Genomic DNA, 57,671 nt, shown 5'->3' with positions numbered 1-57,671 from the left:
CTTGACTTCTGCATTTTTTATCACAGGAGAAGTAGCAGGACGTTTCATATCCGGCGTTTTGACCGTATCGGTCTGTGCAGGTTTTGGAACAGGTGTGGCAACAGGGCGTTCATGGCTTCTGGTAGCTCCGGCTGTCGCTGATCCATTCGCATGAACTGTCTGTTTTGCTTCCTGTGCTTTCTGCAATTCCTGTTTTTTCTGTGAGATATTTTCCCTGTGCAGATTGCGTTTCTGTGTACGCTGTTCCTGTCGGTTTTCCCGTTCTTCCACAACGCCACGCTTAAAGTCTGATACATTATCCTTTGCTTTCTGTTTTGCAGAGTGGACAGCATAACCAGCCTGTGTCGGCAAGTCTTTCACATTTTCTTTCAGAGAGGAAGCACTGTCATGGACTTTATTTTTCGTATCCATCACAGCACCTACCGCAGAACCGACACGGCTTCCCATGCTGGCAGAGGTATTTTCCCGTTTCTTTGGCGGTTGGTTCGTTGCTGGCTTTCCGGCTCTGGCAACACTTGCACCAGCCACCGCACCTGCAACACTTCCAGCACCGACAGCCCTTGCAATCCTGTGTTCCATACGTCTTGCCCTGTGTCGCATGAACACCATCGGTCTACGGAAAATCCGGCGACCTATCTGCTGGCTGTCATTGGCATTAAGACTGAACATACTCATTAGTTCTCCGAGCTTCATGTAGATTCCGGCAAAACAGATTATCTGCAAAAATGCCACCATGAAGAACGGGTAGTCCGTGGAAATGTTGTAGAACATACTGGAAATCGAAAATGCCACAGTCACAATCAGCGTGATTCCAGCTCTTGTCATAATGGCGTTGAATACACGGACAACTGCCTGTTTCGCCATGTTCTCATAGGTCGGTATCATGGACAGCAAAAAACTGACAGGTAAAAACATGGCATATATGATAAAAAGTATCTGGGAAAAAAACATCATGCCGGTAAGCAGGAAGATAAAGATTGTGATACCGAGATTAAAAATGAGCAGGAAGAACACCATGCCAAGACGGTTGACGACCTGTGGAATGGTAAGGTTGTCATTGTCGTTATCCTCAATCTCTGTTTTCACGACATTTTCCCTTGTTTCCCCATCTTCGTCTGACGGGCTGGCAGATACCAGAGCTTCCACACGGTCAGCCCCGATTTCTTCGGTATCGCTGTTCCCGAACTGCAATAATAACCACGGTTTTTCTACCTGTATCGCAAACAGGCTGTCACGGATAAGGTCTACGCTGTCCTTACCTTTACTTTGTGAATCGGGGAGCATGATTTTTGTCCCCAAGTCCAGAGAAGCGGTGCTGATGTCTGAACTGAAATCATTGATTTTCTGGATATAATTTGGAGCGTAGGCAATAAAGGACGCAGACACAATGAACACCACTACAAAGTTGATAACAGCGTGAAGTGCCTTGCTGGTTTCCCGTTTGAGAAGCCCTGTATATGCAGTGTAAACACCTACAATCAGAATGATAATGAGCAGGAATCCCACATAGAATCCACTGCTGGAAAATCCGTTTTCGGTCACTCCGGCAAGTGTCTGGATACTTTTCCCGATACTGTCTGCCATGTCATTGATGAAGTCCAGCTTATACGCCTGTTGCACCACATATCCTGTGGCATTGCTAAGATACAGGCTGATTGTCCACACAAAATTTGTGATACAGTAAAGCCCGTACTGTACCGATTTTCCAATGCCGTCCAGCCAGTTCCACGGTAGCCAAGACCAGCTATTGTCCACATAGAAATCAAGCTGATAGTTGGAAAGCGGATACTTTGAATACAGGTTGTCTGCATTGACCGTATCATCGACCAGTCCAGACGCATGAGCTACCGTCCCAAGCAGGGACAACAGTACCAGCGTAACGGTCACGGCAAGCAGTACCAGTTTCAGTACATGGAATACCTTTTCTCTTGTGATAGATTTCATCATTCCAAATCCACCTCACTTTTTATCGGCGGTCTGGTATCAAAGGCATGGAGCAGTTCTACAAAGACAGGGTGTATCTGTACCACACCGACACGCCCGTATAAATCCTGCATTAAGCATTGTCCGTTCTCCAAATCCCTCAACCGTTTCTGGTTGTTTTCGTCCTCACTGTCCAGCCCGAAAAACTCTAAGGTCTGCTTGATTTCATTGGTATCTGTGGAGCGGAAAGCAAACTTTAAACCGATGTTATTTTTCAGACTTTCTTTCGATACGTCCCCAGAGGATTGTGTCACGAAATAAACTCCGGCGTTCATGGCTCTACCAGCACGCACCAGCTTGTTTGAGAGTGTTTCTCCTTGTGCCACATTTAAGAACGCCCATGCTTCGTCCAAGTCTACAATTTTAAAAATACTTCGGTCACTGTGAATAAAGTCAAGGGCAAAGGTACTGATAACAATTAAGATGGATACTGACAACAGTTCAATCGTGGTGTATTCCTCAAAGGTGGTATCCTTATCCGGCAGAACCAAATCTGCAACCTGTATGATGTTGAGCTGGTTATCCAGACTGATTGCATTTTCCACTGAACCGTCCGAGAACAAAAGCTGTGCAAAATCATAGTCCGTAAAACTTTCGATATGGTCTGCAATGTTACGGGATACGGCGGTATCCTCTTTTCGCAGTTCCTCAATAACCTGCAACAGCCCGTGGTTCTGGTTCTGGGATACCGTACGGACAGCTTTTCTAAGGACAGGGAACTTTTCGCCATCACGACTGCTGATACCTGTAAGAAATGTCAGAATATCAATGGCAAGACTTTCAGCGTCCTTGACATCTTTCATAATCACATACGGGTCTAACAGCCCTTGATTGCTGGAATCACTGGTAATGTTTACAATGTTGATTTCCTCTGCAATCTCCGGCAGTGTTGCTTTCCAGTTCCCACGTTCACTTTTCGGGTCTAGGATGACTGCCTGTCCACCGAACAGGACGGAATAATACACCAGCAGGTTATTACAGAATGACTTTCCACCGCCAAGCGAACCCACAAAAGCAGAAGCCAACGCATTTGTGACCGTACCTTTTACCCCTTGACTGGCAAGGGACGGTTGCAGATAGACATTTCTTCCCGTATCCACGGAATAGCCGATATAGATTCCTGTATTTTCTCCCAACATCTGGGTAGCACCGAAGCCAAGTCCAGCTAAAAAATCGGATTTCACATACTGGATATAATCATTGATATAACGCTTGCTGGCTGGAAGAAACTCTCCATGCAGTCCCATCATATCTCCGGCAGGACGTACCAGCTTCACGTTCAAATCATCGTAAAAGTCCTTGACTTCATCACAACGGCGTTTCAGTTCGTCAAGATCGGGTGCAGACACCCGTATGACGTAACTTAACTTGTACATACTTTCCTTGCTCTGGTCTAAATCTGTTTCCAGTTCATCGACACTGTCTAAGGCTTCCACCACATTTGAACTTGTTTCATTTCCGGCTTGATAGGCGTGATTGTCCAAGTCCTTTAATTCCTTTTTCTTGTTGCGGACAGTGGTTAAGGCTTTCTTATTTCCCACAATCTCAACATTCATGGAAGTATCCACAGGGAATGTGAACTGCTGTTGCTGGAAATAAAAGATTTCCGATGATGGGAAGTCCAACTCCCCGACAATGGCATTGACCGTAAAGTAGGACACATAACTTTCACTGTCCTCATGTTCCAGACGCAAATATCGCTGGCTTTCTTCCACCACACAACGGGTAGGACGGATAAGGTCATAATACTTAATCAGTGTTTCTCTTTTTAATTTTCTTTTTGGTAGAGGATACACATAATCTTCATAGGCTATCCCGTCCCTGCCGTAAAGGTGTTCCATCAGATAGGCAAAGTCTTTGGCTTCCAGTCGGCGGATTTTGAACCTACGGGAGATTTTGTTTTCCAGTAATTTCTCCATCTTCACATAACGGTTGATTTCATCATTGCTCATGGAAACAAAGTCATTCATCAGCGTGTGCCTTACCTCATTCAAAAACTCACGGAATGTCAGAAATACCGATTTTTTGATGTTCTTCAGATTGACTTCGTCCTCTGTGACCATGAGCTTGAATCCCAGAAAGAAACGGTAATCAACTTGATTGTCGCCTATCATAGATACAAGGGCTTCGGTCTGGTCGTCTATTTTCTGATAGGCGACTTCCTTTAATTTCCCCGTTACCAGCTTCTTTGACTGTTCCTGTATGCTTCGGATTGAGCTTTCGGTTGCAATCTGCAACGCATGAATCTTTCCCTCACGGGACTGTGCGATAAGCTGACGGAAGCTGTCATGCACAAGGTATTTCTGTTCTGGGGATAAGAATGAATAATTGTACGGTATCAGCTCATAGTAGGCGAACACCTCATTGTCCTTATTCCAGACAAGGTTATTGTCGATATATTTAATCGGGAACATAGGTCACACTCCTTACTGCCGTGATAGTTTCCTCAAATTTCTGCTTATGCAGGTTCACGGCTTTTCCGGCATAAGTCACTTTGGGACGCAGGGCATACAGAACCATCGTCTTGATGTAACTGTATGGCTTTTTCCCGTCAAAGGTTTTCTGTGACATAAACCATGTAAGAGCAACGGGAATCCCGAAATATTTTAAAAATGCACCCTCAATCATAGAAAGTGGCGGTAGGTCTGCAAACAGAATGATGATAAATTCCGTCAGCACGAACCATGTAATCTGGGTAAAGGTCACGGGGAATGGCAGGTTTACATCATTGATGGCATACAGTACCTTTTCCACGTTCCAGATACTTGTATAACTTCGGATTTTCTTCACTTGTAAATACTCCTTTCTTCATTTTCATAACAACAGGGACAGCCAGATTTTCCAGACTGCCCCAAGAGAAAAGCTGACAGTAGCACCAGTGGCGGTGCTGATCTGCCAGCCCTTAACGCAATACCTCACAGATACCAGCGTTTGTTGCAATAAATGTCCCCTCTATATCGAGGTCACGCCCGTAGGCTTCATAGTCGATATAGTTCTGTAAAGAGGACGGGATTTCTCCGAGTACCTGTTCTTCATCAATCAGATAGTAGGCTAAATCGGTCATCGTTTCACAGCCGGAATACAGAATGATGTCGTCCTTATGTTCCACCAGTTCTTCCAGACTTCCATAGCAGGATATAAAACTGTCCAAGTCGTCCAGCAGGTAATCCGGTAATTCTTCCAACTGCTCATAGATACGGTTCAGTTCTTCGATGGAAATGTATTCGCTAATCTCCATCGGGAAGTTGTCCGTATCATGGATTGCGTATTCTTCGTACTCAGCATTTAAGCCGATACGTTCTGCAATCACTTCTTCGTCCAATGGAAAAGAGAACCAGTCCCCGACCAGTTCTCCCTCATTGTACTTGCCAAGATTGGCTATATAGACTTGCATATCATCAATCATAAGCGGTCACTTCCTTTCGGTTGTATTCATAAAATCTGCCATAAGAATCACCGCACATTACAGCTTGAACATACCGTTGTTGCAGAGAGCATAACGTCCTTTTTCTTCCAGTTCATGGGCGTAGGCTTCCAGATTAAAATATTTCTTTCCTTTTTCGGAAAGAGCAGAAAATTCAATGTTATGCTCCAAGCGGTAACGGGCAACGTCCATGATGTTGTGGCACTCTGGATAAAACAGAAATTCTTCTGATTTCTGCAATAAATCCTCTACACCGCCACAATAGGGAATCAACTCTTTATAAGCCTGCTGAACTTCTGGCGATAAATCCGTGTAAGCAAAGTACAGCTTGTTTAATCGTCTGACAGATGTTGTCCTTACAATATCGCCAGCAAAGGGGAGCTTCATATCAATGATTTGATAATCATTGCTGTCAGCTTCCACGCCGAGCAGGTCACGGAACAGCTCATAATCAATGGGTAAATCAAACCAGCGAGAGGTTTTATCCTCTGCTAATTTAGTCGTTTCAATCAATACGCTACATTCTTCCATAGGCTTTACGCTCCAATAATCTTATTAAATAACTGTAACAATACGTCTTTTACGCCGGACGCATTGAATACAAGACCAACGGCTACTAAGGCAACTACCAAGAATCCGATAAGTTTGGAAAACTCACGCTTGAATCCCAAGTAGATTCCGATAACAACAATCGCCATCAGCACAAGGCTCTGTGCGTTGCTTAAAAACCAGTTATAAAGGTTCTGTCCAAAATTCATGCTTTCTTTTCTCCTTTCAGTTCCATCATTTTTCGGTCAGACTGTCTGCCAGCCTGTAAAATACACATGGCAATCACGCCAACTGTTCCACCTAAAGAGAAGAACAGGAAATCAAATAATAATCGTTGCATGTTTCAATTCTCCTTTTCCAAAATCACATCTTCGGTAGATGTGGTCTGTTGTTCGATTATCTTGTAGTGCTTTTCTGTCAGTTTCGTGGATTTACGGATTTCTTTCAGATAATCAATCCCTGTTTTCGCTGTGATTGTTTCCAGCATTTTAAGTGTCGGGTCAACCTGCCGTTGAATCCAGCGTAGGGTTCTGTCCAGTGTGTAGGGTTCGGGTTTGGTCGTGAGCTTTAACGGCTCTCTGTTTTCCCCGATGAACCACGCCCAGCGGACAGATAATTTCCAGTCGCTCCGTTTCTTGTCTGCTTCCTTATCCACAAAGCGTACATAACGGTTGATAATAGAAAATGCCGTCCGTTCAGCGTCATAGTAAGTCAGCAGGTCACGGACAGCATAATAAGCACGTTCATTTTTTAACCGTATTTCAAATCTGTTTTTTATCGGTGCTTCCTCAATGGGAATCCCAAGTTTGATGTACTGCTCATAGCTTTTTTCATAAACACAGAAGTACACCTCACTTTTCAATGAGCCGATATAAAGTGTATAGCCCATACCAGCCTTGTCCTGTTCCTCATGCTTGACCAGTTCGCCGGAAGCATAGGACTTAAAGGAACGGAACACCGATACACATTCCTCATTCCGGCATTTTTCGGTCAGTTCTGGAATATCTAACATTCCCGTATGGTCATTGATGGCAAGGTCAAGGCGTTTCATCACACCGCCGTCCACCAGAGCGTCCATAAGGAAATCATACCAGCTCCGTTCCTGTGCCAGCAGATAACTTTCAAACTGACGACAGCCTTTTCCTTTCAGTTCCAGCAGGACACCTTTTTCTTCATCGGGGGAAGTATATACAAAAATATCTCCGATGTAGTAGTGTTCCGTGTAGCTGTAATGCCCGAAGTCCTCATGTATCATGTACTGAATATTGAGCTGTAAAATATCTTTGATGATGTGTCCAATATCCAGTGTCGGAAACCGTATCCTCACATAATCAAACAGCATGGTAAGCGGTGCTTCTGGATTGAATTTTTCCAGAGCTTCCAAAAGTTTTACTTTCATTTCTTCTGTGACCGCCACCTTGCCGGATTCGATACGGCTTAAATGTTCACGGCTGATTCCAGCCATGACCGCAAGTTTCGTCTGGGATACACCGTACTGCAAACGCCTGTCTGCAAAATCCTGTATCCACTCTGTATCATTCAGTGCGATACCCCCTTTACGAAAAAAACTGTGACATTTTTTATTTGATGTCACAGTAATAAAAAAAGCTACCAAACGCTTGATTTTAGCCAAGAATCGGTAACTTTTGTGTCTGTTTCCTTGTGATTTGTGCCCCTCTGTTAGATACCGAGGGGCTTGATATATGCTGGCGTGGCTACCGCCACACCAGCAAGGCTAGTCCGTACCTGTGGCTTTCGCTTCGCACGCCACCTGTCCGTCCTGCCTTATGTGTGCAAGTTCTCCAATCATACCTAAGAAATCATATCCTTTGGGTACAAGCGGAGTATAAAATTCAGATATGACGCTTGTTCCCACATCACAGTATCCACGCCCTTTGATTCGCTTCTGGAAAAACTGTTTTTTCACATCGCTTCCAAAGAGCATACCGTAGCCGAGTTCACTCATGCGACCAAGCCCCACACGGAAGTTGAAATTATCTCTGATACCGTCCCCGAAATACTTTGCGTCTGGACGCTGGCAAGCCACAATCAGAAAATATCCAGCCTGTCTACCAAGCATGACGATTTTCTTTAACCGGCTTAACAGGGCGGTGCTTTCCTTTGTCGTGAGCATTTCCAAGAACGCCACATATTCATCAAAGATAAGGAACTGTGGAGCAAGCCCCAGATAGGCATAGTTTTCTCCTGTACGGTAGTTCGGGTGCAGTTTCATTTCTTCCGAGCGTGTGACCATGCCCTCATAAAAGGTATTGACGCAGTCAATCATATCGTCTTTCGTGTGGTAGACGTTTTCCATGACCGTTCCCAAGTCTGCAAGGTCAGCGTTCTTTGGGTCAAGAATATATAAATCTGCATTGGTTTTAAGCAGGGCTTCAATGATGGTCAGTAGAAAATAGGTCTTTCCACCGCCAGTACCACCGCAGATAAGGGCATGGGGAAGTGAATCATATTCCCACACCAGATTTTTCATTAACCGCAGACCGCCATTTTCGGCAATCACTTCATCAATTGAAATACGGTTCGCTATCATATCATAGAGCAGGGTGTATTCGATGTATCCGTCATGCAGTGTTTTGTCGGTAAGTTCACAGTACAGCCCCGATTCCAATTTATCCTCTAAGGACAGGAGCTGTTCTTGATATTTTCCCATTGTGATTTCACACAGAATATGCAACAAACCATTGTCCATCTGGTAGTAGATTTTTGGAAACCACACGATTTTTTCTCTTGATCTGCTTTGCAGGTCAGTGAAAAAACCGCTGTCTTTGGTGTTTTCCGCTTCATACCATTTATTTTCCAGCACCATACGAGCCAGTTTTTGTCGGTGTAACAACCGCTTAATACGGTCATATCCGTAACGGTAGTAGAGAAAAACGACCAATGCACAAACACCAGTCGCTATCAGAACCGTAATGGAATTGTAGGCAGTCCAAGTAATTCCGGCATGAAGCAGGTTAAAATCTTTCCAGTCCGTAACAAGAAGCTGTCGCAGATTCAGTAGCAGGAACACCGCAACGAACAGGAGCAACAGCCAGCCGATACAGAAATGATAGACCAGCGATCTATCACTGGCACGAATCCTGTTACCTTTAAACGCCCATACTTTCATTAAAACTCCTTTCTTTGGACATAAGAAAAGCAGTCAATCGTGTAGACTAACTGCTTTGCGAATATAAGTATTAAACTTAAATAGCTCGTTCTGGAATAGTTTTAGAATATTTTCTAGGATTAGTTACCCATGTAAAAATAATTGCACCACATTCAGCACATACTAAATGATGTATCGGTTCTTGATTATCTAAGAAGCCTGACGCTCCATACAACCTGCAATCACCACTTTGGTATCCGTATCTAATATCAGTTCCTTCACAATATGGGCATGAGCTAATTTCAACTTTTCCTATTTTCATTTGATTTTCCTCCCCGAGTTTCGATTTAATTATTTAATACATTATATCAATTACACTTGACCAGTACAATGAAAATCTAAATTGTGAATTTATTTCTTCGGTGGTTGCTGTGGAGCATTGTTCTGTGGATTCCCGGCATGAGTGCCTTTGTTCTTTAGAAGAATATCGTCTGCTTTTACATACCAGTCCACATCTGCACCACGGTAATTTGCATTGGCTACCGTATCTGCAACAGGATTGATAAGTTCCACTTCGGCGTTGTAGTCATAGTCTTTTAACGGCACAGTCGCCGGAACGGATACCTGTATCATGCGTCCCTGTGTGTTGCATTTCAAATCGTAAGTACGTTCCTTGATTTCCTCACTGACCGTTCCATCTTCATTCTGTACATGAACCTCACGGCGTAATGCGGAGAACTTCAACACTCCGAAAGTCTTTTCTTTATCAATGACGATTCCATTTGCTAATCTCATAATCTGAATACCCCCTTATTTACTTTCTGCTGGTAACATATCGTCTGCAAGTAAGATGTAATTGACAAATCCACGTTCCCCAATTTTATAGCCATCGGTAGTAATTCGTGGGTTGATAAGTTTTACTTTCTGCTCCGGCGAGAAATGTTTTTCGCCAGCTTTGGCAGGAAGTGTCACAACTACATCATCGGCTCTCTGCACATCGGAATACAGGTTGTAACTTCTGTTAATGACAGCCATACGCCCGTTGATTCTCTGCTGTTCCGTAGTATTTTCTCCGGCAAACTCCAAGTTTCCGAATGTCTTTTCCATGTTTGGCACGACAAATCTTAATTCCATAAATAATTGACCTCTTTTCTTTCTGTTTTAGTTTCTTTCCTGCTGTACGTTGTGGGGAGCTACACTCCCCACGCCCCTAGTGGACTTCACGCCCCCGTAAATCAGAGCTTCACGGGAGCGTGAAGTTGCAAAAAGGGTGGCGACCTTGAACGCTCTACCAACCGCTACCTTACCGCCTTATGATTTCTTTCTACGGCGTTTGAAGTAAAGCATACTGCCAAGCCCTACGCAGGAAAGACCGAGCATGGCAAGGTAAGCATAGATATTGGTATTGTCGCCTGTTTTTGGGCTGTCACTTGTCTTAACCGTAGATGGTGTATCCGGCGTGTCAGTATCCTTTGGTGTGTCTGGGACTTCCGGCACTTCCTTGATTGTCACAGTCTGTCCATCGTCTGTGATGTCCTTATGTTCTGTTACTTTCTTTGGTTCGTCTGGATTGGTCATATCGTATAATTCCTCAAATGTAACAAGGCTCTTTCCACCAAGAGAAGAACCATCAAAGGTAAATGCAATCTCAACCGTCATTTTTTCATTGTCGGCTGTAAACTCATAATCATTGGATACTTTCTTTCCATCAATCAGAAGTTCTGCATTTTCCTCTTTTAACATCTGCCAGCCGGAAAGTTTGTATTTTGTTCCAACTTCCAGCCCATCTAATGTGACTTTATCCACAATCGTTACATCTTTTCCGGCTTCGATTTCTTTCTTGCCGTTCTTGTCCGTAGCGGTCGTATGGATTTTGATGATACGTTCTGTGATAAGAACAGTCTGTCCATCATCGTTGATGTCCTTATGTTCGGCAACCTTGACGGGCTCTTTCGGATTGCTTATATCGTACAATTCCTCAAAAGTAACAAGGTTCTGACCGCCAAGAGCTGAACCGTCAAAACTGTAAGTAATCTCAACCGTCATTTTTTCGCTGTCAGCAGTAAAGGTATAATCACTGTCTACACATTTCCCGTCAATCAGAAGTTCGGCATTTTCTTCCTTTAACATCTGCCAGCCGGAAAGTTTATATTTTGTTCCAACTTCCAAGCCATCAAGTGTGACTTTGTCCACGATCTTGATGTCTTTTCCGGCAACAATCATTTTTTCGCCTGTTTTCTTGTCGGTCGCTGTGGTATGGATTGTGATTTCTTTTTCATATTCATCGGTCAGTGTCCCTAAATTTACGGTCACTTTATTTCTGGATACGACCACCTCAAAAGCTGGAATCAGCTTAAATCCGGCGTTGGAATCACACTTTAATTCCTCAATCACATAGGTATCATAAAGTAATGCACCTTTGCTGTCGTCTGGTTCAGATGTTCCAAACCATACACCGTCCTCACTGGATTTTCCGGCATTGGTATTGACCTTGTGGGAAGCCCAGCTTGAAGCAGTGGAGAACTGACCGTTTTTGTCCGTGACTACAATATGGGATTCTCCCGTTGTCTTGCTTGTAATTCTGAATGGAACACCTGCAAGGCGTTTGTGTGTACCTGCACCGATTTTTACACCCTCAATATCGCCACGCTTAATCTGGTTGTAGACAGAGTGGGATTTGTCGGTCAAATCCATGATTTTTCCATCTTCCGTGATAGAAAAGTCGATTGTCTTTGCACCATCTGTTAAGTAGCCCTCAGGTGCTTTGCTTTCTTCTAATCTGTAATTTCCGTAAGGGAGCAAGTCAGCAGAAGTAGAAGCGATTCCGTCAATGCCTGTCTGAATCTTCTTGACAGTTTCATTCTTGCTGTATAATTTCCCCTCAACCAGTACAGGACTGTCATTTAAGGAAATGATATTAAATTCTGTGTACTGTAAGGTAGCACTTCCCTGTGCTTTGGTATCCTTTGTTTCAAGGTCACGTTTCTGGATTTTCACACCGCCACGGATAACCTTGTCAGATACGGTATACTGGTTGCTTCCAGAAAGTACAGCAAGTTCGCCATCTTCGGAAATCTGTGTAAGGTATGTTCCCTTAATCTGTTCGGAACTTCCGTCAGCCTGCATATATGTACCATCTAATAAGTAGCCGTTTGGTGCTTTTGTTTCTGTGACAGTGAGTGTACCAAGTGGCAGTACATTTTTACCGTCCTGTGTATAGAAGCTGTCGCCGGATACTTTGTAGCTGTCGGCAAGTCTGGATACATAATGGATAGTTCCGTCACTGTCTTTTTCGGCAACGGTTTTGGTTGTCCATGTACGGGTAGCTTTTGCAGGTAGATTATCTGCATTGTAGTATCCGTCATAATAGCTCCATGTGAACTCTGCACCCTCTAAAGAAGCAGTTCCCTGTGGAGTAGATTTTCCTGTTTCCATGTCAATTTTGAATAAATCAATCAAAGTCTCTGTGACCTTTGGAGTGTCAGCAACAGTTAATGTCGCTGTTTTTCCAACTTCCACATTTAAGGCATGGACTGTAGAATCCAGCTTGTAACCCTTTGGAGCAGAAAGCTCTTTGATGTAAACTGTTCCGGCTTTTACCTCAACTTCTTTGGTATCACCGTTTCCATCGGCAGTAAGTGTGGCAAGCTGGCTGTTACAGCCTTTATCAGAATAGACACCAAATGTTGCACCCTCAAAGGAATAGTTGGCATTGCCATCTGTGACCGTGGGATTGGAAGAAGTCTTTTTGACCTTTGCATTTCCCACATTTAACTTCGCCCAGAACTGTCCGATGTCCTGTCCTTCGCCAGTATAAATGTAACCGCCACATTCATAGCGTCCCTTATTTGCTTTCACAAATGCTTTCGCACCAGCGTAAACTTCATTCTGTACTGCCTGTGAGATTTCATTATAGGAAGCTCTGACGTTATCGCACTGCCAGCCGAGCTGTTCACTCAACCTCTGCCAGACAACACACTGTTCCAGCAAGTATCCCTGTTTGTAATTCAAGTTCGTATGAGAAGCGGTATATTGCTTGACGTACTCTAAGGAAAGAGCAACGTCCGCAATCTGATCGCTACTCATACGGGAGCTTGCGTCAGAACGTGTTTTATATCCATTCTTAAAACTGGTGTTGATATCCACGCAGTAGGCAGTTTCGCCCTCAACTTTCATGTGTCCCTCATTGAATGTAGATTTGATAGAACCATCATTCATAACGTGTTCAATGTAGCCGACACGTTCTGCTGATTCTGTCCAGTATTGATTGCCGGAAGCATGAACCGCCGTCACTGGTAATGCCGTGAGAATGGTTGCAAAAGCAAGCGTTCCTGTCAGCAATCGCTTTACTAGCTTATTCATATTTTCTCTTTCTCCTTTCGATTTTGGGTATGAAAAAAGCCGTCCATTTCTGAACGACTGGAAATAGAAAAGGAACGCCAAAAGTGTACGTTCCATAGTCTATAAAATATTTAATTTTTCTCTCTGGTGTGCTATCTGACGCCAATTTTGACCCCAAATTTCTGAAAAATGACGATTTTTGATGAACAGCTACAAATTTTCAAAATCCGTGAAACCCTTGTAACTAGGGCGTTACGGGACTATATGAAACTAGACAAAACCAACGTCACAATAACAATAGGCGAGTGCTAATAATTTATAAATAGTTTATAATTATTTCAATTCCTGCTATTTTCAAAAGTACTGAAAAGACAGTACAGGATAAGCTTGTCAACAGGTAAAATGATTGACAAATACTGTTATAAATACTAAAACATATATAATATATTAGTACGTTAATTAAATTTCTATTATGATTTGTCAAATTCGTGTGAAGTAATCTAAAGGAAATTGGATTGTGATTTCGATTTTACATTTATTATTAGATTCTAATCGGTATATTAAGAACGTAAATTTATACAAAAGGGGTATATTAATATGAACAAAAGAATAACAAGGAAATTGTGCATTGTTGGCTTGATATCTTCTATTGTCTTATCTGGATGTGGTAATGCAGGTATAACAGGTGGCAACAGAGAGGAGTTATCAGGTGGTACAGATAAAGTTGTCTCTTTAAAGGTGTGGACAGAAAAGGATGGTCTGGATGTCATGAACAAAATGCTAGACAGCTTTAAGGAACAATATAAAGATGAAGCAGAGTTTGATATAACAGTTGAAATCCAGGCAGATTCACAGGTTCGTGATGTTATGCTTACAGATGTACACAATGGTGCAGATGTGTTTTCATTTCCAGATGATCAGATTATATCATTAACGGCTGGCGGAGTTCTGACAGAGGTACCCAATGCAGATGAAATAGCAGCAGCTAATGTAAAGGAGTCAGTCGAAGCAGCGACTCTGAATGATACATTATACGGCTATCCTATGACAGCAGATAATGGATATTTTATGTATTACAATAAAGATTATTTTTCAGAAGATGATGTTAAATCATTAGACAAAATGTTGTCCATTGCAGCAGCTAATAATAAAAAAGTAGCTATGGAGTTTAATTCTGGATGGTATCTTTATACATTTTTCGGAAATACAGGACTTAGTCTTTCTATTAAACCAGATGGTATAACTAATGAATGTAATTGGAATTCGCAGACAGGTGACATAACCGGAGCAGCTATAAAGCAGGCACTTGATAGTATAGCAGCTAATCCAGGGTTTGTAAGTATGCCTAACGGAGATATAGCTGAACAGATTAAAAGTGGTGATGTTATAGCAGGAATAAGTGGTGTATGGGATGTTATGAATGTAAAGGAAGCCTGGGGAGAGAATTATGGTGCCTGTAAGCTGCCAACATATACAGTTGCAGGAAAGGAAGTTCAGATGTCTTCGTTTACAGGCTATAAGATGATGGGAGTGAACTCTTATTCAAAGAATAAAGAATGGGCATGCAGGCTTGCTGACTGGCTGACTAATCAGCAGAATCAGGAGCTTAGGTTTAAAGAGAAAAATCAGGGACCATCTAACAGTAAGGCAGCAGAATCAGATGAAATCAAAAAAGTGGCTGCAATACAGGCAATCATTGCACAGTCCCAGTATGGAACATTGCAAAGAGTAGGAAACAGCTACTGGGATGCCTGTAAGAAGTTTGCTAATACCGTACTTAGTGGTAATAACGGTGGTTTATCAGATCAGGAAGTTATGGATACATTAGTTAATGAAATTACAGCTTCTGCTGTTAAGTAGCAGTAAGATGATCAAAGTTGATTTACTGTATGTGAAAAAGATTGGAGAACAAGCATGAATAATAAAAAAAGGGCGAGCCTGAAGACACTGATATTATTGCCGGTATTTATACTAGGTGCTTTAACAATAATATGTAATGTTATGGCTATAAACAATATAAGAACTGTTAACTCTAATGCCGCTGATATAACAGATAATTGTATGATGAGTGTTTCAGATCTTGGTGAAATAAAGAATGATATACAGGTTATTCATACACTTGGATTATCACATATTATTGCAACAGATCTTAATACTATGATATCAGTGGTAGGTGAGATTAATGATAATCAGGAAGAATTAGAGAAAAAGCTGGACGAATATAAGAAATATGTCCAGAATGATGATATGGATACATATAATTCATTAGTAAGTAATTATAATACTATGAAATATGAACTTGGAAACATTATGGCATACAGTGCTTTAGGCAAGAATGAGGAAGCATATGCTATTGCTAACGGAGTCGTAAGTGATAGCAGCACAGCAATCCAGAAGGATATTGAGGTTCTAAGCACACATGCCAATGATACAGCTTCTGAGGCAAGGGAAAGGCTTACCAGTGTGTATGTAAGTTCACTTGTCAGCAATGGTATAGTTATTATTATAAGCGTTATATTGATTATTGTAGCAATATATTGTGTTATGAAGTATGTTATCAAACCAATTATCGCAACCAATAAAGATATCAGGGATATTATTGATGGAATCGATAATGGAGAAGGAGATCTGACAAAGCGTGTAAGAGTTATTTCTAATGATGAGATAGCAGATCTTGGCAACGGTATCAATCTTTTTATGGATAAGCTGCAGGAAATACTAAAGCTGATTATAGAGAATACTAACTATATGGAAAATGTTGTTGCTGAGGTTGATGGCAGTGTTGTCAAATCCAATGACAGTGCTTCTGATTTATCTGCTATGACAGAGGAATTATCTGCAACTATGCAGGATGTAGGGCTTTCTGTTAATACTATTAATGATAATGCTGATAATATACTAAAAGATGTCGAGATTATAGCGACAAAGTCAGATGATATTAATCAGTTCTCAAAGGAAATGAAGGCAAATGCAGAAAAAATAGAGAGTGATGCAAGATATAATATGGTTCAGACAGGTGAAAAGGTTGGGAATATATTAGATGTTCTTAATAAGGCAATAGAAGATAGTAAGAGCGTTGACCAGGTAAATAACCTTACGAATGATATTCTTAATATATCAAGCCAGACGAATCTGTTAGCACTCAATGCTTCAATAGAAGCTGCCAGAGCAGGTGAAGCGGGTAAGGGCTTTGCAGTAGTGGCAGATGAGATTCGTCAGTTAGCAGATTCAAGCCGTGAAACTGCCAACAAGATACAAAGTATTAACTCGGTTGTTGTTGCTGCTGTTAATAATCTATCAGATAATGCTAATAATCTGGTTTCGTATCTTCAGCAGACTATTCTTCCTGAATTTCAGACATTTGTTGATGGCGGCGTGAAATATAAAGAAAATGCTTCATATATAGAGAATGCAATGGATGAATTCGTTGAGAAAACAGATGTCCTGAAGAAAAATATGGATGAAATAGCTCATTCCATCAATACGATAACAACAGTAGTTGATGATGGTGCTGCTGGAGTTAATAATGCGGCTATAAGCACACAGGATCTTGTTGAGGATATGGTCAATATCAGCAATAAAATGATAGAAAACAAGAGCATTGCCCAGAATCTTAAGAATAGTACTAACATATTTGCAAAGTTCTGATTGTGAATATTGGGGAGAATTGTGGGAGTGCGTAGCACGGAACAATTCGTAGGTATCAAAGTCGGGGGCTTTTGCCCCCGACATCATCATATAATAAATATTTACAATTTTCATCTGCCAGTTTTAAAAAATGGGCAGACTATAGAATGAATTTACCTTTCAAAGCCTATATATTACTATGAATATTGACAGTATTCCAACAATATTGTATACTTAACAAGTTGATGAAATATTACTGGGAATGAGGTTCTCCCAGGAACGAGATAGAAATAGCTAAATCTTTCGTTCATAACCGCTTGATTATAAAGCTGATGACTTCTGCAAAGTGCAGGAGCTATCAGCTCTTTTTGCGCTAATATTTATTTAGAAAAGAGGATTGTTATGTTAAAAAGTATAGCGCTGATAATGTTAATTGGAATGTCTACAGGCTGGGTATGCCGCAAGGTAAAGCTGCCGGGACTGCTTGGAATGTTATTTACAGGTATTATATTAGGAGCGTTAATTTTCAGAATGGCAGGAGTCGCTTTGTGTATGGCAGGAACTAAGCTGAAGCTGAAAGAAAGGGTATTCTGTATGCTTGCATACACACCTAAGGCAACCGTTCAGGCGGCGATAGGCGGAGTTCCATTATCAATGGGACTTGCGTGTGGCAATACAGTGCTTACAGTAGCAGTATTAGCAATAATAATAACAGCACCGCTTGGGGCATTTGCCATTGATATGACCTATAGAAAGCTGCTTAAGAAAAGCTAGATAGAATTAAGATGAATTAGATAGCTTACTAGAAATAAGAAAGACTCATAGCAGCTAATAGTGGTTAAAAGAAGTTTAATAGAAAATAGAATGGAGAAAATATGGATACTAAAGCAAAATCACAATTCAGATTATTATTTCCGTGCTACTTCTCATTTTTTGTAAATGGAGCAATGGTATTGTTAGTTGGAGCAATACTTCCATATATTATAGAAGAAGCAGGAATTAATTACAGCGTAGCAGGAGGTTTTTTATCGGCATTTGCAATAGGCAATCTTCTTGCGAGCTTTGTCAATCCGCCGATGGCTTCACGGATAGGAAGAAAAGCAACAATTGTTGTATTTTCAGCATTTATACCAGTAATGCTGCTTGTTATAACATTTCTTCCACCAGTGCCGGTTATATATGCAGCATTTATACTTATTGGAATAGGCAGAGGCTCAGTAAGCATAATCAATAATGCAGTTGTTAATGATAATTCTAACGGCAGACCAGCCGCACTTAACCTTTTACATATGACATTTGCGGCAGGTGCATTTATTGCTCCATTCATTACTTCGCTTTACACAAGCTTTGGTCTGGGCTGGAGAGCAGCTGCATATACAATAATTATAGGCTCAACATTATCAGTTATATTATATGTGTGGATGAGAATAGACTATAACTGGCCTCTGGAGTCTAAGAAGGCTAAGGAAAATGCTTCTGACAGCAATGCAAAGCCATTTTATAAAAATAGTATTTTTTATATAATGGGCTTTTTATTATTCTTATATCTTGGACTTGAGAATTGCGTAAATGGATGGTTTGTAACATATTTTAAGAGTATGGATATAATGAGCAGTACATATGCAACCAACCTTGTATCGGTTACCTGGATAATGGTTATGCTTGGAAGACTTCTCACAGCTAAGATATCATCAAAGGTTGATAAGAATAAGCTTATATCTGGATACTGCGTTGCTACAACAGTATTCTTTATATTACTTACAGCAACCCATAATCTTGCAGTTATTACTGTAGCTATTGCAGGACTTGGCTTCTTCTTTGCGGGAATATATCCAACAACAGTATCAAGTGTTGGCAATATAATTAAAGGTTCAACAACAGGAATGTCATTATTTCTGGCCATTGCCGCATTAGGCGGAATTGTTACACCACAGATAGTAGGTTTCCTTGCTGACAGAATAGGAATGACAGCGGCAATACTTGTATTAGCGTTCAACGCTGCAGGTATGCTTATAATGTCAGGAACTAATGTGTTGATGAGAAGAAAAGAAACACATATATAAATGACTATATGAAATATAATTTTATGTGATTTTATATTTACAAATTAAAGCATATAAATGTATAATAATGGTAGTGAAGAGGTATATTTATACTGACGGTGAGGAAGTGCAGATTACAGATGAGAATAATGTATGGATTGTTAATTGCTATTGAGATTATTCTTATGGGAATATGTTCATATAAAGCAATGAATAAGAAAGGCAGACTGGCAAAGATAGTATTTATATATGAAGCTGTTGCAGCATTTTGTGGCATAGTATTTCTTGTGTATATATATGTTCCAGGAATAACTATCACAACGCTTTGCAAGAGCCTTACATTGATATGCTTTGACTGGATTCTTATTCTTCTAATGTACTACACGCAATATTATACAGGATTGTTTCATGGAGTTAAGATTATTAAAGAGGCAATGATTGCCTTTTCAGCAATAGACAGCGTTATGCTTATTGCCAATGTATGGAATCATCAGATATTTACTATAACAGAGATTAATGATTATGAGATTGTAACAGAATTTGTGAAGACCAATTTCTTTTATAAGGCACATTTTATATATAATTATCTTGTTATCTTATTATTGCTTTTATCCTTTATGTTTATGATAGCGAACTCGTCTAAGTTCTACAGTTTCAGATACGAGATAATATTTATAGCACTTCTGATTGGATTTATTCTTGACATTGTGACAATAAGGTCACAGTCAATATATGATGTGTCTATGCCGGCATACGGAATTATGTGTATGCTTATATACTATTTCACGTTAAGATATATACCTAATGAGCTTATAGAGAATACGCTGTCCCTTATTATTAAAGATATGAATAGTGGAATTGTGTGCTTTGATAACAGAGGAAGATGTATATACTGTAATGACATATTAAAGAATATTTATAATATTGGAACAGAATATATTGATGTTGAGAGAAAATATTCAGAATGGCTTAATGAGCGTGGAAGTGACAGAAAAGATACGATGAAGACTGAAACAACAGTATCTTTTCACGATATTAAGAAATATTATGAGGTTGTATATAAGAGAATATTTGATGATAAGAATAATTTTGTATGCGATTATTTTATATTTAATGATAAGACAGAAGACATACAGTCACTTGAGAAAGAAAAGTATAAAGCAACCCACGACAGGCTTACGGGACTTTATAACAAGGATCAGTTCTATGTAGAAACATACAAGATCCTTCATAGAAATGCAGATGTGCCATATTGTATGTTATGCAGTAATATAAGGGACTTTAAGTTCGTTAATGAATTATTTGGAATAGAAAAAGGTAACGAAGTTCTTGTAAAGCAGGCAGAGATAATGAAAGAATATGCCAGTGATGATATCATAGCAGCAAGAATTAACAGTGACCGTTTTGCTATGCTTATTCCTAAGAAGAGTTTCAGTGTAGATATGATATTATCCATAATTCACAGAATGCAGGATTATTTTAAAGATAGTTCATTCCATCTGCACATTTTTACAGGTGTGTATGATATAAGTGATTTGGAAGAGCCTGTAAGTATTATGTGTGATAAGGCTAATCTTGCAAGTGAAACTATTAAGAATGAATATAAGAGCAATATAGCTTATTATACAGAAAGACTTTTTGAAAGCTCTATTGAAGAAAGAAGAATTATAGGAGAATTCGAGAGGGCAATAAGTAATAATGAGTTTGAAATGTACTTACAGCCACAGGTAGACTCTAGCGGTAACTTATACGGAGCAGAAGCACTTGTGCGTTGGCAGCACCCTGAAAGAGGACTGTTATCTCCGGCAATATTTATTGATGTTCTTGAAAAGACAGGCTTTATATATAAGCTTGACAGATATATGTGGGATAAAGCAGCTAAGAAGCTTGGAGAATGGAAGAAAGAGGGAAAAGACCAGTATCACATATCGGTTAATATATCGACTAAGGATTTCTATCTTGTGGATGTATACGAAACATTTGTCGGGCTTGTTGATAAATATGACATTGACCCTGTTAATCTTAATATAGAGATTACAGAAACAACATTAATGTCCGATTTTGACAAGAATATGGGTATAATCAGGCTTTTGCAGAACTACGGATTTAATATAGAGATTGATGATTTTGGAAGTGGATACTCATCACTTAATATGTTAAAGGACATAAGTGCAGATGTATTAAAGATTGATATGGGCTTCTTAAGAGCCTCAGAAAATGAGGCGAAAGGGCTTGATATTCTTGAAAGTATAATAACACTTGCTGGAAAGCTTGGAATGAAAGTTATAACAGAAGGTGTTGAAACAAAAAAACAGCTCTATATGTTAGTAGAGATGGGTTGTGATATGTATCAGGGATATTATTTCTCTAAACCAATACCGGTTGATGAGTTTGAGAAGAAGTATAACATTAAGTAATAAGTAAATTGTATTCTGGGCTGCTGCATTTTGTGGCAGCCTAATATAATGATAGGCGTAAGTGTCACAGCGCACTTGATACAAGCGTTATATAAGCCAAAATGTGCGTAGAAATGAGGATATATATGATAACAGGCACAATAAAGAAGAATTGGAAAATGTTAATTACAGTTCTTGCAGCAGTAATAGGCGTACTGGCAGTATATCAGCCAGAAAATGCTGTGTGTTACGCAGCAGATAATGACACATCGGCTATAGAGATAAGAACCTCAAAGGATTTGTTGGAAGCCTCTAAGAATAGTGATGGCAGTTATGTCCTTATGGCTGATATTGATATGTCAGTATTTGGGGTGGACGGCTGGAAGCCTTGGAATTTTAATGGAACATTTGATGGCAATGGACATACACTTTACAATATGGACATTAATACTGTTACAGATGTTACAGAAAAGGCTTATGATGGCAACCTTAAAGAATATGATACTTATTATGCCGGACTTTTTGGGATAACGAAGAATGCGGTTATTAAGGATCTTAATATAAAAGGTGCATATGTAAATATAAGCGAGAATGAGGATGGTAATCGTAATAAGAGCATATTAGCTGCTATATTGGCAGGTTATATGGATAATACGACAATCACAGGCTGTAAAGTGGAAGGTTATGTATCCCTCAAATCAACAGCAGCTATGTGGGGAACTGCGGGTATTGCAGGCTTTGGTAACGGAAATATAAGTGGTTGTGAGGCAGATGTTACACTTGTATGTACAGATGCAGATAAGAATTCTGCTGACAGAGATGAGCAGTTTATGGGTGGTATATATGCCGATGGCTATATCAATGTAAGTGACTGCGTAGTTAATATTGACGGCTATATATCAGAACATGGATATGTTCATTCAGGCGGAATCACAGGACTTTATATATTATATCCAGTTACGGGAAGTTATGTTGCTGATATTGCAGGCAATACAATCAATGGAAAGATAACATTTTTTGAGGATAATACAGACAGACGTGCATATTGCAAGGCTGTTGCCGGTGAAAGAATGAATCTTTATTCAACTTCTGCTGCTAATACAGATAATTTTGTAAGAAATGAGGTGTATGATTATACAGTAGATTTAAAGCCTGACAATTATGTAAGAAAGACATATTCTGTAGATAATCCATATGAGAATGAGCAGAAGCTTGTCAGTTCAGAGGATAACAGTACAGAGAGCAGTGATAATGGACTTATTAAGACAGGAAGCACTAATAATGCTTCGCATAGCAATGTATTAAATATGAGCATGCCAGTAAGGGTTATTGTTATTGTAGTAATGATAGCAGCAGCGGTTGGTATCTATTATTATATAGCAGGAAAGATAAGGAAAAGCAGAAAGAAATAAAAATATCATTAAAGAAGTAAAAAAATAGCAGAAAGAAACAGTACAGGGAAATTCAGAAGAAATAAATAAAAAAACAGGCACTGAATAAAAATGTATAGTTGGAATGGAGATGTAAAAAATGCAGTTTACAGATGAACAGTTTAAGAAAGACTCTGAACAGTTGATAGACTTTATATATAAAAGTCCAAGTCCATACCACGTTGTTAATAATATAGCGGCAGTTCTTAATGAAAACGGATTTATACGCTTAAGTGAGGGTAAAGCCTGGAAGATTAATCCGTCAGGACGTTATTATGTAATAAGAGGTGGTTCTTCAATTATAGCTTTTAATATGCCAAAGGCAGAAAGCTATAAGGGTTATAATATAGCAGCCAGCCACAGTGATTCTCCCTCTTTTAAGATAAAAGAAAATCCAGAGATAACAACAGATAAACATTACATAAGCCTTAATGTAGAGAAATACGGCGGAATGATAATGTCAACGTGGCTTGACAGACCATTGTCAGTTGCAGGATATGCAGTAGCAATTGGCAGGTCAGGCATTAAAGAATATCTTGTAAATGCAGATAAGGACCTGCTTGTAATACCTAACCTTGCAATACATATGAATCGTAGTGTCAATGATAACACAAGTCTTAACCCACAGAAGGATATGCTTCCTTTATTTGGTGATATTAATGCCAAGGATAACTTTGATGAGTATATAAAGTCTTGTATACAATCTGAAGACAAGGATAAAGAAAGCGTTGCAGATGAAAGCCTTACAACAGAACTTTTCTTATATAACAGGGAAAAAGGCAGAATATGGGGCTGCAACGATGAATATATATCAGCACCAAGATTAGATGACATACAATGTGCGTATTCATCTTTAATGGCTTATATTAAGGCATTGGGTGAGATTTCAGATGATTATGATAAAGTAAATGTATGCTGTGTATTTAATAATGAAGAAGTCGGAAGCACAACTATGCAGGGAGCAGACTCTACATTTTTATCAGATGTGTTAGAACGAATAAGCATAGCTTATGGTCTGGACAGGGAAAAGTATATGATGGCAATAGCTTCATCATATATGGTATCTGCTGATAATGCACACGCTGTACACCCTAACCACACAGATAAGGCAGACCTGACAAACAGACCATATATGAATGAAGGAATTGTTATTAAATTTAATGGCAATCAGAAATATACGACTGACAGTGTATCTTATGCCATATTCAAGGACATATGTGACAAAAGAAATGTCCCATACCAGACATATGCTAACAGGTCGGATATAGCCGGCGGCTCAACACTTGGCAATATATCTAATTCACACGTATCAGTTAATACTGTCGATATAGGGCTTGCACAGCTTGCAATGCACTCAGCATATGAAACAGCAGGTGTGAAAGATACAACTTATATGATAGAGGCACTGACAGGCGTATTCTTAAGATAGTAATTTAATAGTTTAATAACTGATATATGTAAATATATATTAATCATACAGAATATAATATATATTTTAATGTTAGAATTTTTTGGAAAATAGAATATGTGCAGGCTCAGATAAATGGCAGTTAGTAAAGAATACATTTACAGCATCTTTATAATCGCTCATTTTCTGAGCCTTTTTAATAGCCTTGGCTTCTTTTTTGCAGTCACCAAATGCGTATTCCATATAGCACCACATTTCTTTCATACGGTGGATAGCGTGCTTATCACCTGACATTATCTTAAGGCGTTCTTCATACACATAGTTATGGAGCTTTCGCATATTATCTTTATCCTCTTTAAGGTTTCTTGCATATTCATAAGGATTATCACTTATAAGTACATTGATAAGTCCTGGGTCAGCGACAAGTCCGCGACCAAGCATTATGCAGTGTGGCAGTGGTGATTTGCTATTTTCATCTGTATAAGCATAATCTTTAAGAAATGCAATATAATCATTTCGAGTAAATATGTCACCATTGTAACATACAGGGTTGCGGCTTTCTTTAATTGCCAGCCTGAAAGCTTCCTTATTAACATCACCACGGTAATAATCAGTTCTTACTCTTGGGTGGATAATTAATTCCTCAAGGCTGAACTTATTATATACTTCAAGGATATTGTACCATTCATCAGGTGATTCAATTCCGATACGTGTCTTTACAGATACTTTTATATTGTTGTCCTGAATGTAATTATCGGACATTATTTCATAAAGTATGCGTTCAAGCCTGTCAGTATCTGCAAGCATTCCTGAGCCTTTGGATTTGGAAACGACTGTTCCAGAGGGACAGCCTGCATTAAGGTTAATTTCATTATATCCGAAGTTATCAAAAAGCATATGGGCTGTCCATATGAAATCCTCTGAATTATTAGTCATTATCTGTGGTATTGAATTGATTAAATTATTATTTCTGTCAATATCACGCATTTCCTTTGCTAGAAATTTCTCTGTCTGGTTAGGTGATATAAATGGCATAAAATATTTGTCAATTTTGCCGTGTCCGAAGAATTCATCGAAGGCATTACGGAACATATAATCCGTAAGTCCCTCCATAGGGGCAAGATATACTTTGGTGTTAGACATATTTCCTCATTTCCTGTACATTACATAATTTTCTTTTTCTGCTGTCTTGCAGTTATGGCAGTAACCATTTGTCTAGGTACACATTTTGCCACAGTTGTGCCAAGCTTCATCATTAGAGTAGGAACAATTGTGACTTTGCCCCGAAACATCTGTCTTAATGCATAAGAAGCACAGTAAGTGGCTGATATTCCCGGAAGTGCAAAGGTTACATTAGCTACATTATTAAAGTTGGTGTTAACAGGACCGGGACATAACATACATATGTGAACCCTGCTCTTAGCCTCTCGTAGTTCTTCATTAATGGCACTGGTAAGACTTGTCACATAACTTTTAGTAGCATAATAAGTAGACATATATGGACCGCCAGGAAGAAGTCCTGCACTAGAAGCCACATTCATAATGTAACCACGGTTTCTTTTCTTGAAAGCTTTAACCATATATTTGGTAAGAATATGGGTTGCCTTGATATTTACATTAATCATAGATAATTCTTTATTAAGGCTTGTTTTATCAAAGCTTCCAAGGTCGCCAAATCCGGCATTATTAATGAAGATATATATATTCTTCTTTGCCAATGTCCTGCCAAGCTTAATGCAGGCATTTTCATCAGATAAATCACAGGTTATTATTTCACATCTTGTAGATAACTGCTGTGAGAGAAGAAGCATTTCTTTAGTATTTCTAGATACAAGGATAAGGTCATAGCCTTTCTTGCTTAAAAGCTTTGCCATTTCACGGCCGATACCAGAGCTTGCACCGGTTATGCAGGCAACGGCACGGCTGGATTTATTGGAATTATTAATATTATTCATATTAAACCTCATTTCTGCGCACAGATTAAAGCATAACAGTTTAGTGTCAGGTGCGCACAGACACGATTACTCCACTTGTAAAATTAAATGGACTGCATTACAATAGAAACATTATAACATAAAACAATAGGAGAGAAGTATGAAAAATCGAACCTTATTTAAACAAGAGTACATTGATGCGGCAATGAGAGCCAGCAATTTTGATAATAATAAGTACAAAATATTTAAAATGATATACAACATCTTCGGACTTTTATTTGGAATGGGTTGTATAAGATATCTTATATTCCAGATTATGGGGAGCGAGGAAGCCGACTGGTTTATGGTAATATTTTATGCGTGTGCTGCGGCTGTATTCCTTTATATAGGAATGATTGGAATGGACAGAAGCAGTAAAAGAAAGTACCATAATATATATTCAAGAATGGTTGGAATTACATTTACATATGATATCGACTCAGAATATATTGTTGTAACCGATGAGGAAGACGACAAGGACACATTCAGCTGGGACGATATAATTAAATGGAATCAGGATACGGAAAATATATATCTTTTTGTGTCTGCTGATGACTGCCTTGTAATTAATAAGGAAGGCTTTGTTGAAGGGACATATAAAGATTTAATCGAACTTGCAACAGCAGTTATGGGACTTAGGGATGATGAGGAGAATATTAATGAATAATATAAGCGTTAGAATTAATAACACAGATACACAGGATAATGCAAATGGTCTTTACATAAGAATATTAGAGGCTGACGAGATTACAGACATATATAATGAACATATAGTAACAGACTTTCCGGCATCAGAGGTTAAGCCTCTTAGTCAGATGTTAAGAAAGAGAGAGCAAGGACAGTATTTTGTATATGGAATGTTTGAGGATAATGGAGAGCTTGCAGGATATGCGTATTTTATAAAATGCAGTAATAAAGATGTATATCTTCTTGATTATCTTGCGATAGTTAAGAATAAGCGTTCAAAGCATTTAGGTTCAACATTTTTACAGGAGTTAAAGAATATTGCAGTAAATGATGACAGGCTCTTAATGTTAGAGGTTGAAAATCCTGACTATGCAGATGAGGGTGCAGCTAAGGATTATATGATTAAGAGAATAGGCTTTTATAAGAAGAATGGAATGAAATTAAGCAATACAAGCTGTTATTTCCTTGGTAATGAATATAGAATATTGTATGCAGGCGATGAAGTAGAAGATGACTATATGGATGAGATAACAGATACTGTATACAGGGATTTCTTCGGAGATCAATTCGTGGATATGAATGTAAGATTTCATTAATAATAATAAGTAAAAGCTTTGATTGAGTTAATAATCTTTTGAAAATGTAATAACACCTTAAAAATAATAAGTGTACTAATTGACAAAATATGATTAGTTATCGCATAATATGACGTATGAATATGTATAATTATTCATATTCTGGCAGGTATATGTCTAGCGCATCAGGCATTTATCAGGCAGGTACTAAAGATTGCGCAGAAAAGAGGATTACAATGAACAATCAGGAAATGATGGAACTAACAACGGTTGATAAAAGTGAATTTGAAGAACTCGTTAAAGAGTGTACAAGATCAGGCTCCATTGACCAGAATTTATATATCGAATATGATGTTAAGAGGGGTCTTCGTGATAGTAATGGTAATGGTGTTCTTACAGGACTTACAGAAATATCTGATGTATGTGGTAATGAGAATGTTCATGGTAGAAAGATACCTGTCGATGGACAGTTATATTTTCAGGGATATAATGTCCAGGATATTATTAAAGGCTCTACAAGAGATAGATTCCGTTTTGAAGAAGCAACTTACCTTCTTTTATTTGGTAATCTTCCTACAGAGAAACAGCTTGACAGTTTCCTTAGAATACTTGCTGATTTACAGGAACTTTCAGGTGCATTTATCAGAGATGTAATTATGAAGGCAACAAGTACTAATCTTATGAATTCACTTATGAAAAGTATCTTAAGCCTTTATTCATATGATGAAAATCCGGATGACATATCAATTCCTAATGTATTAAGGCAGTCGTTACAGCTTATAGCTAAGATGCCTTTGCTTACAGTATATGCGTATCAGTCATACAGACATTTTAAATTAGACGGAACGCTTATGATTAAGAATCCTAGGAAGGGATATTCAACGGCAGAGAATATTCTTTATATGTTAAGAGATGATGGACAGTTCACAGAGCTTGAAGCTAAGGTTCTTGATATCTGTCTTGTACTCCACGCAGAGCATGGTGGTGGTAATAACTCAACATTTACTAACCACGTTGTAACATCATCAGGAACTGATACATATTCAGCTATGGCAGCTTCAATCGCTTCCCTTAAAGGTCCTAAGCATGGTGGTGCTAACCTTAAGGTTCAGGAAATGTTCGCTGATATAAAAGCTAACTGCAAGGATTGGGATAATAAAGAAGAAATCTGTGCATATCTTAATAAAATTCTTGATAAACAAGCATTTGATGGTGCAGGTCTTATATATGGTATGGGTCATGCTGTATACACTAATTCTGACCCAAGAGAAGTTATACTTAAGAGCTTTGCGAAAAATCTTTCTGTTGAAAAGGGAATGGAGAAGGAGTATGCTCTTTATGAGACAGTAGAAAAAGAAGCAGGACAGCTTATTATGAACAAAAGAAAAATGTTCAAGCCGGTATGTGCCAATGTCGATTTCTACAGTGGATTTGTATATTCAATGCTTGGTATTCCAGAAGAAATGTTTACTCCTATGTTCGCAACAGCTCGTATTTCAGGCTGGTGTGCTCATCGTCTTGAAGAGCTTGTCAATGCAGGAAAGATTATTCGTCCTGCTTATAAGTATGTAGGCTGGCATAGGGATTATCCTAAGATGGAAGAACGCAAATAATAATTAGCAATTAAAGAGGTATTAATCAAAATGTCACAATATAAGGTAAGAAAGTTAAATAAGCCAATTAACTGTGTTGTTGAAGTGCCGGGTTCTAAGAGTATTACGAACAGAGCACTTCTTATGGCAGCGTTATCAGATGGAGAGTGCAGACTTAATGGAGTGTTATTCAGCGATGATTCAAGACATTTTCTTTCAAGTCTTATAGCATTAGGTTATGTTATACAGGTAAATGAAGTTGACAAATATGCAATCATAGAAGGACATGGTGGCAATATTCCTAAGAAAGAGGGCGTTATCAATGTAGGCAGTGCAGGAACAGCAGCAAGATTTCTTACGGCAATGTTAGCTTTTTCTGATGGACAGTATACAATAGAAAGTTCTGAGCAGATGAAGAAAAGACCAATGCTTCCTTTATTTAATGCACTTGAAGATATGGGAGCACATTTTGAGTTCCTTGAAAAAAACGGACATCTTCCAGTAAAGGTAACAGGTGCAGCTTTTGGCGGTAATAAGCCTAAGGCAGAGGTATCAATTGACATAAGTGAGAGTACACAGTTCTTAAGTGCACTTATGATGACAGCACCAATGCTTGACAGTGGTCTTAAGATTAATATTACAAGCAAGAAGACAGATGGCTCATATATAAGAATAACATCTAATATGATGAAGCAGTTCGGCTGTGAGGTTGTACACGAAGGGGCTGTATATCAGATACCTGCTGATGACAATTATGTTGCAGGTACATATCAGATTGAACCTGATGTGTCAGCAGCCTGCTATTTCTATGCGGCAGCAGCACTTACAGGTGGTTATGCCCTTGTTAAGAATGTAAGATATACTTCAATGCAGGGAGATATGAAGTTCCTTGAGGTATTAAAGCAGTTAGGCTGTAAAGTTGAGGAAGAGCATGAAGGAATAAGTGTTACAGGTCCTGCTAATGGTGAATACAATGGCGTAGACGTAGATATGAATGACTTCTCAGACCAGACAATGACACTTGCGGCAATTGCTCCATTTGCAAAGACACCAACAATTATAAGAAATATTGAACATATAAGACTTCAGGAGTCAGATAGAATAGAGGCTATTGCTAATGAACTTAACAGCCTCTGCATAGATATTAAGAAGGGAAGAGACAGAATAGAAATTCTTCCAGGACATATTAAACCAGGCGTTGTAAAGACATACTCCGATCATAGAATGGCTATGGCATTTGCACTTATCGGGCTCAGAGTGGATGGCATTATAATTGATGATTATGAGTGTTGTGCGAAGACCTTTGAGGATTATTTTCAGGTGCTTGACAGGGCTACACGAGAGTAATGCGAGAGGGGGCAGCTTTTGGTTAGTCGGATTTCGGACGATATAAGGCACGATATTAAGGTGTTAAGCTGGAGGTTATGGATTAGCCGGACTATATAAGGCTCGAAAAAAGGGAGGGCTGCTGGGATAAGGTGATGGTCAGGTAAACAGATTGGATATTTCTAAGATTTTCTGTGAAGGTTGTTGATAGGGACACAGCCGTTCAGACGAAACATCCGTGTTTCGTATTCGCTCACTCGTACATCCTTGTACGAGTGCTGTTGGACGTAGAGTGAAAGCCTAAGAAATATCACAATATGTTTAAAGGACCACCTCCTCACCCCAGTCACCCTCCCTTGATTTTTTTCGAGCCGTATATCTGTGTACTGCTTAATTCACACACGTTAACAAGTCCTACTTAGCCGAGAGAACAACAGCCCCACTCCACGAAATAAATTACGGCAAGCACTTACAAAACTTCCGGCTGGCAATCGCAGTTGTGTGGCATTAATATATTGCAAGCTGGGTACTGTTGAAGCCGCCGGCACTTAGCGGCTGTCCTTTAGCCGCTTAGTGTCCGCTGCGGCTTCAAGTAGCGGGAGCGTGCCCAGCGGTAATATATTAATGCCGCACAACGTCCGTCCACCACCGCCACCACAAAAGTTTTGTAAAGTACTCCCACAAATTAAAAGAAAAGCAGGTGACCCCCAATTTGAAAATCCTAATGTACAAATGGAAAGTATACAATCAAAGCGATGTAGCCGAAGCGTTTGAATATTTCGGACATACCGTTGATATGTATGAAGAAAAGCCTGTCAACAGTAACAGTATCACAGGCTATAAAGAACACGATATGAAAGAGATATCAGATGTGATTTCAGAATATGATATAGTATTTTCTCTTAACTACTTTCCGCATATATCAGATGTATGTGAAAAGCTTGGAAAGAAGTATATTGCATGGACAGTAGACAGTCCACTTATATCTCTTTATCACCAGTCTGTATTTAATTCGTGTAATTATATATTTATATTTGATAAGTTCTTTTATTATGAATTAAAGCAGATGGGTGTCCGAAATGTATACTATCTTCCGCTTGCTGTTAATACAGAAAGGCTTGATAAGCTGATTGGTCGGCAGAGCAAAGAAGATCGGCAGAGGTTTGCGGCTGATGTTTCATTCGTTGGAAGTATGTATCATAAGAATTCCTATGATGATATTAAAGATAAACTGCCGCCATATATGAAGGGGTATTTTGATGCGGCAATGCTTGCACAGCTTAATATATTTGGGGATAACATAATAGACGATTTGCTGACAGTAGATATATTAAAGGAATTGTCGGAGATAATAGATTTCAGGCAGGGGGACAGGGCATTTTCTGATATACGGCTTGTGTTTGAGTCTACATTTCTGGGCTTTAAGCTTGCTAATATAGAACGTGTAAGTACGCTTAACAGGTTGTCAAAGACGTTAAGGGGTCATAATACTGCCTTGTATACAGACACGATTGACAGTAAGCTGGAAGGCGTTGACTATAGGGGTGCAGTAGCTTATATGACACATATGCCTCTCGTATTTAATAATTCGAGAATTAATCTTAATATGACAATAAGAAATATAAGGACGGGCATACCATTAAGAGTGTGGGACATATTAGGAGCAGGAGGCTTCCTGCTTACGAATTTTCAGGTTGAGCTTCCAGATTATTTTGAAAATGGAAAAGATATCGTGTACTATGAGGACATTAATGACTGCTGCCGCAAAGCCGAATATTATCTGGCACACGAAGATGAGCGCAGACAGATTGCATTTAATGGTTATAACATAGTTAAACAAAATCACAGCTATACACAGAGAATTGCCACAATTCTTGATATAGTAAATTATTAATAAAATGTGATTATCACGATAGCGGTAAGGCGTTAGTATTATCATTATAATACGATGTGAGAGTTAAAAAGAAATACCGCCACTGGCATTGTAATAATTAAAGATTGATATAAAAATGGCATAGAAGCAGTGAACTAATAAATCACTGCCGCTATGTCATTTTATTATATGATTCGTTAGTTATGTTATTGTAATAATATTCAATCAGTTTGCTGTAAGCTGCTAATTGCACCAAACACACCATTGAATTCATTGAAAAATGTTTCTTCATATTTTTTTAAGAATACAGAAGCATAATTATCCTTATAAGATAAAGATATATAGAGGTTGCCAATTGCAGAGTCTATAATCTGTATTTTAATAAGAAGGTTATTGTCACATTTCCAAACAGCAGAAGCAGCACATCTGAAATTGTATATAGGAAATTCAGATACGATGTTATAACCAAATCCAAAGTCAATGCTATGTGTGCCTGTTTCGTTAGTATAGGTTATTGTTCCCCATTTTCTGGTAGTGTTATTAGTGTCCGTGCAGGCATTGTCTGCATTATGAATTGTAACTTTTACAGCGGTCATTTTACATACATTTTCATCACATACATATGTAACATTATTGATTAAATTCTCATATGAGGAAGCAGTGCTGTCCTTAAGGCAGAACAATTCACGGTTGTTAATAAAGGTATTGTATTCTGCAAGCTGTGCATCAGTTTCGTTATTAACAGATGTTTCGTCATCGATTTTATTATAGATTTCTTCCCAGAAGGCATCATATATGCACTGTACGCCGCCCTGACGTCCAAGGGTATCAGCGGTTGTTACCATATAGATATCCTTATCAGGAACATAAAGTGCAAGCTGTCCCGCCATACCATAGAGGGCATATCCGCCGTTGCGAGTGATCCATATCTGATAACCATAACCCTGCATTTCTTCCAATGTACCGCTCTTTCCATAAGGGTCGCTCTGCTTCATTCGTGCGGCTTTGATGTAATCTGCTGGAATAAGCTGCTTGTCGTTGTATACACCATCTTTAGATATAAGATAGATTATTTTAAGCATATCAACAGGTCTTGCACATATTCCAGAACCGCCCATAGGAATTCCACAAGGGTCAGGAAGAATAAATGTATCTTCAGAAAATCCCAGTTCATTAAGGAACTTTTCTTTAAGATAGTCAATAAGTCTCATTCCAGATAATCTTTCAATAAGAGCACCAAGAACGTGAGTTGATGAAGTGTCATAAGAGAATTGTGTGCCAGGTGCGTGAACAGGCTTGACTGTAAAGAATGAGCCCACCCAGTCGGTTGTGCCAGCAGTTTTATAAGTGGTGCTGTCGTGACACGTTCTCATAGTAAGCATATCCTTTATAGTAAGCATTTTCATATAATCATAAGCTCCATTTTGGGGAAGTTTATCATTAAAATAATCAACAATATGGTCATCTAATGATAACTTGTGTTCGCCATACAGACAGCCAATGCCCAAAGATACTAAAGACTTTGTCATAGAGAACATACGGTGAAGTGAATTGTTGTCGTAAGGCTTGTAATAGCTTTCCATACATATATTGTTTCCACGCATAATTATAAGGCTGTGCATAGGGATATCCTGATTTTCAAGACGTTTTGCATAATTAATAAGATTGTGGTAGTCGATATTACATTCGCTTGGTTTAACATAATTAAATTTAGTCTGCATAATTAAATCCTCCGTTGTTGAATTCTTTTACAAGTGTTAGTTTTTTAATAAGCTTAATATAATATATATTAAAATACAAATATGAGAGTGTCAAAATGTATCAGCTGTCTATATGATAATATAATTTTTTAAAATTAAACTTCAAAAATGTATTCAAATCATATATAATGTAAGGAATTATTGAGGTATAGAATATAGTATAAATTCACAGGAAGGATAGTAATATTAAGAAAATGTAATAGTATGCGGATTGTTATTGTTTAAATTGTTATTTAAGTTATTATGTGGATTTATAAAAAAGGGGGAACAGAGTTGATTAACGTATTATGCAGAATATTTGTTAAGAATTATAAAGATACGAAAAATCCCAAAGTAAGGCTGGAGTATGGAATATTTGCAGGAATTGTTGGAATTATATGTAATATTGTACTATTTCTTACAAAGCTTACGGCTGGATTTCTTACATCATCATTGTCAATTATGGCAGATGCAATTAATAACTTATCAGATGCAGGTTCATCAATAGTAACACTTGCGGGCTTTAAGCTTGCATCCAAGCCGGCGGACTCGGAACATCCATATGGGCACGGAAGAATAGAGTATATATCAGGCTTTATTGTATCAATGCTCATTATTGTAATGGGTGTTGAGCTGTTAAGAAGCTCAGTTGAGAAAATATTCAATCCACAGCCTCTGGAATTCAGCTTTATTTCAATTATAATACTGATTTTTTCTATTCTTTTAAAAATGTGGATGGCTAAATTTAACAAACGGCTTGGAGATAAAGTAGATTCTGCGGCAATGAAAGCCACAGCAACAGACAGCTTATCAGATTGCATAAGCACTACCGTTGTATTGTTCGGCGTGCTTATTACACAGTTTTCCAATGTAGATATCGATGGCTATGCAGGAGCGTTTGTCGCATTATTTGTAATAATAGCAGGATTTAAAGCAGCTAAAGAAACGCTTTCGCCACTTCTTGGCCAGCCGCCATCAAAGGAATTTGTAAAGGAGCTGGAAAGATTAATATTAGAGGATGAACATATCATAGGTGTCCACGATTTAATCGTTCATAATTATGGACCGGGAAGAGTATTCGTATCAGTACACGCAGAAGTTCCGGCAGATATGGATATTCTTGTGGCACACGACTGTGTGGATATGGCAGAACGCCGCATAGAAAAACGAATGGGTTGTTTTATAAGCATACATATGGATCCTGTAATAACAGATGATGAGGTTATTAATGAACAGAAAGCGGTTGTTCAGGAGATAATTGATGCTATATCACCGGATATAAGCATGCATGATTTCAGAACAATAAAAGGACCACATATAACTAATCTTATATTTGATGTGTTAGTTCCATTTGGATTTAATATGAAAGATGATGAGATAGTTGGCAGGATAAAAGATGCACTCCGCAATAAGCACGAGAACTGGAGAGCAGTAATACAGGTTGACAAGAAAATGTTCTGAAATTAGTGATGGAGACTGGGGTTATATCCAGCCTCCATCATATTGTATTATCTGTCCGGTAAGGTAGTTGTCGGAGTTTAATATAAGCTTTACAAGATTGGCAACTCCATAAGGTGAGCCAAGTGTTCCACAAGGAATTTCTTCTGCTAATTCTTGAAGCTCTTCAGGGCTTAAATGTCCATTCATCTCAGTGTCTATAGCTCCACAGGCTATTGCATTAACCTGTATGTTACTTGGCGCAAGTTCTTTAGCTAAAGCTTTGGTAAAAGAATTGATTGCCCCCTTGGTAGCAGAGTAGGCGACTTCACAGCTTGCACCATACAAGCCCCACACTGATGATATGTTGATGATTTTTCCACAATGACGTCTTAACATATCCTGCACTGCAAAATGGCAGCAGTTGTATACAGAATTGAGATTGACAGACATTATATTATTCCACATATCAGGTGTCATATCCTGAAATAGTCCTATAGATGCAATTCCTGCATTATTAATAAGAACATTTACTTTTCCATAAATGCTTATGGCAAGGTCAAACATTTCATTAACTGTTGAATAATTGCTGACGTCCCCGACAAAGGTTTCACATAATGCTCCCTTTTTAATAATTTCTTCTTTGACAAGTTCAAGCCTGCCAGCACTTTTGGAACAATTGATAATAAGTGCTGTATCAGGTGCTGCTAGGCTTAAAGCAATAGCTTTGCCAATTCCGCGTGAAGCACCGGTTACCACTATGACAGTGGATACATTAGTTTCCATAATAAATCCTCATTTCTATGAATGATTTTTGCACACATCAGCACTTATTGTGTCAGAATAATCTGATATTTAAACATAATAATGCAAATGTGAGCATATACTATATTTATCATTCTATATCAAAAAAATACATTGGGCAAGCTTGACATTTAATGATTTGTGCATACTTACTAAATTTGTAAATGCTTACAAAAAACTCAGAAAGTTATTCGACACAAATTGACAGATAATCAAGAAGTTATCCACAGATAAAAAGTGTGGAATTGCTTAGAAAAATAGTTATACACCGAGTTATCCACATTATCCACAATTTGATATGGGGATAAACACTGTGGATTATATCGTGGATAATAGAATAAATGTTTTGTTCAATTATACAAAATTTAAAATTGTTAAAAAAATACCAGTATTAGTGCTTGACATTTGAAATGCCAGTATTACAGGGGGTTCACGGCTCTTTGACTACTAAATTAATAAAATATCTGTAAATTGTGTGAACTTACTTGTCTAAATGTGAAATTGTGTTATAATAACATTATCAAAAGTCGTGAAGCACAATGAAGCACAATTGAATTGGCAACATTCCTTGATCAGGCAACACGATAATAAAGTGATAGAAGGAGTTGGACATCATGCGTTTTATTATTACAGGAAGAAATATTGATGTAACAGATGGTTTAAGATCAGCAGTGGAGGAAAAGTTAGGTAAGCTGGATAGATTTTTTGCACCAGAGACAGAAGTCAATGTAACATTAAGTGTTGAGAAAGAAAGGCAGAAGATAGAAGTTACAATACCTGTTAAAGGTAACATTATAAGAAGTGAACAGGTAAGCAGTGATATGTATGTGTCTATAGATCTTGTTGAGGAAGTAATTGAGAGACAGTTAAAGAAGTATAAGAACAAGATTGTAGATAAGCATCATAATGAAGCCGCATTTGCTAAGGAATATGTAGAGAATGAATATGAGCCAACAGATGAGGTTAAGATTATAAGAACTAAGAGATTTGGTATCAAACCAATGGATCCTGAAGAGGCATGTGTCCAGATGGAATTATTAGGTCATAATTTCTATGTATTCTTCAACTCAGAGACAGAAGAAGTTAATGTTGTATACAAGAGAAAAGGCAATACATATGGTCTTATAGAGCCAGAACTTGACTAATTATAATGCAGCTGATTATGAATTATAGTTGATTTATATAATTATATTCAAGTCTTTATGGTGTGATTAATGAATTATATGTAATGTATTATATTAGATATAGTTGATGAATTTACATTAATTATAAGGTATAAGTTTATAGTAATTTAATTAATTAAAGATTATCTAAAAGAAGTGCAGTATCTTAGTATATCTGCACTTCTTTCTTGTTATGGGTGATGCTTGCCTAATTATATAAATGGTGATACAATTACAATAATTTCAGCTTTTCGTAGTGTGGAAAAGGTAAAGTAAGGAGAGTATGTAATGGGTTTAGTTCAGAAAATATTCGGAACACATAGTCAACATGAGTTAAAGAGAATTTATCCTATTGCTGATAAAGTAGAAAGCTATAGGGAAGAATATGGTAAGTTAAGCGATGAACAGCTTAAAGGAAAGACTAAAGAATTCAAGGAAAGATTATCTAAAGGCGAGACTTTGAATGATTTGCTTCCGGAAGCATATGCAACTGTAAGAGAAGCTGCCAAGAGAGTTCTTGGGATGGAACATTACAGAGTACAGATTATCGGTGGTATTATTCTTCATCAGGGACGTATTGCAGAGATGCGTACAGGTGAAGGTAAGACACTTGTATGTACACTTCCGGCATATCTTAATGCACTTGAAGAAAAGGGAGTATTAGTAGTTACAGTTAATGATTATCTTGCTAAGCGTGATGCTGAATGGATGGGACAGGTACACAATTTCCTTGGACTTTCAGTAGGTATAGTTCTTCACGATATGAAAGATGATGAAAGAAGAGCGGCATATGCAAGTGATATTACATATGTTACTAATAATGAACTTGGATTTGATTATCTTAGGGATAATATGGCTATATATAAGGAGCAGCTTGTACTCCGTGACCTTCATTACTGTATTATCGATGAGGTCGATTCAGTACTTATTGATGAGGCACGTACACCTCTTATTATTTCAGGACAGAGCGGCAAGTCAACTAAGTTATATGAACTTTGTGATGTACTTGCAAGACAGCTTGTAAAGGGTACTTACCATGGTGAACGTACTAAGATGCAGGTTATGATGCAGGAAGAGATAGAGGAAGATGGTGACTTTATCGTTAATGAGAAGGATAAGGTTGTTAATCTTACAGAACAGGGTGTCCATAAGGTTGAACAGTTCTTCCATATTGATAACTATGCTGATATTGAGAACCTTGAAATACAGCACAATGTAACACTTGCATTAAGAGCACATTATCTTATGTTCAGGGATAAGGATTATGTTGTCAAAGATGATGAAGTTCTTATTGTAGATGAATTTACAGGACGTATTATGCCAGGACGTCGTTATTCAGATGGTCTTCATCAGGCTATTGAAGCTAAGGAACACGTTAAGGTTAAGAGAGAGAGTAAGACACTTGCAACTATTACATTCCAGAATTTCTTTAATAAGTTTGATAAGAAAGCTGGTATGACAGGTACTGCTCTTACAGAAGAGAAGGAATTCAGGGGAATATACAATATGGACGTTGTAGAAGTCCCTACTAATAAGCCAATAGCAAGAATTGACCATAATGATGCTGTATTTAAGACTATGAAGGGCAAGTTCAATGCTGTTGTAGAAGAAGTTGTTGCGGCACACGAAAAAGGACAGCCTGTACTTGTTGGTACAATAACAATTGATACATCAGAACTTTTAAGTGAAATGCTTAGAAAAAGAGGAATACCTCATAATGTACTTAATGCCAAGTATCACGAGCTTGAGGCTCAGATTGTAGCCGATGCAGGTAAGCACGGAGCTGTAACAATAGCTACTAATATGGCAGGACGTGGTACTGATATTAAGCTTGATGAGGAAGCAAGAGCGGCAGGAGGACTTAAGATTATTGGTACAGAAAGACACGAGTCAAGACGAATTGATAATCAGTTAAGAGGTCGTGCAGGTCGTCAGGGTGACCCAGGTGAATCAAGATTTTATATATCTCTTGAAGATAATCTTATGAGATTATTCGCTCAGGAGACTCTTATGAATACATTTAACAGATTAGGTGTTGGTGAGAATGACCAGATTGAGCATAAGTTGTTAAGTAATGCTATTGAGACAGCACAGAAGAAGATTGAGACTAACAACTACGGAATAAGATTACATTTGCTTGAATATGATCAGGTAATGAATGAACAGAGAGAGATTATGTACGCCGAGAGAAAGAGAGTTCTTAATGGCGAGAGTATGCGTAACTCAATTATGAAGATGATAACTGATTTCGTTGAGGGCGTTGTTAATAGAAGTGTCAGCGAAGATAAGAGTGCTGATGAGTGGAATTATGATGAGATTAACGAGCTTTTACTTCCAACTATACCTATAGCACCAGTTGCGTATGATGAGAATATAAAGAACAAGAATGAACTTATTCATGCATTGAAAGAGAAAGCTGTTAAATTCTATGAAGATAAGGAAGCTTTATTCCCAGAACCAGAGACAATAAGAGAGATTGAACGAGTTGTTCTTCTTAAGGTTATTGATAGAAAATGGATGGATCATATTGATGATATGGATCAGCTTAAGCAGGGAATTGGACTTCAGGCATATGGACAGAAAGATCCTGTTGTACAGTATAAGATGATGGGATATGATATGTTTGATGAGATGACAAGAGCTATTACAGAAGATACAGTAAGACTTCTTATGCACATTCAGGTAGAAGAAAAGGTTGAAAGAGAGCAGGTAGCTAAAGTTACAGGCACTAACAAAGACGAAGGACCTTCTGTAAAAGGACCTGTAAGACGTACAGATAAGAAGATTTATCCTAATGACCTCTGCCCTTGTGGAAGTGGGAAGAAGTATAAGAATTGTTGTGGACGTCAGGCATAATGTCCGGGAAGTGATATAGTAATTTATAGATTATAATATTTGACGGATTGGGGCTGTCACACTATGCGAATATGACATTTTGTGGTATTATAATATGATGTAAGTGTTAATATATTATGTTAATATATTAAAAGAGTTAAGGCTTTGACACTTAATCATAATACTTGGAATGTTTAACATAGTGTGCAGCTCCTTTTTTAATATAGGACCTTAATATAGAATGGTGATTTGTAATTATATACGGATAGCAATGAGCCTGTGAACAAGAGCGTTAATAAGAGAATAAGTAAGTTAATAAAAGAGGTATATAGTGGTAGAATTAGATCAGTTTAAATATAGGATTTCAGGGTATGATGCACAGATTGAGAATATAAAACAGTCGCTCGACCTTGACAGTAAGAAGAAAAGAATAGAAGAACTGGAAGCAGATATGGAAGCACCCGGATTTTGGGACGATCCAGATAAATCCAATAAGGCTATGAAAGAGCTTAAGACTTTAAAGGACTCATTTGAAGGTTATAACAGCTTAAAGTCAGGGCTTGAGGATATTAATACACTTATTGAGATGGCAGATGAAATGCAGGACGACTCATTAATTTCTGAGATAGAAGATGAGATAACTGTATTCGAGGAGAAAATGGACTCAATAAGGACAGAGACACTTCTTTCAGGAGAATATGATAAATGTAATGCAATACTTACATTACATGCCGGAGCAGGCGGAACAGAGAGCTGTGACTGGTGTCAGATGCTTTTTAGAATGTATACGCGATGGGCAGAAAAGCACGGCTATTCAACGCAGACAATTGATTATCTTGAAGGCGATGAGGCTGGAATAAAGTCTGTTACTATAGAGATTTCAGGAGATAATGCATATGGACATCTTAAGTCAGAACATGGGGTTCACAGGCTTGTAAGAATATCTCCATTTAATGCGGCCGGAAAGAGACAGACATCTTTCGTATCGTGTGATGTAATGCCTGATATAGATGAGGATATTGATATACAGATTAATGATGATGATTTAAGAATTGATACATATCGTTCAAGTGGAGCGGGTGGACAGCATATCAACAAGACATCATCAGCAATCAGAATTACACATCTTCCAACAGGAATAGTTGTACAGTGCCAGAATGAGAGATCACAGCACCAGAATAAAGATAAGGCAATGCAGATGTTAAAGGCAAAGCTTTATATGATGAAGCAGGAAGAAAATGCACAGAAGTCATCAGATATAAGAGGTGATGTTAAAGATATTAATTTTGGCAATCAGATAAGAAGTTATGTATTACAGCCATACACAATGGTAAAAGATCATAGAACTAATAAAGATATTGGTAATGCAGCAAGTGTGTTAGATGGCAATATAGATCCATTTATTAACGCATATCTTAACTGGATATCGACAGGAAAGAAAGCTGATGAAGAATAATGAGATAATTAATTTATAATAACTATAAAATGCAGTGGCATTAAGAAAGGAGTAATTATGGCAGATTATATCAGACCGGTAGTATTTACACTTGGAGGTCAGAAGTTTGGAGTGGATATTAACCTCGTTCAGTCAATTGAAAGACAGGTAGATGTTGTTCCAGTTCCTAATGCTATGAAGTACATAAGTGGAATTGTTAATCTTAGAGGAGAAGTAATACCAGTAATGAGTCTTAAGAAGAAGTTCTCTATGGATGATACCGCTGAATCTAAGGGTAATAATACAGTTATCGTTAATCTTCCGGATATGAAGATAGCACTTGAGGTTGATGAGGTTCTTGAAATTGGTGAACTTAACGCAGAGAAGATTGTTGATATGCCAAGACTTGCTAAGAATGAGGAAACAGAATACCTTGACAGAGTTGCAAGTGTAGATGGTGATTTAGTTATTCTTCTTGATATTAACAAGATATTATCAGAGGATGAAGCACAGGGCGTTAGGGAATTTGCTGAACAGATGAGCAGGAACGACTAATACAGTAACTGTTAATTAAGTGTATAGCGAGAAGGAGTGTATATGGGTAATAGCAATGTATTTAAAAGAAATGCAGGTATTCTTATGGCAATCAGTTCGCTTCCATCACCTTATGGAATAGGAACATTAGGAAAAGATGCCTATGAGTTTGTGGATTTTGTAAGGGACAGCAATCATAAATACTGGCAGGTACTTCCGGTAGGACCAACAACATACGGTGACAGTCCTTATCAGCCATATTCGGCGTTTGCGGGTAATCCTTATTTTGTCGATCTGGATATGCTGATAGAAGAAGGACTTCTTCTTAAATCAGAGGTTATAGCAGTTGACTGGGGAGATGGAATAATACCGGTTGAGGTGTCAGAAGATGATGCGGTCAATAACCGATATCCAGTCAACCATGACGGCTATCTTGGTGATGACCGATATGTAAGTTATGAGAAAATGTATAATGAAAGATTTAATGTACTTAGAAAAGCATATGAGCGTTTTAAGGGAAAATGTGTTTCAGCAAAGCTTACCCTTGATAAGGGACTTCCACTTTACAAGCGTTTTGATAATTTTGTTAAGGATAATGCATATTGGCTTAAGGATTACGCAATGTTTATGTCTTTGAAAGAGTATTTTAACCAGAAAGCATGGGGAGAATGGGACAGGGATATTAAGTTCAGAGAACCAGAGGCTATGCAAAGATATGAGGACGAACTTTCTGATGATATAGGATTTTGGAATTTTATCCAGTATGAGTTCTATACACAGTGGGGTAAGTTAAAGGCATATGCTAATTCTAACGGAATTGAGATAATTGGTGATATACCTATATATATGGGCTACGACAGTGTTGATGTATGGGCCAATCAGGCAGAATTCCAACTTGATGAGAATCTCACACCGGTAAAGGTAGCAGGAGTTCCACCAGATGCATTTTCAGATATGGGTCAGAAGTGGGGCAATCCATTATATGACTGGGCTAAGATGGAGAACAGTGATTTTGGATGGTGGAGAATGAGAATGGCTAATTCTGCACGCCTGTATGATATTATAAGAATAGACCATTTTCTTGGTATTATTAAATATTATACTATTCCATATGAAATGCCTGATGCAAGACAGGGCTCATATGAGCAGGGACCAGGGCAGAAGCTTCTTGATGCTATTAATGAATCAATCGGCGATAAGAAGATAATAGCAGAGGATCTTGGAGTATGTATGCCGGAGGTTGACCAGATATTAAAGGATAATAATTATCCGGGAATGAAGGTGCTTGAATTCGCATTTGGTGGCGACAGAAAGAATCCACATCTTCCATATAATTACACTAATAATTGTGTATGCTACGGTGGAACACACGACAATGAAACACTTCTTGGATTTTTTAATGACAGAAATGATGGCGAGTTAGGTTATGCATTTGATTATCTTGATACAAGGGATAAGTACAGAATGGTAGATATGGTGTTCAGAGCTGCATATTCAAGTGTTGCTGTGCTTACAATATTTGCTGTTCAAGATATATTAAAGCTTGATAATTCAGCAAGAATGAACTTCCCATCAAGCTTTGGTAATAACTGGAAATGGCGTATGCAGAAAGGGCAGCTTAACTGGGATCATCTTAATGCAATGAGATATCTGGCAAGTGTATTCGACAGAGAAAGAAAATGATGTGGTACTAAGGTACTATTTACAATTAAAAGTAAAATGTATATAGTCTACTTCATAAGTTAATATTTTAGCAAAGCAGTTGAAAAGCTGTGACGCAAAGCCAAAGGGTCCTCACCTTTATAGCAGTATTTATATGGCAGCCTGGTAACACCAGCAGGAATATTAATATTGCTTATGTTAAGGAAAGACAGCCGGTTGCACTGTTTATTCATTGAGTTATTATAATGGTTTAATTAACATTTGCCTGTAATATTATTAGCGTGGCTGATGTTAGTAAGGTCTGTTTGATATATTATGAAGTATACATTTAAAGCATCCGGTAACGGGTGCTTTTTGTTTTGCGTTTAATATCTGGTAAAGATGATGCATAAGCATTATTTTTATATACTAACCCTCGCATTCCTCTCCCGTTGTGCGAGGGTTATTTTTATTGTAACAGGAAATTCTTATAGAATTTCCTGTTACAATAAAGGCACTATGTGCTGGTGATGCACACTCGCGTGAAGATGCAATTTGGCGCAAGCGACCACGCTCGGCGCGGGAATGTGCAAAGCACATTCTTTTTTGTAATAGAAAATCTCTTGCAATTAAGTGTAATTTATGATACCATTCTTTGTGCGTAGCACAATTGTCTTTCTGAGATGAACAATTTGCTGCAGCAGGACTATATATATAAGGAGAAGTATGAAAGAGAATATTAAGTATTATGTTGTTAAGCAGAAAGCTCTTCCAGAGGTACTGTTGAAGGTAGCAGAAGCTAACAGACTTATAGAAAATCAGAATATCTCCATAGCAGATGCGACAGAAAAAGTGGGAATAAGCAGAAGCTCTTATTATAAGTATAAAGATGATATATTTCCATTCAGGGACAATTCTAAAGGTAAGACAATAACATTTGTATTATCAATGGAAGATGAACCGGGGCTTTTATCAGTTGTGCTTAAGAAAGTTGCAGAATTTAAGGCAAATATACTTACAATTCACCAGACGATTCCTGTTAATGGCATTGCTTCTCTTACGCTTAGTGTTGAGATACTTCCAACGACAGGTGATGCTTCTATGATGATAGAAGAGATTGAACAGCTTAACGGAGTAAGATATTTAAAGATATTAAGCAGTGATGCGTCACTTTAATATATTGGTGGGGAACTGATATATTAGTGAACATATTAGTTTCTTGAACCTGCATAATGAAGAACAATAAGATTAAATGGAGGATAATATGGCGAAGATAGCAGTTTTAGGTTATGGTACTGTTGGATCAGGTGTTGTAGAGATACTTGATGCGAACGCAGAGTCGATATCAAAAAAGGCAGGCCAGCCTATTGAGGTAAAGAGTGTATTAGATTTAAGAGATTTCCCTGGTGATCCAATTCAGGAAAAGATTGTACACGATATAGACCTTGTTATTAATGATGATGAGATAGATGTAGTAGTAGAAGTTATGGGTGGTGTTGAACCGGCATTTACATTTGTTAAGAGAGCACTTGAAGCTGGGAAGAGTGTCTGTACATCTAACAAGGCGCTTGTTGCGGCACACGGAGCAGAGCTTCTTGCTATGGCTAAGGAACGCAGCCTTAACTTTATGTTCGAGGCATCAGTAGGCGGTGGAATTCCTATTATCAGACCACTTAATCAGGCACTTACAGCAGATGAGATAACTAAGATTACAGGTATTATGAATGGAACAACTAATTACATTCTTACAAAGATGAGTAATGATGGAAGTTCTTATGAAGAAGTGTTAAAGGAAGCACAGGCATTAGGTTATGCTGAAAGAAATCCGGAGGCAGACGTTGAAGGATATGATGCCTGTAGAAAGATAGCTATTCTTACTTCTTTAGCAGATGGCAGGACGGTTAATTTTGAGGAGATAACAACAGAGGGAATTACTAAGATTTCCAATGAAGATTTTGCATATGCCAGAAAACTTAATAGCGTTATAAAGCTTTTGGCAACAAGTTACAGAAAAGACGGAAAGGTATATGCTATTACAGCACCATTCCTTATTGATACAACACATCCGCTCTACAATGTAAATGGAGTTCTTAACGGAATATATGTTAATGGTAATATGGTAGGCGATGTTATGTTCTTTGGTGCTGGTGCAGGAAAGCTTCCAACAGCAAGTGCTGTAGTTGGAGATATAATAGATTGTGTTAAACATAAGGGAACTAATGTCTGTGTAATCTGGGATGATGAAAAGCTCGAACTTGCACCTACCAGAGATGAAGTCAGAAGCTTCTTTGTAAGAGTTAAAGGTAATGCTTCTGATACAGCTATGGTTAAAGAACAGTTCGGTGATGTAGAGATTATCACAGTTGATGGTCTTGATAATGAATTCGGCTTTATAACCGACAAGATGACAGAAGAAGCATTTGATAAAGCAGCAGCTAATGTAGATATGATTTCAAGAATAAGAATAGACGATACAAAGCTTCAGTGATATCAATGGGTGTTAATATAGTCAGATGATAGATATATGAAAGTGCTGAATATATAAGAGTGCTAAAAGTATGAGAGTGCTGAATATATAAGAATGCCGAGATATTTAGAGTATAAATACTAAACAATTAAGATATAATTATAAGGGAGAATTAGTAATGGTTAAAGTAGTTAAATTCGGTGGAAGTTCACTTGCAAGTGCAGATCAGTTTAAGAAGGTTGGTAACATAATAAGAGCTGAGGAAAGCAGAAGATATGTAGTTCCATCTGCACCAGGAAAGAGATTTTCAGAGGACACCAAAGTAACAGATATGCTCTATAAGTGTTATGCAGAGGCAGAAGCTGGAAAGAATTTTGACAAGCAGTTAAAGGCTATTGAAGAAAGATACAATGAGATTATTAAAGGACTTGGCTTAAAACTTTCATTAAAGGAACAGTTTGAAACTATCAAGAAGAACTTTGAAAGTAAGGCGGGCAAGGACTATGCGGCTTCAAGGGGTGAATACCTCAATGGTATAATAATGGCTAATTATCTTGGTTATGAGTTTATAGATGCAGCAAGTGTTATCTGCTTTGACCCAGAAGGAGAATTTGATGGTGAGAAGACTAACAAAGTTATGGCTGACAGATTAGCTAATGTTGAGAAAGCTGTAATTCCAGGCTTCTATGGTGCTATGCCTAACGGAGAAGTTAAGACATTCTCAAGAGGTGGTTCAGATGTTACAGGTTCTATTGTTGCAAGGGCAATAAAGGCTGATGTATACGAGAACTGGACAGATGTATCAGGATTTCTTGCAGCAGACCCAAGAATAGTGGACAATCCAAGATCAATTGAAGTTATTACATACAAGGAATTAAGAGAACTTTCTTATATGGGTGCTACAGTTCTTCACGAATCAGCAATATTCCCGGTAAGAAAGGAAGGAATTCCAATCAATATCCGTAATACTAATGCACCACAGGATAAGGGTACAATGATTGTTGAGACAACTTGTAACAAGCCAGACTGCATAATTACAGGTATTGCAGGTAAGAAAGGTTTTGTATCAATCACAATTGATAAGGATATGATGAACTCGGAGATAGGATTTGGACGTAAGGTGCTTCAGGTGTTCGAGGACAATGGAATATCATTTGAGCATATGCCATCAGGAATTGATACAATGACTGTATTTGTACATCAGGATGAATTTGTTGAGAAGGAACAGAAGGTTCTTGCACAGCTACACAGAGCAGTTAATCCAGATAGCATTGAACTTGAATCAGATCTTTCGCTTATTGCTGTTGTTGGACGTGGTATGAGAAATAACTCAGGTCTTGCAGCTAATATATTCTCGGCTCTTGCAAAGGCAAAGATTAACATTAAGATGATTGATCAGGGCTCTAGTGAACTTAATATTATTATTGGTGTAAGAAACAGATACTTTGAAGATGCTATTAAGACTATTTATGATGTATTTGTTCCTAATAACAAATAATAAAAAAACATAATATAAGGGGGTTTTACATATGAAGGAAGCAAAGAATGAATTAATGCAGTTTGTTGCAGGCATAATAATGCTTGTTGTAGGCTTGTATATATTCTCTCAGAAGGTAATTGTATTTTCAGGCTTTTTCTCATTCGGTGGAGGAAGATTTTCTTCCGGTTTAATAGTTGTGCCATTGATAATAGGCATAGTATGGATGTTTGTCAGCGGTGCGAATTTCGCCTCAAAGGTATTTACAGTATTAGCGGCGATTATAATAATTGCATCAGTTGTTATGACAACTAATATACATTTAAGTGCAATGACACTCTATGACTGGATACTTATACTTGTTCTTATATTCGGCGGTGCCGGACTTGTTGGAAAAGTGCTTTTTGCTGGCAATTTCTCAGATGACAAAGGCAGAAAAGGCGGAAATAAGAAAGCTGATGATGTTTCATCAAGCGTAAAGAATATTGATGATGAGCTTGAGCAGTTAAAAAAGAACATAAAGTAAATACAGGCTCACAACCAATATTGGTGGAATGATAAATATTTATTAAGGGATAATATATTCACAATAAAAAATGCCTCAAACGGCATAAAACAGCACCATATAAGCTGTATCTTAAATCATACTGTATACATGGTATAATAAGATATTGCTTATATGGTGCTTTTTCATTTAAGGCTTACAATTTAATGTGGCTTGATAATAGATTGCTCAATTGGTATAATTAATCGTTAGATAATTATTATAAATATATAGTTGAATGGAGTTTAATAATGGATATTATTAAGAAAATTGCGGAAGAACTTGAAGTTAAGACATCACAGGTAGATGCAGCAGTCAAGCTTATTGATGAGGGCTGCACAATACCATTTATTGCAAGATACCGAAAGGAAGTTACGGGTGCATTGAACGATGAACAGCTCCGTGCTCTTGATGACAGACTTAAATATCTTCGTAATCTTGAGGATAGAAAGACACAGGTTATAGCAAGTATAGAGGAGCAAGGAAAGCTCACGGAGGAGTTAAAGGAACAGATTATAAAGGCTGAAACTATGGTTTTAGTCGAGGATTTATATAGACCATATAAGCAGAAGAGAAGAACAAGAGCAACTATTGCCAAGGAAAAAAGTCTTGAGCCATTAGCAGCTTATATTAAAGAACAGAATGCTGTTAAAGATATATTAACAGAAGCTGCTAAGTATATATCTGATGAAGAAGGTAAGGAAGTAAATTCGGCAGATGAAGCTGTTGCAGGAGCACTTGATATAATTGCAGAGCAGATATCAGATGTCGCTGATTACAGGACATATATAAGAGATATAACATTTAAAGAGGGCAAGCTTGTAGTAACTGCCAAGGACGAAAATGCAGACTCGGTATATGAGAATTACTATGATTACAATGAAGCTATAGCCTCTATTCCAGGACACAGAATACTTGCTATCAACAGAGGAGAGAGCGAGAAGTTCTTAACAGTAAAGGTCGAAGCACCTAAGGACAGAATATTAAGATATCTTGCCAAGCAGGAGATAACAGCAGATAATGAATTTACAACACCATATCTTACAGCATGTATAGAAGACTCTTACGACAGACTTATTGCACCAGCAATAGAAAGAGAGATAAGAAGCACATTGACAGATAATGCACAGGACGGGGCTATCAAGGTGTTCGGAAAGAACTTAGAGCAGCTTTTATTGCAGCCACCAATAGCAGGCAGGGTTGTGTTAGGCTGGGATCCGGGCTTTAGAAATGGCTGTAAACTTGCTATAGTTGATGCCACAGGAAAGGTGCTTGCAACTAAGGTTGTATATCCAACAGAGCCATTTAACAAGGTTGAGGAGACTAAGAAAATAGTAGCAGACCTTATTAAGAAATATGGTGTTACACTTATATCTTGTGGAAATGGTACTGCTTCAAGAGAGTCAGAACAGATAATCTCAGATATGATAAAGGAATATAATCTTGCAGGCGTAGATTATGTTATAACTAATGAGGCAGGAGCATCTGTATATTCGGCAAGTAAGCTTGCTACAGAAGAATTCCCTGACTTTGATGTGAACCAAAGAAGTGCCGTATCAATAGCAAGAAGAGTGCAGGATCCACTTGCAGAGCTTGTTAAAATTGATCCTAAATCAATAGGTGTAGGACAGTATCAGCACGATATGAACCAGAAGAAGTTAAGTGAGACGCTTGGCGGAGTAGTTGAAGACAGCGTTAATAAGGTTGGTGTAGATCTTAATACAGCTTCAGCTTCACTTCTTGAATACATTTCTGGAATATCTAAGTCAGTTGCCAAGAACATAATTGATTACAGGGAAACTAACGGAAGATTCACTAACAGAAAGCAACTTTTAAAGGTTGCCAAGTTAGGACCTAAGGCATTTGAACAGTGTGCAGGATTTATGAGAATAACAGGCGGTGATAATCCTCTTGATGCAACAAGCGTTCACCCAGAAAGCTATGAAGCTGCTGCTAAGCTTTTAAAGGTTATGGGCTATGATATTAACCAGATAAGCTCAGGAGAACTTATCGGTCTTAAATCAAGAATTGAAGATATGAGTAAGCTTGCAGATGAACTTGGAATAGGAACTATGACATTAGAGGATATCGTTAAAGAGCTTGAAAAGCCGGGAAGAGATCCAAGAGATGAAATGCCAAAGCCAATACTTAGAAAAGATGTTCTTGATATGAAAGATCTTACACCGGGTATGATACTTAAAGGTACAGTAAGAAATGTTATAGATTTCGGTGCATTTGTCGATATCGGAGTACATCAGGACGGACTTGTACATATTTCACAGATGAGCGCAGAAAGAAGAGTTGAACACCCTCTTGATATTGTGAGCGTTGGAGATATTGTAGATGTCAGGGTTATAGATGTTGATACTAACAAGGGCAGAATATCATTATCTATGATTTTAGATGAAAAGGAAGCTGCTAATAGAAGCTATAAGAACAATTCAGACAAGAATGGCGACAGGAAGAATAATAAGAATAATGGCAGCAGGAATAATAAAAATAATGCTGGCAGAAAGTCATCTAAACAGCAAGGGCTTAATTTAAGAGGCCTTGAGAAGTTTATGCACTAATTATCCTGCACTGACAGCAAAGAAAGTATACAGAAAGCCGTAAACAGGCTTATAGGCAGGTTGAAATTTAAGATGATTGGAATGCGTTTTGTTAAGGAGAAGGTGTATGGCTGATAATATTATGAATGATAATGCAAAAGATAATAATGCAGACAATAATGTAATAGAATTTGACAGCAAGGTCACAGAAAAGGATTTACTTAGATTTAAGTTTTATCATAAGTATCACACAATATCAGGTATGGCAGAGATAATGCTGGCCCTGATAATGATAGTTCTCTGTGTTATATCAATAGGCAGGGTTAACGCTTCATATTCACTTATGGTAGGTGTGTTTGGTGTATTCTTTCTTGTGTTCCCATCGGTTGATATGAAGCACAGGGCTAAAAGACAGATGGAAAAGGTTGTTACATTTAAGGAGCAGGTGCATTATAGAATAGATAATAAAGGCATAACTGTGAGTCTTAATGATGTAACAGAAACACTTGGCTGGGACAAGATTTACAAGATTAAATTTGATGGTGCTAATATCGATGTTTATATGACAACAGTCAATGCCAATATTATTCCTGTAAGGGATTTTAACGGCAGGGCAGATGAGTTTATAAGAATGGCACAGCAGCATCTGAAGCCATTCCAGATAAAAGTTGATGTTAAGAAAATGAATAAAGCAGCATAAAAGGAATTAAATATGATAATAGAGACATTTGATTCAAAGCAGACATATGAACTTGGCTATAAGCTTGGCTGTGAGGCAAAGGCAGGAGATATATATTGCCTTGACGGCGAGCTTGGAGTTGGTAAGACAGTATTTACACAAGGCTTTGCCAAGGGCCTTGGAATAGAAGAACCTATTAATAGTCCGACTTTCACAATAGTACAGGAATATACACAAGGACGTATTCCATTATACCATTTTGATGTATACAGAATAAGTGATGTGTCAGAAATGGACGAAATAGGATATGAAGAATACTTTTACTCAGACGGAGTGTGCCTTGTTGAATGGGGAAAGCTTATAGATGAGCTGTTTCCGGACAATACAACATATATCTCAATAAGTAAAGATTTATCAAAAGGTTTTGATTACAGAAAGGTAGAAGTAGCCACTAAAGAAATGGAGGATTAGTATGAAGGTTTTGGCAATTGAAAGTTCTGCTGTAACAGCTTCTGTTGCAATTATGACGGAAGATACGCTTATAGCAGAATATACAATTAATTATAAAAAGACACATTCCCAGACATTGCTTCCTATGATAGATGAAATATGCCGTATGACAGAAAATAATGCGGCGGACTGCGATATAATTGCAGTATCCAATGGTCCGGGTTCATTTACGGGTTTAAGAATTGGTGCGGCGACAGGGAAGGGTCTTGCACTTGCACTTGATAAACCAATGGTGGCAGTTCCTACGCTTGAAGCTATGGCATACAACTTTTATGGTGATGACAGGATTATATGTCCTGTTATGGATGCAAGAAGGGCACATCTGTATAGTGGTCTTTACCGTTTTGAGAATGGAAAGCTTATAACTGTCCACGAACAGTGCCTTATATCATATGGAGAGCTTGCAGGAATCCTTAATGAAGTAAAGGAAAAGGTTGTGTTCGTTGGAGATGGAATAGCGGCAGCTAAGGACTATTTTAAGGATAATCTTACCTGCAATTACACATTCAGCCCAGCCGGTTTAAGGACACAGAGGGCTTCATCGGTTGCCCTTGCAGCTATTGATATGGCTAATGAGGGAAAGACAATCGGATCAGATATGTTAAAGCCAGATTATCTTCGTCCATCACAGGCTGAAAGAGAACATAGTGGGAAGAGGGCATAATTATGGAATATCATATAAGACCAATGGAAGACAGAGATATTTCAACAGTTGAACAGATAGAAAAAAGTATATTTTCCCTTCCGTGGTCGGCTAAATCCTTTGCAGATGCAGCTAATACACCAGAAAATGTATATCTTGTATGTGAGTGTACAGGAGAGATAGCAGGTTACTGTGGTATGTGGACTGTGTTAGGAGAGGGCAACATAACCAATATTGCGGTTTCTCCTTCATATAGAAGAAGTGGTGTTGCAGAAGCACTTCTTAAGGAGCTTGAAAGACGGGCAAGATTAAAAGATGTGACTATATTCTTTCTTGAAGTAAGACAGAGCAATGAAGCAGCCAAGAGGCTTTATGAGAAATTAGGTTATTCTCCAATTGGTGTAAGAAAGAGATTTTATGAAAAGCCGGTTGAAGATGCAATAGTTATGTCCAAATCATAATATTATTAACAAGATGGAAGGAGACGATATGTTAGATGTATGTTTATTAGGAACAAGCGGAATGCTTCCTTTGCCTGGAAGATGGCTTACATCTTTAATGACACGCTATAACGGCAGCAGTCTTTTAATAGACTGTGGTGAGGGAACACAGATAGCTATCAAAGAAAAAGGATGGAGCTATAATCCGATAGATGTTATATGCTTTACACATTACCACGCTGACCATATAAGCGGACTTCCGGGTCTGCTGCTTACAATAGGCAATTCTGACAGGAAAGAGCCATTGACGCTTGTAGGTCCTAAGGGACTTAACAGAGTAGTGTCAGCATTGAGAGTTATTGCACCGGAGCTTCCATTTGAAATAAAGACGATAGAACTGACAGGGCAGCAGGAACATTTATCAGTCAAGGGCTATGAGATTGATGCATTCCGTGTAAACCACGCAGTTACCTGTTATGGATACTCAATTAATATTCCGAGAATAGGCAAATTCAATGCTGATAAGGCGAAAGAGCTGGGTATTCCGTGCAGGGTCTGGAATAAGTTACAGCATGGTGAAGAAGTTACTATGGAAGGAGTTACATATACTCCGGATATGGTTATGGGAGCACCAAGAAAGGGTATTAAGCTTACTTACTGTACTGATACAAGACCTGTGCAGTCAATAGTGGATAATGCAGCAGGTTCAGATTTATTCATATGTGAAGGTATGTATGGAGAAAAAGATAAAGAGGCAAAGGCTAGGGAATATAAGCATATGACATTTTATGAGGCGGCAGATATAGCAAGGAAAGCAGAAGTTAAGGAAATGTGGCTTACACACTATAGTCCATCGCTTGTCCGTCCGTCAGATTATGTAAAGAATATCAAGTCTGTATATTCAAATGTATGTGCGGCTAAAGATGGACAGAGCGTGACACTTACGTTTGAAGATGAGGAGTAGCCTATGAAAAAACATTTAAGATGGATAATTGCGATTATTGTATTAGCGGTTATGGGTGTTGCGTACTATTATTATCTTGCCAATAAACCAGCAGATAAGGATGCAACAGAGTCTGTTGCAGATAGTAATAGTGAGTTGTCATATCTTGTATCCAGAAATATTGAAGATAACTATCCAGAGTCAGTAAGAGATGTTGTAAAATTGTATGCAAGAATAACAAAAGCTTATTATGAGTCTGATGTGTCAGAAGAGAATATAGAAAAGCTTGGCAGACAGGCACGCATATTATTTGATGACGAATTAAAGAATACCCAGACAGAAGATGAATTTTTAAGTGCTTTAAAAGAAGATATAAGCATTTACAGAAATAATAATGCCAAAATAAGCAGTTTTAATATACAGACGGCTAATAATACCAGATATACCAAATTTAACAACAGAGAGTATGCTTCTATAGAGCTTGTATACTATATTCGTGAAGGCACACAGCTAAGAACATCAGGCACTAAATTCACGCTTAGAAGAGATAACTCAGGTAAATGGAAGATACTTTACTGGGAATTAGTGGACTCAGTGGATTTAAGCTGATTTGAGTCAGGTTTTAATGGATTAAGCTTGAAATTAATAAATTAGGTATAATCTTAATGGATTGAGTATGATTTTAATATATTTAAGTTCAATTTTAATGGTTATAAGCAGAATTTTGGACGATTCAATTATTGATTAATCAATATATAGAAGGTATTTTTGGGCAGATGAGAGGTAATTCAATGAAAAATGAGAAAGATGTACTGATACTGGCAATAGAGAGTTCTTGTGATGAAACTGCAGCTGCAGTAGTAAAGAACGGAAGAACAGTATTATCAAATGTAATAAATACTCAGATAGCAATTCATACTGAATATGGTGGAGTTGTGCCTGAAATAGCATCAAGAAAGCATATAGAGAATATTAATCCGGTAATACGAGAAGCTCTTAAAGAAGCAGATGTTACATTAGATGACATAACAGCTATAGGAGTAACATATGGACCAGGGCTTGTTGGTGCTTTACTTGTAGGTGTGGCAGAAGCTAAAGCTATAGCATTTGCAACAGACAAGCCATTGGTAGGAGTTCATCATATAGAAGGACATATTGCGGCTAATTATATAGAGAATAAAGAGCTTAAACCACCATTTGTTGCACTTGTAGTATCAGGCGGACATACACATCTTGTAAAGGTTGTTGATTATGGCAGATACGAGATAATAGGAAGAACAAGAGATGATGCGGCAGGAGAAGCATTTGACAAGGTTGCAAGAGCAATAGGGCTTGGCTATCCTGGCGGACCAAAGATTGATAAAATAGCTAAAGAGGGCAATCCTGATGCTATAGTATTCCCAAGAGCACATGTTGATGATGCACCATATGATTTTTCGTTCAGTGGAATTAAATCGTCAGTGTTAAATTACATTAATTCAGCGGAGATGAAAGGTGAGACAATTAACAGGGCAGATGTGGCGGCTTCATTCCAGAAAGCTGTTGTAGAAGCACTTGTAACAAGAGCAATCAGTCTTGCTAAAGAAACAGGAATGAACCAGCTTGCAGTAGCAGGAGGAGTTGCATCTAATTCTGCACTTAGAAAAGCATTATCAGAAGAGTGTGATAAGAACAATATCAGGTTCTATTCACCATCACCAATATTATGTACGGATAACGCAGCTATGATTGGCTGCGCAGCTTATTATGAGTATATGGCAGGTACAAGACATGGATATGACCTTAATGCAGTACCTAACCTTAAATTAGGAGAACGAATATGAATTACGCTATAGTTCTTGCCGGTGGTAAGGGGACCAGGATGAATAGTGAGATACCAAAGCAGTTCCTTGTGGTTGGTGGAAAGCCTTTGATAAGCTACAGCCTTGATGTATTTGAGAAAAGTCCGTTTATAGATGCTATAATAATTGTCACATCCCAAGACTATACTGGTTATATGAAAGCCCTTGTTAAAGAAAATGGCTATAAAAAGATAGCAGGTATAGCCTTGGGCGGCAAAGAACGCTACGACTCTGTACATTCAGGACTTGAGCTTATACAAACACTGATGAGCAGTGGGGCTGGGCAGTTATCAAGGGATGAAGAATGGTTATCAGGCGAGGACTATATATTTATCCACGATGGGGCAAGACCCTGCGTAACTGCACAGATAATATATAATTGTATGCAGGATGTAATGGAATATAAAGCGTGTGTGGCAGCAGTACCGGTAAAAGATACAATAAAGGTGGCTGATAAAGCTGGAATGTCTGTTAATACACCAGATAGGAGCACACTGTGGCAGATACAGACACCACAGGTGTTTGAAGCTGGTCTTATAAAAGAAGCATACGAAAGGCTGTATAATGATACGACAGCAGGCAACATAACAGATGATGCTATGGTTGTGGAGCACTATATGGATAGGACTGTGAAAATGACAATGGCAGACTATAAGAATATAAAAGTAACAACGCCAGAAGATATGGACATAGCAAGGATATTTTTAAAGGCATAGGCAAATTACCTGTGCCAGACAATATGTAGTGATATGGTAATATGTAGTGGTATAGTATTATGTATTGATTATTATGTGTTATATATTAATTATAATATATAGATTTATATTGTTTCACCAGCCTGCCTTCAGGATTTGTCTTAAGGTGTTTAGCAGATATATAGATTTATATTATTTTTATCAGTCTTTTTGCATTGGTATCTCTGAAAACAGATTGGAAAGCTGAAATGGAAATATTGGTCTGAAACCCAGTGAAATAGCCACTTTTGAAGCTTGTAAAATGGTATTGAAGATGAAAAACATAAAAAAGTTTAAAAAAGTTTGAAAAATGTGTTGACAAAACATAATACGAATGATAATATAACTAAGTCGTCAGCGAGACGAACAAAACACAGATGAATATGTGGAATATGGAGAGGTACCGAAGTGGTCATAACGGGGCGGTCTTGAAAACCGTTTGTCTTCACGGGCGCATGGGTTCGAATCCCATCCTCTCCGCTGAAAACCATCTATCATAACTTAGATGGTTTTTTTATGCCAAAGCTTGCAGGTAACTGCTAGTGATGGAACGGATAACATAATTGATTATATATTGAAGGCATCTGATACAATGTGAGTACACATTAGTACAATACCAACAATATAGAAACTAAAGTTAAAAAGTTTAAAAAACTTGTTGACAAACATCAAACAAAATGTTATTCTATTATAGCTGTCAGCGAGAAACGCTGGTTGCTAACAGATGAGAAGCAAACGCTTCTTGATAATGAACTTTGATAACTGAACAGAAAGACAACCTTGAAAATTCTTTTTAGAATTTCGAGATGAGTACAATAATTCATTGGAATTAAGTATACATCTTTTGTGAACATCATTCAAGCAATTGAATGAATCCTTAAACACAGTATAAGGAAACTATTAAAGCTAGTTAGTTTAAGA

The 57,671-nt window shown here is 38.0% G+C and carries 48 protein-coding genes, 1 tRNA gene and 2 riboswitches (1 of these 51 running past the window's edge); of the genes, 32 read left to right on the top strand and 17 right to left on the bottom strand.

Translation table 11 applies throughout. The features are described from left to right. The 13 genes from C7390_RS10690 to C7390_RS10625 form a co-directional block, all read right to left on the bottom strand. Positions 1-1,947: the 5' portion of a CD3337/EF1877 family mobilome membrane protein gene (locus C7390_RS10690; protein WP_116444192.1), read on the bottom strand. The gene continues 192 nt to the left of window position 1, outside the view; the window shows 1,947 of its 2,139 coding nt (coding positions 1-1,947); its start codon is at positions 1,945-1,947; its stop codon lies beyond the left edge, outside the window. Next, positions 1,944-4,397, bottom strand: coding sequence for a conjugal transfer ATPase TcpF (gene tcpF / locus C7390_RS10685; RefSeq protein WP_116444191.1), 2,454 nt, complete (start codon positions 4,395-4,397; stop codon positions 1,944-1,946). The genes C7390_RS10690 and tcpF overlap by 4 nt, the downstream gene beginning before the upstream one ends. Next, the gene (locus C7390_RS10680; protein ID WP_032508084.1) at positions 4,384-4,773 is read right to left on the bottom strand and encodes a conjugal transfer protein; all 390 of its coding nucleotides are present in this window, start codon (positions 4,771-4,773) and stop codon (positions 4,384-4,386) included. Before C7390_RS10680 ends, tcpF begins: the two co-directional genes overlap by 14 nt. A 112-nt stretch (positions 4,774-4,885) precedes the next feature. Then, positions 4,886-5,389, bottom strand: a complete 504-nt coding sequence (locus C7390_RS10670) for an antirestriction protein ArdA (protein ID WP_005423194.1) — start codon at positions 5,387-5,389, stop codon at positions 4,886-4,888. A 57-nt stretch (positions 5,390-5,446) separates the two neighbouring features. After that, on the bottom strand, positions 5,447-5,938 hold the full coding sequence (locus C7390_RS10665) for an antirestriction protein ArdA (RefSeq protein WP_116444190.1): 492 nt from the start codon (positions 5,936-5,938) through the stop codon (positions 5,447-5,449). A gap of 5 nt (positions 5,939-5,943) precedes the next feature. Continuing rightward, positions 5,944-6,165: a hypothetical protein gene (locus tag C7390_RS10660; protein ID WP_004844214.1), complete on the bottom strand. Its 222-nt coding sequence runs from the start codon at positions 6,163-6,165 to the stop codon at positions 5,944-5,946. Next, entirely contained in the window at positions 6,162-6,296 is a 135-nt protein-coding gene (locus tag C7390_RS10655) for a DUF3789 domain-containing protein (protein WP_005611092.1), read from the bottom strand. The genes C7390_RS10660 and C7390_RS10655 overlap by 4 nt, the downstream gene beginning before the upstream one ends. A 3-nt stretch (positions 6,297-6,299) precedes the next feature. Next, positions 6,300-7,589 carry a MobT family relaxase gene (gene mobT / locus C7390_RS10650; protein WP_456362885.1) on the bottom strand — a complete coding sequence of 430 codons (1,290 nt, stop codon included), beginning with the start codon at positions 7,587-7,589 and terminating at the stop codon, positions 6,300-6,302. A 102-nt stretch (positions 7,590-7,691) separates the two neighbouring features. Continuing rightward, a complete protein-coding gene (locus C7390_RS10645) occupies positions 7,692-9,086 on the bottom strand; it encodes an FtsK/SpoIIIE domain-containing protein (protein WP_116444189.1) in 1,395 nt (464 codons plus the stop codon). Positions 9,087-9,162: 76 nt separating this feature from the next. Further along, positions 9,163-9,387 (bottom strand): hypothetical protein, encoded by a 225-nt coding sequence (locus tag C7390_RS10640; protein WP_055039113.1) that lies wholly within the window; start codon positions 9,385-9,387, stop codon positions 9,163-9,165. Positions 9,388-9,476: 89 nt separating this feature from the next. Continuing rightward, positions 9,477-9,860: a YdcP family protein gene (locus C7390_RS10635; protein WP_035403730.1), complete on the bottom strand. Its 384-nt coding sequence runs from the start codon at positions 9,858-9,860 to the stop codon at positions 9,477-9,479. A gap of 15 nt (positions 9,861-9,875) precedes the next feature. Then, positions 9,876-10,199, bottom strand: coding sequence for a YdcP family protein (locus C7390_RS10630; RefSeq protein WP_055158624.1), 324 nt, complete (start codon positions 10,197-10,199; stop codon positions 9,876-9,878). Between the two features lie 177 nt (positions 10,200-10,376). Further along, complete coding sequence (locus C7390_RS10625; RefSeq protein ID WP_116444188.1) at positions 10,377-13,427, bottom strand: VaFE repeat-containing surface-anchored protein; 3,051 nt, start codon at positions 13,425-13,427, stop codon at positions 10,377-10,379. 576 nt (positions 13,428-14,003) lie between these two features. Between C7390_RS10625 and C7390_RS10620 the strand changes: the two genes are divergently transcribed. From C7390_RS10620 to C7390_RS10590, 7 genes are all read left to right on the top strand, one after another. Next, complete coding sequence (locus C7390_RS10620; RefSeq protein WP_116444187.1) at positions 14,004-15,266, top strand: extracellular solute-binding protein; 1,263 nt, start codon at positions 14,004-14,006, stop codon at positions 15,264-15,266. A gap of 54 nt (positions 15,267-15,320) precedes the next feature. Continuing rightward, on the top strand, positions 15,321-17,054 hold the full coding sequence (locus C7390_RS10615; protein WP_116444186.1) for a methyl-accepting chemotaxis protein: 1,734 nt from the start codon (positions 15,321-15,323) through the stop codon (positions 17,052-17,054). A gap of 228 nt (positions 17,055-17,282) precedes the next feature. After that, positions 17,283-17,382: riboswitch (Fluoride riboswitch) on the top strand. Between the two features lie 53 nt (positions 17,383-17,435). Next, positions 17,436-17,807, top strand: a complete 372-nt coding sequence (locus C7390_RS10610; protein WP_318295674.1) for a hypothetical protein — start codon at positions 17,436-17,438, stop codon at positions 17,805-17,807. A 101-nt stretch (positions 17,808-17,908) separates the two neighbouring features. Further along, complete coding sequence (locus tag C7390_RS10605; protein WP_090140447.1) at positions 17,909-19,096, top strand: MFS transporter; 1,188 nt, start codon at positions 17,909-17,911, stop codon at positions 19,094-19,096. Positions 19,097-19,215: 119 nt separating this feature from the next. Beyond that, complete coding sequence (locus C7390_RS10600; protein ID WP_116444185.1) at positions 19,216-21,492, top strand: GGDEF domain-containing protein; 2,277 nt, start codon at positions 19,216-19,218, stop codon at positions 21,490-21,492. A 125-nt stretch (positions 21,493-21,617) separates the two neighbouring features. Next, on the top strand, positions 21,618-22,883 hold the full coding sequence (locus C7390_RS10595; protein ID WP_022503062.1) for a M26 family metallopeptidase: 1,266 nt from the start codon (positions 21,618-21,620) through the stop codon (positions 22,881-22,883). A gap of 118 nt (positions 22,884-23,001) precedes the next feature. Continuing rightward, positions 23,002-24,330, top strand: coding sequence for a M18 family aminopeptidase (locus C7390_RS10590; RefSeq protein WP_116444184.1), 1,329 nt, complete (start codon positions 23,002-23,004; stop codon positions 24,328-24,330). A gap of 72 nt (positions 24,331-24,402) precedes the next feature. Here the strand turns inward: C7390_RS10590 and C7390_RS10585 are convergent, their stop codons facing one another. Together C7390_RS10585 and C7390_RS10580 are read right to left on the bottom strand one after the other, a co-directional pair. Then, positions 24,403-25,452 (bottom strand): tRNA-dihydrouridine synthase family protein, encoded by a 1,050-nt coding sequence (locus C7390_RS10585; RefSeq protein ID WP_022503060.1) that lies wholly within the window; start codon positions 25,450-25,452, stop codon positions 24,403-24,405. Positions 25,453-25,472: 20 nt separating this feature from the next. Beyond that, complete coding sequence (locus tag C7390_RS10580; RefSeq protein WP_116444183.1) at positions 25,473-26,264, bottom strand: SDR family NAD(P)-dependent oxidoreductase; 792 nt, start codon at positions 26,262-26,264, stop codon at positions 25,473-25,475. A 139-nt stretch (positions 26,265-26,403) separates the two neighbouring features. On the opposite strand from C7390_RS10580, the gene C7390_RS10575 reads away from it, so the two are divergent. The 5 genes from C7390_RS10575 to C7390_RS10555 all read left to right on the top strand — a co-directional run bounded on the left by C7390_RS10575 (position 26,404) and on the right by C7390_RS10555 (position 32,356). After that, on the top strand, positions 26,404-26,949 hold the full coding sequence (locus C7390_RS10575) for a YcxB family protein (protein WP_090140454.1): 546 nt from the start codon (positions 26,404-26,406) through the stop codon (positions 26,947-26,949). Next, a complete protein-coding gene (locus tag C7390_RS10570) occupies positions 26,942-27,565 on the top strand; it encodes a GNAT family N-acetyltransferase (protein ID WP_318255850.1) in 624 nt (207 codons plus the stop codon). The genes C7390_RS10575 and C7390_RS10570 overlap by 8 nt, the downstream gene beginning before the upstream one ends. A 215-nt stretch (positions 27,566-27,780) precedes the next feature. After that, complete coding sequence (locus tag C7390_RS10565) at positions 27,781-29,157, top strand: citrate/2-methylcitrate synthase (protein ID WP_022503056.1); 1,377 nt, start codon at positions 27,781-27,783, stop codon at positions 29,155-29,157. Positions 29,158-29,187: 30 nt separating this feature from the next. Continuing rightward, positions 29,188-30,483: a 3-phosphoshikimate 1-carboxyvinyltransferase gene (gene aroA, locus C7390_RS10560; protein WP_055306824.1), complete on the top strand. Its 1,296-nt coding sequence runs from the start codon at positions 29,188-29,190 to the stop codon at positions 30,481-30,483. Positions 30,484-31,186: 703 nt separating this feature from the next. Further along, positions 31,187-32,356, top strand: coding sequence for a DUF3880 domain-containing protein (locus C7390_RS10555; protein ID WP_116444182.1), 1,170 nt, complete (start codon positions 31,187-31,189; stop codon positions 32,354-32,356). Positions 32,357-32,556: 200 nt separating this feature from the next. Here the strand turns inward: C7390_RS10555 and C7390_RS10550 are convergent, their stop codons facing one another. Then, a complete protein-coding gene (locus C7390_RS10550) occupies positions 32,557-34,056 on the bottom strand; it encodes a serine hydrolase domain-containing protein (protein ID WP_116444181.1) in 1,500 nt (499 codons plus the stop codon). A 312-nt stretch (positions 34,057-34,368) separates the two neighbouring features. Between C7390_RS10550 and C7390_RS10545 the strand changes: the two genes are divergently transcribed. Beyond that, entirely contained in the window at positions 34,369-35,535 is a 1,167-nt protein-coding gene (locus C7390_RS10545) for a cation diffusion facilitator family transporter (protein ID WP_318295673.1), read from the top strand. Between the two features lie 21 nt (positions 35,536-35,556). Here the strand turns inward: C7390_RS10545 and ymfI are convergent, their stop codons facing one another. Beyond that, positions 35,557-36,297 (bottom strand): elongation factor P 5-aminopentanone reductase, encoded by a 741-nt coding sequence (ymfI, locus tag C7390_RS10540; RefSeq protein WP_116444179.1) that lies wholly within the window; start codon positions 36,295-36,297, stop codon positions 35,557-35,559. Between the two features lie 632 nt (positions 36,298-36,929). Here ymfI and hpf point away from each other — a divergent pair. The 19 genes from hpf to C7390_RS10445 all read left to right on the top strand — a co-directional run bounded on the left by hpf (position 36,930) and on the right by C7390_RS10445 (position 57,230). Beyond that, positions 36,930-37,460 carry a ribosome hibernation-promoting factor, HPF/YfiA family gene (gene hpf, locus C7390_RS10535; protein ID WP_022503050.1) on the top strand — a complete coding sequence of 177 codons (531 nt, stop codon included), beginning with the start codon at positions 36,930-36,932 and terminating at the stop codon, positions 37,458-37,460. Between the two features lie 306 nt (positions 37,461-37,766). Then, entirely contained in the window at positions 37,767-40,334 is a 2,568-nt protein-coding gene (secA, locus tag C7390_RS10530; protein ID WP_055177274.1) for a preprotein translocase subunit SecA, read from the top strand. A gap of 310 nt (positions 40,335-40,644) precedes the next feature. Continuing rightward, entirely contained in the window at positions 40,645-41,769 is a 1,125-nt protein-coding gene (gene prfB, locus C7390_RS10525) for a peptide chain release factor 2 (protein WP_022503048.1), read from the top strand. Positions 41,770-41,826: 57 nt separating this feature from the next. Beyond that, on the top strand, positions 41,827-42,303 hold the full coding sequence (locus tag C7390_RS10520) for a chemotaxis protein CheW (protein WP_022503047.1): 477 nt from the start codon (positions 41,827-41,829) through the stop codon (positions 42,301-42,303). Between the two features lie 42 nt (positions 42,304-42,345). Next, a complete protein-coding gene (gene malQ, locus C7390_RS10515) occupies positions 42,346-43,965 on the top strand; it encodes a 4-alpha-glucanotransferase (RefSeq protein WP_116444178.1) in 1,620 nt (539 codons plus the stop codon). A 59-nt stretch (positions 43,966-44,024) separates the two neighbouring features. After that, positions 44,025-44,118: riboswitch (cyclic di-GMP riboswitch) on the top strand. Between the two features lie 531 nt (positions 44,119-44,649). Continuing rightward, complete coding sequence (locus C7390_RS10510; RefSeq protein WP_055177278.1) at positions 44,650-45,099, top strand: ACT domain-containing protein; 450 nt, start codon at positions 44,650-44,652, stop codon at positions 45,097-45,099. Positions 45,100-45,187: 88 nt separating this feature from the next. Further along, the gene (locus C7390_RS10505; RefSeq protein ID WP_055177280.1) at positions 45,188-46,411 is read left to right on the top strand and encodes a homoserine dehydrogenase; all 1,224 of its coding nucleotides are present in this window, start codon (positions 45,188-45,190) and stop codon (positions 46,409-46,411) included. Positions 46,412-46,568: 157 nt separating this feature from the next. Beyond that, entirely contained in the window at positions 46,569-47,888 is a 1,320-nt protein-coding gene (locus tag C7390_RS10500; RefSeq protein WP_055177283.1) for an aspartate kinase, read from the top strand. A 31-nt stretch (positions 47,889-47,919) separates the two neighbouring features. Then, the gene (locus C7390_RS10495) at positions 47,920-48,393 is read left to right on the top strand and encodes a hypothetical protein (protein ID WP_022503042.1); all 474 of its coding nucleotides are present in this window, start codon (positions 47,920-47,922) and stop codon (positions 48,391-48,393) included. 269 nt (positions 48,394-48,662) lie between these two features. Next, a complete protein-coding gene (locus C7390_RS10490) occupies positions 48,663-50,981 on the top strand; it encodes a Tex family protein (RefSeq protein ID WP_116444177.1) in 2,319 nt (772 codons plus the stop codon). A gap of 106 nt (positions 50,982-51,087) precedes the next feature. Further along, positions 51,088-51,660 carry a YcxB family protein gene (locus tag C7390_RS10485; protein ID WP_116444176.1) on the top strand — a complete coding sequence of 191 codons (573 nt, stop codon included), beginning with the start codon at positions 51,088-51,090 and terminating at the stop codon, positions 51,658-51,660. Positions 51,661-51,672: 12 nt separating this feature from the next. Further along, the gene (gene tsaE, locus C7390_RS10480; RefSeq protein ID WP_022503039.1) at positions 51,673-52,110 is read left to right on the top strand and encodes a tRNA (adenosine(37)-N6)-threonylcarbamoyltransferase complex ATPase subunit type 1 TsaE; all 438 of its coding nucleotides are present in this window, start codon (positions 51,673-51,675) and stop codon (positions 52,108-52,110) included. 1 nt (position 52,111) lies between these two features. Beyond that, on the top strand, positions 52,112-52,813 hold the full coding sequence (gene tsaB / locus C7390_RS10475; RefSeq protein WP_022503038.1) for a tRNA (adenosine(37)-N6)-threonylcarbamoyltransferase complex dimerization subunit type 1 TsaB: 702 nt from the start codon (positions 52,112-52,114) through the stop codon (positions 52,811-52,813). A gap of 2 nt (positions 52,814-52,815) precedes the next feature. Beyond that, positions 52,816-53,253 carry a ribosomal protein S18-alanine N-acetyltransferase gene (gene rimI / locus C7390_RS10470; protein ID WP_022503037.1) on the top strand — a complete coding sequence of 146 codons (438 nt, stop codon included), beginning with the start codon at positions 52,816-52,818 and terminating at the stop codon, positions 53,251-53,253. A 28-nt stretch (positions 53,254-53,281) separates the two neighbouring features. Beyond that, the gene (locus C7390_RS10465; protein WP_055177292.1) at positions 53,282-54,196 is read left to right on the top strand and encodes a ribonuclease Z; all 915 of its coding nucleotides are present in this window, start codon (positions 53,282-53,284) and stop codon (positions 54,194-54,196) included. A gap of 3 nt (positions 54,197-54,199) precedes the next feature. Further along, on the top strand, positions 54,200-54,784 hold the full coding sequence (locus C7390_RS10460; protein WP_022503035.1) for a DUF6715 family protein: 585 nt from the start codon (positions 54,200-54,202) through the stop codon (positions 54,782-54,784). 182 nt (positions 54,785-54,966) lie between these two features. After that, a complete protein-coding gene (gene tsaD, locus C7390_RS10455) occupies positions 54,967-55,998 on the top strand; it encodes a tRNA (adenosine(37)-N6)-threonylcarbamoyltransferase complex transferase subunit TsaD (RefSeq protein WP_055177302.1) in 1,032 nt (343 codons plus the stop codon). Then, positions 55,995-56,732, top strand: coding sequence for a 2-C-methyl-D-erythritol 4-phosphate cytidylyltransferase (gene ispD, locus C7390_RS10450; protein WP_116444175.1), 738 nt, complete (start codon positions 55,995-55,997; stop codon positions 56,730-56,732). The genes tsaD and ispD overlap by 4 nt, the downstream gene beginning before the upstream one ends. A gap of 412 nt (positions 56,733-57,144) precedes the next feature. Continuing rightward, positions 57,145-57,230: transfer RNA gene (locus C7390_RS10445), tRNA-Ser, on the top strand. Positions 57,231-57,671: the final 441 nt, after the last annotated feature.

Source organism: Bacteroides galacturonicus, from assembly GCF_003096855.1.
GTDB lineage: Bacteria > Bacillota > Clostridia > Lachnospirales > Lachnospiraceae > Lachnospira > Lachnospira rogosae.
The sequence above is the reverse complement of the archived record's forward strand: the minus strand, read 5'-3'. Positions and strand labels throughout refer to the sequence as shown.

Excerpts from the sequence above, each read along its gene's own strand:
- aroA (WP_055306824.1), top strand. The coding sequence starts at position 29,188 with ATGTCACAATATAAGGTAAGAAAGTTAAATAAGCCAATTAACTGTGTT.
- C7390_RS10550 (WP_116444181.1), bottom strand. The coding sequence starts at position 34,056 with ATGCAGACTAAATTTAATTATGTTAAACCAAGCGAATGTAATATCGAC.
- secA (WP_055177274.1), top strand. The coding sequence starts at position 37,767 with ATGGGTTTAGTTCAGAAAATATTCGGAACACATAGTCAACATGAGTTA.
- C7390_RS10520 (WP_022503047.1), top strand. The coding sequence starts at position 41,827 with ATGGCAGATTATATCAGACCGGTAGTATTTACACTTGGAGGTCAGAAG.
- C7390_RS10655 (WP_005611092.1), bottom strand. The coding sequence starts at position 6,296 with ATGCAACGATTATTATTTGATTTCCTGTTCTTCTCTTTAGGTGGAACA.
- hpf (WP_022503050.1), top strand. The coding sequence starts at position 36,930 with ATGCGTTTTATTATTACAGGAAGAAATATTGATGTAACAGATGGTTTA.
- C7390_RS10500 (WP_055177283.1), top strand. The coding sequence starts at position 46,569 with ATGGTTAAAGTAGTTAAATTCGGTGGAAGTTCACTTGCAAGTGCAGAT.
- C7390_RS10615 (WP_116444186.1), top strand. The coding sequence starts at position 15,321 with ATGAATAATAAAAAAAGGGCGAGCCTGAAGACACTGATATTATTGCCG.
- rimI (WP_022503037.1), top strand. The coding sequence starts at position 52,816 with ATGGAATATCATATAAGACCAATGGAAGACAGAGATATTTCAACAGTT.
- C7390_RS10645 (WP_116444189.1), bottom strand. The coding sequence starts at position 9,086 with ATGAAAGTATGGGCGTTTAAAGGTAACAGGATTCGTGCCAGTGATAGA.
- C7390_RS10510 (WP_055177278.1), top strand. The coding sequence starts at position 44,650 with ATGAAAGAGAATATTAAGTATTATGTTGTTAAGCAGAAAGCTCTTCCA.
- C7390_RS10635 (WP_035403730.1), bottom strand. The coding sequence starts at position 9,860 with ATGAGATTAGCAAATGGAATCGTCATTGATAAAGAAAAGACTTTCGGA.
- C7390_RS10590 (WP_116444184.1), top strand. The coding sequence starts at position 23,002 with ATGCAGTTTACAGATGAACAGTTTAAGAAAGACTCTGAACAGTTGATA.
- C7390_RS10625 (WP_116444188.1), bottom strand. The coding sequence starts at position 13,427 with ATGAATAAGCTAGTAAAGCGATTGCTGACAGGAACGCTTGCTTTTGCA.
- ymfI (WP_116444179.1), bottom strand. The coding sequence starts at position 36,297 with ATGGAAACTAATGTATCCACTGTCATAGTGGTAACCGGTGCTTCACGC.
- tsaD (WP_055177302.1), top strand. The coding sequence starts at position 54,967 with ATGAAAAATGAGAAAGATGTACTGATACTGGCAATAGAGAGTTCTTGT.
- C7390_RS10460 (WP_022503035.1), top strand. The coding sequence starts at position 54,200 with ATGAAAAAACATTTAAGATGGATAATTGCGATTATTGTATTAGCGGTT.
- C7390_RS10565 (WP_022503056.1), top strand. The coding sequence starts at position 27,781 with ATGAACAATCAGGAAATGATGGAACTAACAACGGTTGATAAAAGTGAA.
- C7390_RS10505 (WP_055177280.1), top strand. The coding sequence starts at position 45,188 with ATGGCGAAGATAGCAGTTTTAGGTTATGGTACTGTTGGATCAGGTGTT.
- C7390_RS10495 (WP_022503042.1), top strand. The coding sequence starts at position 47,920 with ATGAAGGAAGCAAAGAATGAATTAATGCAGTTTGTTGCAGGCATAATA.
- C7390_RS10670 (WP_005423194.1), bottom strand. The coding sequence starts at position 5,389 with ATGATTGATGATATGCAAGTCTATATAGCCAATCTTGGCAAGTACAAT.
- C7390_RS10620 (WP_116444187.1), top strand. The coding sequence starts at position 14,004 with ATGAACAAAAGAATAACAAGGAAATTGTGCATTGTTGGCTTGATATCT.
- C7390_RS10585 (WP_022503060.1), bottom strand. The coding sequence starts at position 25,452 with ATGTCTAACACCAAAGTATATCTTGCCCCTATGGAGGGACTTACGGAT.
- C7390_RS10490 (WP_116444177.1), top strand. The coding sequence starts at position 48,663 with ATGGATATTATTAAGAAAATTGCGGAAGAACTTGAAGTTAAGACATCA.
- C7390_RS10605 (WP_090140447.1), top strand. The coding sequence starts at position 17,909 with ATGGATACTAAAGCAAAATCACAATTCAGATTATTATTTCCGTGCTAC.
- C7390_RS10570 (WP_318255850.1), top strand. The coding sequence starts at position 26,942 with ATGAATAATATAAGCGTTAGAATTAATAACACAGATACACAGGATAAT.
- tcpF (WP_116444191.1), bottom strand. The coding sequence starts at position 4,397 with ATGTTCCCGATTAAATATATCGACAATAACCTTGTCTGGAATAAGGAC.
- malQ (WP_116444178.1), top strand. The coding sequence starts at position 42,346 with ATGGGTAATAGCAATGTATTTAAAAGAAATGCAGGTATTCTTATGGCA.
- C7390_RS10600 (WP_116444185.1), top strand. The coding sequence starts at position 19,216 with ATGAGAATAATGTATGGATTGTTAATTGCTATTGAGATTATTCTTATG.
- C7390_RS10665 (WP_116444190.1), bottom strand. The coding sequence starts at position 5,938 with ATGGAAGAATGTAGCGTATTGATTGAAACGACTAAATTAGCAGAGGAT.
- C7390_RS10595 (WP_022503062.1), top strand. The coding sequence starts at position 21,618 with ATGATAACAGGCACAATAAAGAAGAATTGGAAAATGTTAATTACAGTT.
- C7390_RS10580 (WP_116444183.1), bottom strand. The coding sequence starts at position 26,264 with ATGAATAATATTAATAATTCCAATAAATCCAGCCGTGCCGTTGCCTGC.
- C7390_RS10610 (WP_318295674.1), top strand. The coding sequence starts at position 17,436 with ATGTTAAAAAGTATAGCGCTGATAATGTTAATTGGAATGTCTACAGGC.
- ispD (WP_116444175.1), top strand. The coding sequence starts at position 55,995 with ATGAATTACGCTATAGTTCTTGCCGGTGGTAAGGGGACCAGGATGAAT.
- C7390_RS10575 (WP_090140454.1), top strand. The coding sequence starts at position 26,404 with ATGAAAAATCGAACCTTATTTAAACAAGAGTACATTGATGCGGCAATG.
- C7390_RS10630 (WP_055158624.1), bottom strand. The coding sequence starts at position 10,199 with ATGGAATTAAGATTTGTCGTGCCAAACATGGAAAAGACATTCGGAAAC.
- C7390_RS10640 (WP_055039113.1), bottom strand. The coding sequence starts at position 9,387 with ATGAAAATAGGAAAAGTTGAAATTAGCTCATGCCCATATTGTGAAGGA.
- C7390_RS10660 (WP_004844214.1), bottom strand. The coding sequence starts at position 6,165 with ATGAATTTTGGACAGAACCTTTATAACTGGTTTTTAAGCAACGCACAG.
- C7390_RS10555 (WP_116444182.1), top strand. The coding sequence starts at position 31,187 with ATGTACAAATGGAAAGTATACAATCAAAGCGATGTAGCCGAAGCGTTT.
- tsaB (WP_022503038.1), top strand. The coding sequence starts at position 52,112 with ATGAAGGTTTTGGCAATTGAAAGTTCTGCTGTAACAGCTTCTGTTGCA.
- tsaE (WP_022503039.1), top strand. The coding sequence starts at position 51,673 with ATGATAATAGAGACATTTGATTCAAAGCAGACATATGAACTTGGCTAT.
- C7390_RS10485 (WP_116444176.1), top strand. The coding sequence starts at position 51,088 with ATGGCTGATAATATTATGAATGATAATGCAAAAGATAATAATGCAGAC.
- C7390_RS10465 (WP_055177292.1), top strand. The coding sequence starts at position 53,282 with ATGTTAGATGTATGTTTATTAGGAACAAGCGGAATGCTTCCTTTGCCT.